At 31.2% G+C, this 54,791-nt stretch carries 53 protein-coding genes and 1 other RNA gene; 52 read left to right on the forward strand and 2 right to left on the reverse strand.

Features of this window, described 5'->3' with window-relative positions:
• Positions 1-22: 22 nt before the first annotated feature.
• The 13 genes from ACREVU_RS11565 (at position 23) to holA (ending at position 12,752) form a co-directional block, all read left to right on the forward strand.
• Positions 23-448, forward strand: coding sequence for an ATP synthase subunit C (locus ACREVU_RS11565; protein ID WP_431551750.1), 426 nt, complete (start codon positions 23-25; stop codon positions 446-448).
• Between the two features lie 18 nt (positions 449-466).
• Positions 467-775 (forward strand): V-type ATP synthase subunit F, encoded by a 309-nt coding sequence (locus tag ACREVU_RS11570; protein ID WP_431551751.1) that lies wholly within the window; start codon positions 467-469, stop codon positions 773-775.
• A 29-nt stretch (positions 776-804) separates the two neighbouring features.
• Positions 805-1,422 carry a V-type ATP synthase subunit E gene (locus ACREVU_RS11575; protein WP_431551752.1) on the forward strand — a complete coding sequence of 206 codons (618 nt, stop codon included), beginning with the start codon at positions 805-807 and terminating at the stop codon, positions 1,420-1,422.
• Between the two features lie 70 nt (positions 1,423-1,492).
• A complete protein-coding gene (locus ACREVU_RS11580) occupies positions 1,493-3,250 on the forward strand; it encodes a V-type ATP synthase subunit A (protein ID WP_431551753.1) in 1,758 nt (585 codons plus the stop codon).
• Positions 3,251-3,300: 50 nt separating this feature from the next.
• Positions 3,301-4,683: a V-type ATP synthase subunit B gene (locus ACREVU_RS11585; protein WP_431551754.1), complete on the forward strand. Its 1,383-nt coding sequence runs from the start codon at positions 3,301-3,303 to the stop codon at positions 4,681-4,683.
• A gap of 1 nt (position 4,684) precedes the next feature.
• Positions 4,685-5,305 (forward strand): V-type ATP synthase subunit D, encoded by a 621-nt coding sequence (locus tag ACREVU_RS11590; RefSeq protein ID WP_431551755.1) that lies wholly within the window; start codon positions 4,685-4,687, stop codon positions 5,303-5,305.
• A 334-nt stretch (positions 5,306-5,639) separates the two neighbouring features.
• A complete protein-coding gene (locus tag ACREVU_RS11595) occupies positions 5,640-5,819 on the forward strand; it encodes a hypothetical protein (protein ID WP_431551756.1) in 180 nt (59 codons plus the stop codon).
• A 197-nt stretch (positions 5,820-6,016) separates the two neighbouring features.
• Positions 6,017-6,181 carry a zinc-ribbon domain-containing protein gene (locus ACREVU_RS11600; protein ID WP_165413721.1) on the forward strand — a complete coding sequence of 55 codons (165 nt, stop codon included), beginning with the start codon at positions 6,017-6,019 and terminating at the stop codon, positions 6,179-6,181.
• A 163-nt stretch (positions 6,182-6,344) separates the two neighbouring features.
• A complete protein-coding gene (locus ACREVU_RS11605; protein WP_431551757.1) occupies positions 6,345-6,896 on the forward strand; it encodes an MORN repeat-containing protein in 552 nt (183 codons plus the stop codon).
• Positions 6,897-7,013: 117 nt separating this feature from the next.
• Positions 7,014-9,506 (forward strand): P-type ATPase actuator domain-containing protein, encoded by a 2,493-nt coding sequence (locus ACREVU_RS11610; protein ID WP_431551758.1) that lies wholly within the window; start codon positions 7,014-7,016, stop codon positions 9,504-9,506.
• A gap of 144 nt (positions 9,507-9,650) precedes the next feature.
• The gene (locus ACREVU_RS11615; RefSeq protein ID WP_431551759.1) at positions 9,651-9,893 is read left to right on the forward strand and encodes a hypothetical protein; all 243 of its coding nucleotides are present in this window, start codon (positions 9,651-9,653) and stop codon (positions 9,891-9,893) included.
• Positions 9,894-9,935: 42 nt separating this feature from the next.
• On the forward strand, positions 9,936-11,702 hold the full coding sequence (locus ACREVU_RS11620; RefSeq protein ID WP_431551760.1) for a ComEC/Rec2 family competence protein: 1,767 nt from the start codon (positions 9,936-9,938) through the stop codon (positions 11,700-11,702).
• 15 nt (positions 11,703-11,717) lie between these two features.
• On the forward strand, positions 11,718-12,752 hold the full coding sequence (gene holA, locus ACREVU_RS11625) for a DNA polymerase III subunit delta (RefSeq protein ID WP_431551761.1): 1,035 nt from the start codon (positions 11,718-11,720) through the stop codon (positions 12,750-12,752).
• Between the two features lie 38 nt (positions 12,753-12,790).
• Here the strand turns inward: holA and rpsT are convergent, their stop codons facing one another.
• Positions 12,791-13,063 (reverse strand): 30S ribosomal protein S20, encoded by a 273-nt coding sequence (gene rpsT / locus ACREVU_RS11630; protein ID WP_431551762.1) that lies wholly within the window; start codon positions 13,061-13,063, stop codon positions 12,791-12,793.
• Positions 13,064-13,303: 240 nt separating this feature from the next.
• Here rpsT and gpr point away from each other — a divergent pair, with 240 nt between their 5' ends.
• The 31 genes from gpr (at position 13,304) to ACREVU_RS11785 (ending at position 44,507) form a co-directional block, all read left to right on the forward strand.
• Positions 13,304-14,278 carry a GPR endopeptidase gene (gpr, locus tag ACREVU_RS11635; protein WP_431551763.1) on the forward strand — a complete coding sequence of 325 codons (975 nt, stop codon included), beginning with the start codon at positions 13,304-13,306 and terminating at the stop codon, positions 14,276-14,278.
• A gap of 128 nt (positions 14,279-14,406) precedes the next feature.
• A complete protein-coding gene (locus ACREVU_RS11640) occupies positions 14,407-15,579 on the forward strand; it encodes a stage II sporulation protein P (protein ID WP_431551764.1) in 1,173 nt (390 codons plus the stop codon).
• Positions 15,580-15,664: 85 nt separating this feature from the next.
• A complete protein-coding gene (locus tag ACREVU_RS11645; RefSeq protein WP_431551765.1) occupies positions 15,665-15,922 on the forward strand; it encodes a hypothetical protein in 258 nt (85 codons plus the stop codon).
• 201 nt (positions 15,923-16,123) lie between these two features.
• Positions 16,124-17,929, forward strand: coding sequence for a translation elongation factor 4 (lepA, locus tag ACREVU_RS11650; protein ID WP_431551766.1), 1,806 nt, complete (start codon positions 16,124-16,126; stop codon positions 17,927-17,929).
• Between the two features lie 93 nt (positions 17,930-18,022).
• Positions 18,023-19,144 carry a radical SAM family heme chaperone HemW gene (gene hemW, locus ACREVU_RS11655; RefSeq protein ID WP_431551767.1) on the forward strand — a complete coding sequence of 374 codons (1,122 nt, stop codon included), beginning with the start codon at positions 18,023-18,025 and terminating at the stop codon, positions 19,142-19,144.
• 244 nt (positions 19,145-19,388) lie between these two features.
• A complete protein-coding gene (gene hrcA, locus ACREVU_RS11660; RefSeq protein WP_431551768.1) occupies positions 19,389-20,435 on the forward strand; it encodes a heat-inducible transcriptional repressor HrcA in 1,047 nt (348 codons plus the stop codon).
• Positions 20,436-20,529: 94 nt separating this feature from the next.
• A complete protein-coding gene (gene grpE / locus ACREVU_RS11665) occupies positions 20,530-21,234 on the forward strand; it encodes a nucleotide exchange factor GrpE (protein ID WP_431551800.1) in 705 nt (234 codons plus the stop codon).
• An 83-nt stretch (positions 21,235-21,317) separates the two neighbouring features.
• Positions 21,318-23,171 carry a molecular chaperone DnaK gene (gene dnaK, locus ACREVU_RS11670; RefSeq protein ID WP_431551769.1) on the forward strand — a complete coding sequence of 618 codons (1,854 nt, stop codon included), beginning with the start codon at positions 21,318-21,320 and terminating at the stop codon, positions 23,169-23,171.
• Between the two features lie 173 nt (positions 23,172-23,344).
• Positions 23,345-24,466, forward strand: coding sequence for a molecular chaperone DnaJ (gene dnaJ / locus ACREVU_RS11675; RefSeq protein WP_431551770.1), 1,122 nt, complete (start codon positions 23,345-23,347; stop codon positions 24,464-24,466).
• A gap of 136 nt (positions 24,467-24,602) precedes the next feature.
• A complete protein-coding gene (gene prmA, locus ACREVU_RS11680) occupies positions 24,603-25,544 on the forward strand; it encodes a 50S ribosomal protein L11 methyltransferase (protein ID WP_431551771.1) in 942 nt (313 codons plus the stop codon).
• Positions 25,545-25,612: 68 nt separating this feature from the next.
• Complete coding sequence (locus tag ACREVU_RS11685) at positions 25,613-26,365, forward strand: 16S rRNA (uracil(1498)-N(3))-methyltransferase (RefSeq protein ID WP_431551772.1); 753 nt, start codon at positions 25,613-25,615, stop codon at positions 26,363-26,365.
• Positions 26,365-27,675: a tRNA (N(6)-L-threonylcarbamoyladenosine(37)-C(2))-methylthiotransferase MtaB gene (gene mtaB / locus ACREVU_RS11690; protein ID WP_431551773.1), complete on the forward strand. Its 1,311-nt coding sequence runs from the start codon at positions 26,365-26,367 to the stop codon at positions 27,673-27,675. Before ACREVU_RS11685 ends, mtaB begins: the two co-directional genes overlap by 1 nt.
• Before the next feature lie 117 nt (positions 27,676-27,792).
• On the forward strand, positions 27,793-28,143 hold the full coding sequence (locus ACREVU_RS11695) for a histidine triad nucleotide-binding protein (protein WP_431551774.1): 351 nt from the start codon (positions 27,793-27,795) through the stop codon (positions 28,141-28,143).
• 187 nt (positions 28,144-28,330) lie between these two features.
• Positions 28,331-28,507 (forward strand): 30S ribosomal protein S21, encoded by a 177-nt coding sequence (rpsU, locus tag ACREVU_RS11700; protein WP_124998347.1) that lies wholly within the window; start codon positions 28,331-28,333, stop codon positions 28,505-28,507.
• 355 nt (positions 28,508-28,862) lie between these two features.
• Positions 28,863-29,147, forward strand: coding sequence for a sporulation protein YqfC (gene yqfC / locus ACREVU_RS11705; protein ID WP_431551775.1), 285 nt, complete (start codon positions 28,863-28,865; stop codon positions 29,145-29,147).
• Positions 29,140-30,258 carry a sporulation protein YqfD gene (yqfD, locus tag ACREVU_RS11710; protein ID WP_431551776.1) on the forward strand — a complete coding sequence of 373 codons (1,119 nt, stop codon included), beginning with the start codon at positions 29,140-29,142 and terminating at the stop codon, positions 30,256-30,258. The genes yqfC and yqfD overlap by 8 nt, the downstream gene beginning before the upstream one ends.
• 48 nt (positions 30,259-30,306) lie before the next feature.
• Entirely contained in the window at positions 30,307-32,448 is a 2,142-nt protein-coding gene (locus ACREVU_RS11715) for an HD family phosphohydrolase (RefSeq protein WP_431551777.1), read from the forward strand.
• 3 nt (positions 32,449-32,451) lie between these two features.
• Entirely contained in the window at positions 32,452-32,952 is a 501-nt protein-coding gene (ybeY, locus tag ACREVU_RS11720) for an rRNA maturation RNase YbeY (RefSeq protein ID WP_431551778.1), read from the forward strand.
• 59 nt (positions 32,953-33,011) lie between these two features.
• Positions 33,012-33,710, forward strand: a complete 699-nt coding sequence (locus ACREVU_RS11725; protein WP_431551779.1) for a diacylglycerol kinase — start codon at positions 33,012-33,014, stop codon at positions 33,708-33,710.
• 162 nt (positions 33,711-33,872) lie between these two features.
• On the forward strand, positions 33,873-34,271 hold the full coding sequence (locus tag ACREVU_RS11730) for a cytidine deaminase (protein WP_431551801.1): 399 nt from the start codon (positions 33,873-33,875) through the stop codon (positions 34,269-34,271).
• Positions 34,272-34,340: 69 nt separating this feature from the next.
• On the forward strand, positions 34,341-35,222 hold the full coding sequence (era, locus tag ACREVU_RS11735) for a GTPase Era (RefSeq protein ID WP_431551780.1): 882 nt from the start codon (positions 34,341-34,343) through the stop codon (positions 35,220-35,222).
• Positions 35,223-35,233: 11 nt separating this feature from the next.
• Complete coding sequence (recO, locus tag ACREVU_RS11740; protein WP_431551802.1) at positions 35,234-35,983, forward strand: DNA repair protein RecO; 750 nt, start codon at positions 35,234-35,236, stop codon at positions 35,981-35,983.
• Between the two features lie 44 nt (positions 35,984-36,027).
• Positions 36,028-36,660, forward strand: coding sequence for a DUF4342 domain-containing protein (locus ACREVU_RS11745; protein ID WP_431551781.1), 633 nt, complete (start codon positions 36,028-36,030; stop codon positions 36,658-36,660).
• A 353-nt stretch (positions 36,661-37,013) separates the two neighbouring features.
• Positions 37,014-37,655, forward strand: coding sequence for a transcriptional regulator CcpN (gene ccpN, locus ACREVU_RS11750; protein ID WP_431551782.1), 642 nt, complete (start codon positions 37,014-37,016; stop codon positions 37,653-37,655).
• A gap of 112 nt (positions 37,656-37,767) precedes the next feature.
• Positions 37,768-40,404: a pyruvate, phosphate dikinase gene (ppdK, locus tag ACREVU_RS11755; RefSeq protein WP_431551783.1), complete on the forward strand. Its 2,637-nt coding sequence runs from the start codon at positions 37,768-37,770 to the stop codon at positions 40,402-40,404.
• A 339-nt stretch (positions 40,405-40,743) separates the two neighbouring features.
• Positions 40,744-41,088, forward strand: a complete 345-nt coding sequence (locus ACREVU_RS11760) for a tetratricopeptide repeat protein (protein ID WP_431551784.1) — start codon at positions 40,744-40,746, stop codon at positions 41,086-41,088.
• 17 nt (positions 41,089-41,105) lie between these two features.
• Complete coding sequence (locus ACREVU_RS11765; protein ID WP_431551803.1) at positions 41,106-41,273, forward strand: DUF2695 domain-containing protein; 168 nt, start codon at positions 41,106-41,108, stop codon at positions 41,271-41,273.
• 409 nt (positions 41,274-41,682) lie between these two features.
• Positions 41,683-41,928, forward strand: a complete 246-nt coding sequence (locus tag ACREVU_RS11770; protein WP_431551785.1) for a hypothetical protein — start codon at positions 41,683-41,685, stop codon at positions 41,926-41,928.
• Positions 41,928-42,323 (forward strand): retropepsin-like aspartic protease, encoded by a 396-nt coding sequence (locus ACREVU_RS11775; protein ID WP_431551786.1) that lies wholly within the window; start codon positions 41,928-41,930, stop codon positions 42,321-42,323. Before ACREVU_RS11770 ends, ACREVU_RS11775 begins: the two co-directional genes overlap by 1 nt.
• Positions 42,324-42,893: 570 nt before the next feature.
• Complete coding sequence (locus tag ACREVU_RS11780) at positions 42,894-44,126, forward strand: type III PLP-dependent enzyme domain-containing protein (protein WP_431551787.1); 1,233 nt, start codon at positions 42,894-42,896, stop codon at positions 44,124-44,126.
• A 207-nt stretch (positions 44,127-44,333) separates the two neighbouring features.
• A complete protein-coding gene (locus ACREVU_RS11785; RefSeq protein WP_431551788.1) occupies positions 44,334-44,507 on the forward strand; it encodes an FmdB family zinc ribbon protein in 174 nt (57 codons plus the stop codon).
• A 91-nt stretch (positions 44,508-44,598) separates the two neighbouring features.
• On the opposite strand, the gene ACREVU_RS11790 is transcribed toward ACREVU_RS11785, so the two are convergent.
• The gene (locus ACREVU_RS11790; protein ID WP_431551789.1) at positions 44,599-45,672 is read right to left on the reverse strand and encodes a CotS family spore coat protein; all 1,074 of its coding nucleotides are present in this window, start codon (positions 45,670-45,672) and stop codon (positions 44,599-44,601) included.
• A gap of 298 nt (positions 45,673-45,970) precedes the next feature.
• Between ACREVU_RS11790 and ACREVU_RS11795 the strand changes: the two genes are divergently transcribed.
• From ACREVU_RS11795 to ACREVU_RS11830, 8 genes are all read left to right on the forward strand, one after another.
• Positions 45,971-46,999 carry a deoxyguanosinetriphosphate triphosphohydrolase gene (locus ACREVU_RS11795; protein ID WP_431551790.1) on the forward strand — a complete coding sequence of 343 codons (1,029 nt, stop codon included), beginning with the start codon at positions 45,971-45,973 and terminating at the stop codon, positions 46,997-46,999.
• A 225-nt stretch (positions 47,000-47,224) separates the two neighbouring features.
• Positions 47,225-48,994, forward strand: coding sequence for a DNA primase (gene dnaG, locus ACREVU_RS11800; RefSeq protein ID WP_431551791.1), 1,770 nt, complete (start codon positions 47,225-47,227; stop codon positions 48,992-48,994).
• A 20-nt stretch (positions 48,995-49,014) separates the two neighbouring features.
• On the forward strand, positions 49,015-50,112 hold the full coding sequence (rpoD, locus tag ACREVU_RS11805) for an RNA polymerase sigma factor RpoD (protein ID WP_431551804.1): 1,098 nt from the start codon (positions 49,015-49,017) through the stop codon (positions 50,110-50,112).
• 120 nt (positions 50,113-50,232) lie between these two features.
• On the forward strand, positions 50,233-51,120 hold the full coding sequence (locus tag ACREVU_RS11810) for a PH domain-containing protein (protein WP_431551792.1): 888 nt from the start codon (positions 50,233-50,235) through the stop codon (positions 51,118-51,120).
• 11 nt (positions 51,121-51,131) lie between these two features.
• Positions 51,132-51,821 (forward strand): tRNA (adenine(22)-N(1))-methyltransferase, encoded by a 690-nt coding sequence (locus tag ACREVU_RS11815; protein WP_431551793.1) that lies wholly within the window; start codon positions 51,132-51,134, stop codon positions 51,819-51,821.
• Positions 51,812-52,627, forward strand: coding sequence for a Nif3-like dinuclear metal center hexameric protein (locus ACREVU_RS11820; RefSeq protein WP_431551794.1), 816 nt, complete (start codon positions 51,812-51,814; stop codon positions 52,625-52,627). The genes ACREVU_RS11815 and ACREVU_RS11820 overlap by 10 nt, the downstream gene beginning before the upstream one ends.
• A gap of 49 nt (positions 52,628-52,676) precedes the next feature.
• An RNA gene (rnpB, locus tag ACREVU_RS11825) (RNase P RNA component class A) lies at positions 52,677-53,065 on the forward strand.
• Positions 53,066-53,271: 206 nt separating this feature from the next.
• A complete protein-coding gene (locus ACREVU_RS11830; protein WP_431551795.1) occupies positions 53,272-54,615 on the forward strand; it encodes an alanine/glycine:cation symporter family protein in 1,344 nt (447 codons plus the stop codon).
• Positions 54,616-54,791: the final 176 nt, after the last annotated feature.

Raw genomic sequence — 54,791 nt, forward strand, 5'->3', positions numbered from 1 at the left:
ATTAAAAGGAGGAATAAAAATTATGACTATATTATTAATGTTAACATTTTGTGTTGTTATAGCTACTATTACTTATGGAGTTGTTGCGCAAAGCAGAATAGATCTTTTAGGAAAACAAAAGGTAAAAAAAGCGCTTAAAATAAACTTAGGTGTATTTATTCCAGTTATGATGGGTGCTCTAATAGTAAATATTCCAAGTGTAGCACGTGGTGCAACAGCGGTGGCAGTAAACCCAGCTGCTGGTCTTGGATATTTAGCGGCAGGTCTTTCTACAGGGCTTGCAACTATTGGTGCAGGTTATGCTGTAGGAGCAGTTGGTTCTTCTGCCTTAGGGGCAGTATCTGAAGATCCTAAGATACTTGGTAAAACACTTATCTTTGTTGGTCTTGGAGAAGGTATTGCTATATATGGACTTATTATTTCTATACTGATACTTGCGAAATTATAATTTTTAGGAGAGAGGCTTATGAAAAGCTATTTAATAAGTGATAATATTGATACCTTTGTAGGTATGCAAATGGCAGGACTAGAAGGTATTGTTCTTCATGAAAAAGAAGAGATAGTTAAAAAAATTGAAGAATTAAAAATGGACCAGGCCATAGGAATAATAATAATGACAGAGAAAATTAGTGCTTTAGTACCTGAGGAAGTAAGTAAAATAAAATTGTCCAAAGAAAGACCTCTTTTGGTAGAGATTCCAGATAGACATGGTTCCAATAAAGGTAGTGACTCTATATTAAGATATGTTAAAGAGGCTATAGGGCTTAAGCTATAGTAAATATACTAGTTGCAGGAGGCTTGGTTATGACCACCATTGAAGATAAGATAAGTTTGTTTTCTAAAATAATATATGACAAGGTAAATGAAGAAAAAGAAGAAAGAATAGAGGCCTTTAGTGTGGAGGCTGAAAAAAAAATAAGTGTAGAAAAAGATAATATAGAATCCCTGAGACGAACCCTTAAGAGAGATGTTACAAAAAAATCTAATATCAAAGCAAATGGACTAGTGGCTAAAGAAAGGCTTAATAAGCAAAGAGAAATATTATTTCTTAAGGATAAGCTAATTGACGAGGCACTAGAAAATGTAAGAGAAAAACTTTTAGAATTTGTTCATACCCTAGAATATAAAGCTCATTTTCTAAGCTTATTAGAAAAGTCATTAAAAGAAGTGGATAGTGGAAAGTACTTTATTATTGTGCTGAAAAGGGATTATGAAAAATTTCAAAATGAAATTGGGGTTATACTTAGTAATTATAGTGATAGAAATGTGGATATAAAGATTTCCGAGGAGGACTTTATAGGTGGCATAATAATAAAAGATTTTGAAGGAAAATTTAAAATAGATAATAGTATATATTCCAAATTACAAGAAAGTAAAGAAAAAATTGGTGTTAGAGTTATGGAAATGCTAGCCTCGCAGTAAGCTGGGAATTCTCATCTGTACACTGAGTTGGCAGCTTTGAAAAAGATGATTTATCAAGGGGAGGAAAAGCATGGAAGGAAATATAATGGGAGTAAATGGCCCAGTTATAAAAGCTGAGCACATGAAGGGCTTTAAAATGAGAGAAATGGTCATGGTGGGCACGAAAAAGCTCATAGGTGAAATCATAATACTAGAAGATGACTACGCAACCATTCAGGTCTATGAAGAAACTAGTGGGCTTAAGATAGGTGAAAGCGTAATTTCTACTGGAAATCCTCTTTCTCTTAAACTTGGACCAGGGATACTAGGAAATATATTTGATGGAATCGAGAGGCCACTAGAAAAAATAAATGAAATGTCCCATGGATTTTTACCGGAGGGTATAGGTCTTATTTCTTTGGACGAAGAAAAACTTTGGGATGTAGATATTACAGTAAAACTTGGAGATGAATTAAAACAGGGACATATATATGCAACTGTTCAAGAAACGGAAACTATTATACATAAGATAATGGTACCACCTGGAGTATTTGGAACAGTAGTAGAAGTAAGTGAAAATGGAAGCTATAATATAGAAACAGTAGTAGTTAAATTAAAGCAAGGCGAGAAAATTCATGAACTTAAACTTTACCAATCTTGGCCTGTAAGAAAGCCAAGACCGGTAAAAGATAAAAAAACTATTTTTAAACCTCTTATTACGGGACAAAGAATAATAGATATATTCTTTCCATTGGCTAAAGGTGGAACTTGCGCTATTCCCGGAGGGTTTGGTACTGGAAAAACTATAACTCAACATCAGCTTGCAAAGTGGTCTGATGCAGATATTATAGTGTACATTGGTTGTGGAGAAAGAGGAAATGAAATGACAGAAGTTCTAGAAGACTTTCCAAAACTAATAGATCCTAGAACTGATTTGCCACTAATGAACAGGACTGTGCTTATAGCAAATACATCAAATATGCCCGTAGCTGCAAGAGAAGCAAGTATTTATACAGGCATAACTATAGCAGAATATTTTAGGGATATGGGATATCATGTTGCTATAATGGCAGATTCTACTTCAAGGTGGGCAGAGGCACTTCGTGAGATTTCAGGTAGACTAGAAGAGATGCCTGCTGAAGAAGGATATCCAGCTTATCTTCCATCAAGAATTGCAGAGTTTTATGAAAGGGCTGGATATGTTGAAAACTTAAATGATACTGAAGGGTCTGTTACTGTAATTGGAGCGGTTTCTCCTGCCGGCGGAGATTTTTCAGAACCCGTTACTCAAAATACTAAAAGATTCGTTTCTGCCTTTTTAGGTCTTGATAAAAAATTGGCTTATGCAAGGCATTATCCAGCAATAAATTGGCTATCTAGTTATAGCGGGTACGTTTCACTTTTAAAGGATTGGTATGAGGAAAACGTGGCGGCGGACGTAATGGATTTAAGAGCTAAGATGCTTAAACTTTTATTTGAAGAAAATAAGCTTCTGGAGATAGTTAAACTGGTAGGCGAGGATGTACTTCCTGACGAGCAAAGGCTCATCATAGAGGTGGCAAAATGTCTAAAAATAGCCTTCCTCCAACAAAATGCCTATAATGCTGTGGACACTTATGTGCCTTTAAATAAACAATATAAAATGCTTAAAGCTATAGAATTCTTTTATGATAGTGGACGCAGGGCTGTGAAATTTGGAATACCGATTTCTGTTATAATGAATAAGGAATTAATGGAAAAACTTTATAAAATGAAATACAATGTGCCTAATGATAATCCGGAGCTAATAGATGATTTAGAAAATGAATTAGCAAGTTATTTTGAGGAACTTATACAAAAATATAAGTAAGGTATAGGATAATTATTGTATACCTAAAGACGCTAGTAGGGAGGTGCAATATGAAGAAAGAATATTTAATGTTAAATAAAATTCAAGGCCCTTTAATTATACTTTCTAATGTGGAAGATGTAGCCTATGATGAAATAGTTGATATATTGGTTGATGGAAAAGATAAGAAAAAGGGAAAAGTTGTTCAAATATATAAAGACAAGGCTATAGTACAAGTGTTTGAAACTACAACTGGAATGTCAGTTTCCAATACTTCAGTGCATTTTAAAGGGGAATCTTTTAAAATAGCTATTACAAAGGATATATTAGGTAGAGAATTTAATGGAATAGGTGACCCAAGAGATAATGGTGGGGAAATTTATTCTTCAAAAAAATATGATGTAAATGGAAGGCCTATGAACCCCGTGGCTAGAAGATATCCTAGAGATTATATACAAACAGGAATATCTTCTATAGATTGTCTTGCTACTTTAATACGAGGACAAAAGCTTCCTATATTTTCTGGAAATGGTATGGCCCATAATGAGCTTGCGGCACAAATAGTAAGGCAAGCAAAAGTTTCCAGTGAGGCAGATGAAAAATTTTGTATAGTATTTGGAGCTATGGGAATAAAGTATGATGATGCTAACTTTTTCAAGAAAAGTTTTGAAGAAGCAGGAGTGCTTGAAAAAGTAGTTATGTTTACAAATTTAGCTGATGATCCTATAGTTGAGAGGATAATAGCCCCAAGATGCGCGCTTACTGCTGCGGAATACTTAGCTTTTGAAGAAGATATGCATGTACTTGTAATACTTACTGATATGACTAATTATTGTGAAGCATTAAGGGAACTTTCCTCATTAAAAGAAGAAGTACCAAGTAGAAAGGGCTACCCAGGATATCTATATTCTGATCTAGCTTCGCTTTATGAAAGAGCTGGTATGATGAAAGGGAAAAAGGGTAGCATAACACAAATACCAATACTTACTATGCCTAATGATGATATAACGCATCCAGTACCGGATCTTACAGGTTTCATTACGGAGGGACAAATTGTTTTAAGTAGAGGTATTCAGCAAAGAGACATCTACCCTCCAGTAAACATTTTATCATCTCTTTCTAGGCTTATGAAAGATGGTATTGGTGAAGGGTTTACAAGGGAAGATCATGGAGATGTATCTAATCAGATATTTGCAGCTTACTCTAGGGTGCAAGATGTAATAGCATTAGCACAAGTTATAGGAGAAGATGAGCTTTCAGAAACAGATAGGATATATATGGACTTTGGTAGAGCTTTTGAAGAAAGATTTTTAAAACAGGACTATGATGAAAATAGAGATATGGAAGAAACTTTAGATTTAGCTTGGAAAATTCTTGGCATTTTGCCTAAGAATGAGCTTGACAGGGTTTCACCTAAAATCTTAGAAAAATATTATGTAGCGGCGGTGAAGTAGTATGGAAACCTTCGCACCAACCAAATCTACCTTAATGTCTGCTAAAAATTCCTTGGATTTTTCTAAAAGTGGATTTGAACTATTAGACAAGAAAAGGAATGTGCTTATAAGGGAAATGATGTCTTATGTAGATAAGGCACGTGTTCTTCAAGATCAAGTAAATAAAACTTTTTCAAAAGCATATAAAGCGCTAGAATCTGCTAATATAAATTCTGGAATAACAGATATACAAGATGTAGCCATGACGGTAGAGGAAGCTACAGACTATGACATGTTATTCAAAAGTGTTATGGGAGTAGAAGTACCAAAAATTATTTTCGAGAGAAAAGATATACAGCCCAAATATGGATTTTACAGAAGTAATGCTGCTATTGATGAGGCCATGAAGGAATTTAATGATGTGAAATATTTAACTTATGAGTTAGCAGAAGTAGAAAATGCTGTGTATAGGTTAGCAATGGAAGTAAAGAAAACCCAAAAGAGAGCAAATGCACTTCAGAATATACAGATTCCTAAATTTCAGGAAATAGTAAAATTTATTACTGAAGTTCTAGAAGAGAAGGAAAGAGAAGATTTTTTTAGGTTAAAAGTAGTAAAAAAGAAACATAGAAAAGAAGATTAGTATTTAAATAAAGAATTTTATTAACTGTAAAATATGGAATATTAAAGTATGTATCCAACTAAGCTGAGGGTGCATGCTTTAATATTTTTGGTTTACTTAGCAATAAAATTCATAGAAAGTTAATTTTAATAAAAGAATATTCAAATTATTCGAAATGTGATATAATGGTTTACATAGGGAGGGTAAAACAGGAAAATTATAAAAGAATTAGAAATAATAAAGTTAATGCTAAAGTGTAAGAAAGTTTTAAGTTGAATTACTGTTTAGTTTTAAATAATATATGCAAAGTATATGATTAGAAGCAAAATCTTAAATAAATAATAAGAGGTGGAATATGGAAGAATACAGAGGCTATGTAATAGAAGTTATGGATAACGACGAGAAAGAATATCCTTTTAAAGCAATTGCAAGAAAAGAAGAAGAGGAAATAAAACATAAGGGACATAGCAAGCTACAGGCCATTGATCTTGTTAAAGGAACTATTAATTTAGCATTAGCTAGAAATAAGAAATAAGAAATAAGGAAATTGGAATTTTTAAACTATTTTAAAGAAAAGTGTTGCAAACGAGTAATATATATGGTATTCTAAATGAGTTGAGATTGCAAAATCAACAACATCAAGATTTAATATGATTTAAACATTACCTTTTTAGGCATATAAAGTAAATCAGCTCTTAAATCTTAATATAAATAAAAAGGAGAAATGTTTAAATGGCAGATAAAACTATTGTATGTAAAGATTGTTCACAAGAATTCGTATTCACTGAGGGTGAACAGGAATTTTATAAAGAAAAAGGATTTGAAAATGAACCACAAAGATGTCCTGATTGTAGAAGAGCTAAAAAACAACAAAACAATAGAGGATTTCAAAGATAATTATATCTAATACAAGACCTGTAGGAATTTATTCCTACAGGTTTTTATTTTGCAAAAAAATATTATATATTTTCTGAAAACTTATGGTATAGTATATTAAAGATAAGGTACACAAAATAGAATAGGTTGTCAAGAATGCCTAAAGAAAAGGAGAAATTACTTGATGAAAAATATGAAATTTAATAAGGCTAATTTGGATAAAATTAAAATGCAAAATACTAATTTGATAAATACTAAAGTAGAGCATGTTCACGGAGGAAAATACCAAGGAGAGAGAAAAGATGGTATGAAAAATGGCCAAGGTACTTTTATTTATACGGATGGAAGTAAATATGAAGGCCTTTGGAAGAATGGCAAGATGCAAGGCATGGGAGCTCTTACTTGGGCTTGTGGTGAAAAATATATAGGTGAATGGAATAATGATGAAAAACATGGTAGTGGAATATATACATGGCCAGATGGTGAAAAATATATAGGCGATTGGGAAAATGATGAAAAATGCGGTGCAGGCATTTGTAATTGGCCAGGCGGTGATAGCTATGTAGGACAGTGGAAAGATGGACTTAGACATGGAGAGGGAATTCATAATTGGGCTGGAGGAGAAAAATATATAGGGCAATGGCAAAATGATGAAAGACAAGGTTCTGGAATGTATATATATGCTGATGGAGAAATTGAAATGGGACAATCTAAAAACAACAAATTAATAAGATAAAACCCATTATTATAAGAAAATTTTAACACGGGAGACTTTAGTTTTTATATTAAAGTCTTTTGTATATTAAAGCGAAGAATATAATGTGTATAAATGAAGAAGGATAGGTTGAGTAATATGAAGAAGTGGTATGGAAAAACAATGACAAAAGTAGTGGAAGTTTTAGATTCAGACATTAAGCTGGGACTAAATGAAAATAAAATTGAACATATGAGAGAAACATATGGTGATAATATTATATTAAAGCCTAAAATAGAAAGCCTTTTAAATTTGATTATCAAGGAAATGGCGCAATTATGGAATGTTATGTACACACTTTTTATCATTATGTTGTTTTTTAATAATTTATATACCATAGGGTATATTGCAACTTTTACTATGCTAGTTAGTTTTACATTATTAATACTTGGAGACTATAAAGAAGAAAAGAATTTAAAGGAAATTGATAATCTAAACGTACCTTTTGCACTTGTAATAAGAAGCGGAAAGAGATGCAAAATAGGATGTGAGGAAGTAGTAGTTGGCGATATAGTATTTTTAGAAAAAGGCAACTATGTTCCAGCAGATATTAGGTTAATAGAAACTCATGAGCTTGTGGTTAGACAAGTTGCCGTAACTGGTGAAAAATATGAGGTGGAAAAATACTCTATGAAGATAGAGGGAGAAATTATAAATCTTTCACAAATAAAGAATATAGTTTTTAAATCTTCTGTTGTTACTGAAGGTTATGCTTCGGGGATAGTTATTGCTACTGGAATGGATACACAAATCGGTAAAATCTTAAAAGCATTACTGCAATATAAAAATGATAATAGATTCTTCAGCAAAAGTTTTGGTAAAATTGCAAACAAAGCAACTATAATTGCTATATTATCAGGGATACTCACTTTAGGATTTACCTTATACAAAAAAATTGCTATTCATAAAATTATAAATGAGCTTATTTATATTTTTATGAGCTTTAATTTTCCTGTTATTATTATAATATTACTTTTGTTTTTTTATATTATATCAGCTGAATTTAAAAAGAAGAATATATACATAAAGGATATTTCTACTATGTTCTTTCTATCTAACATATCTGCAATATTTACAAAAAAGATAGGTGCTATTTCTGAGAATGAATTTATTTTAAGAAAAGTTTATTGTGATAATGGGTTTATTGATGTGGAAGACCAAGATGTTATCATTGGAGGTACATTAGAGCGAATAATTAGTATAGCCACACTTTGTGGCGATGCTAAGCTTTGTGCAGAAGGTGAACCATATGGAGGAAATTCTAATTCTATTGAGAATTTTATGGAATATGCAATTTGTAAATTTTGTAGTGAAAATTTAAGGGAAAATAGTGAACTTCAGAAAGTGAGGGATAGAATTTTTGTAATACCCTATGACTCTGATAGAAGGATTAAAACTGTTGTAAATAAGATGGAAGATAGATATAGAGCTAATGTACAAGGCAATCTTGATGGACTTCTAAATAAATGTACTCATATATTGATTAATGGCATGGAAAAGGAAATTAAAGACACCGATATTGAAAATATAATAAATGTTCATATCAAAATGTCTAATAGTTCCTATAATGTCATAGGTCTTGGATATAGAAATTTCAATTATGAACCTAGTATTGATGAGAATATTGAAAGTAATTTAGTTTTTGTAGGACTTATGGGTTTTGAAAATCCTATAAAAAAAAGTGCTTATGCAGCCATAAAAACTTGTGAGGAACTTAATATTAGATTGATTATAGATGAGGGCGATAATAAATTAGCTTGTTTAGCTTTTGGTAAACTTATAGGGCTTACGCATAAGAGTGAACAAATATTATCAGGAATAGAAATAGATTATATGAGTAGTGAAGAATTTGAAAAAAATATTGAGGGGGTTAGAATTTTTTCTAAAATTTCTTCTAAACATAAAAATGAAATTGTTAATTTGTTAAATAATAGAGGATATTCTATTGCATCGCTGGGGGATAACACAACGGATTTGGAATACCTTAATAATTCTCGTATATCCATTTCCACGGGAAGTGAATGCAGCAATGTAGTAAGAAAACTTTCAAGTTTATATTTACAAGAAAATGATTTAAGTGAAATAATAAATTTAGTTCAGCATAGTAAAAAGATTATTAACTATATAAGTGAATTAGTTTTATTTTTGTGTGTAACGGGCACAAGTGAATTATTTATAATATTAGTTTGCTTAATTACTAAGGGACAATTGCCATTCTCATTTATTGAAATATTATTTTTGAATTTTATAATTGTACCCTTTTGTGGGTTATCAATCTTATTGCAAAATAGGAATTCTGTGCAAAAAAATAAAAATATTGACTATCATTATATAAAAAGAGTTTCTATAGTGACTTCCCTTGCAACTTGTGGAATATATTTTTTAATTTTGATTTCTACAAGCATATTTTCTATTAATAATATAGAGCATATTAGCACTCTAATTTTTTCTCTATTCCAAAATCTATTCACCTTAAAATTGCTATATGAAAAACGTTTTTCTAAAAATAAAATTTCTTATATTTTGATGTTATTTAATTTATTATTGCAAATTGCTTTTATTTTCATATGTTTTAATAATTTTAATTTTTAGTAATATAATAGTCTTATTTTAGCTAATAAAAATAGTTATAATTCTAAAAAAATTCTAACAGTGTTAGAGAAATCAAAAACAAGTAGAAATACCCTGATTAATTTGAATACCTATTGGATAAAATAGAGTTGTGGAGGTGTGAAAATGCTTGAAAATATATTTGAAACAAGGGTAATAGGGAGTAATACTATCTTTTTAGATATGCCAGAAGAAGAGTATTTTGTTAATTATAATAATTTGTCAGAGTGTGCGGCGCAGGAAATTACTTGTAATTATTTTAAAATAAAAAATAAAACTGGAATACCTCATGTGAGACAAATTCATGCCACTCCTAATATCCATAGTGTTGAGATTATAATAGAAATAGAAGAGAATGGAACAAATTAATATGTTCATTTAGTAAATAAATTTTCAAGTTTATAGTTTATTATGATTAGACCTTTAGTATATTATGCAATAACAATATTTATGGGATGCTTTACTTTTTTAATTTTAACTATTGATCCTATTTTAGGTGCAGTTATAGCTGCATCTTTTTTAGCTACAATGTATTTTACTATAGATAAAAAGTTCTTTTATTTAGTATTGTGTTTTTTTGTTATAGGAGCTGCAAATTATTATGCTTATTTTAATATTAATTTACCGAATAAAGCAAACGTGAAAGTGAGAATTTCAGACAAAAGTAGTTATTATTGTTATGCAAAATATAATGGTAAAAAAATAGTTTTAGAGGGAGATATTTTCAAATTAACGGAAGGAAGAAATGTTTGGATAAGTGGGAATTTTCGAAAAATACCAATATATGAAAGAGGAATAGTAGGGACATATAAAGTTCACGAGTATAAAATATGCCATGAGGATTTAATATTTAAGATTGAAAATTTTAGAAGCAACTTATACCAAAAATTTTCGCCCATATTAGGAAAAGAAAAAGCAGCACTAGTTATGGGTGTATGTTTTGGAGATAGTGGATACATAGAAAAAAATCAAAAAGAAGATTTTAAAAAATTGGGAATTAGTCATGTTATAAGTGTATCGGGACTACATATGTCAGTAGTATATAAAGTACTAGAAATTATTATTGGTTATAAAATTGCTATAGTATTTTCTTTTTTATATATGATATTTACAGGTGGGCAAGCATCTACTATAAGAGCTTTTATAATGATTTTTGTATTGAAAATATCAAGTAAAGTTTATAAAAAATACGATAGTCTTTCTTCGCTTAGCCTAGCAGCAATTATTCTACTTATAATTAGACCTTTTTCTATTCTAGATATTGGTTTTATGCTTTCTTTTCTTTGCGTTCTTGGAATTATATTATTTAATAAAAAAATGAAAAAGGTGTTATACAAACTACCCTCTACTTTAAACCAGTCTTTTAGCTTAAGCATAAGTTCTCAAATATTTTCTTTGCCTTATGCAGTCTTTGCATTGAAAACTTTCAGTTTAGGTTTTATTTTTGGTAATTTACTGCTATTACCATTTTACACGGTAGTTGTAATTCTTGGCAATATAGGTCTAGTGCTTAGTGGCATAAATGTATTGTTCAATTTAATAAATTATGGCTTATATACAGTTTTATCAATTATAGAATTTATTCAGAAAATTTTAGAGGCATTGTTACCCGAAATAATTTACTTTTCTTATATAGAGAGCTTAGTTGTATTTGGGCTATATCTATGTTATCTTGGAAATAAAAGTGGACATAAGCAATTTAAACATGTTCCCCTTTGTGTTATTTTTATTATTGTATTTCAAAATTATAAAGTTTTTCCTGAGATTAGCTATATAAATATAAATAAAAATGATATAGTTTTAGTGCAATATAAAAAAAATACAATTGCCGTTTCTACGGGTAACATTAATGGTTCCAATATAAGAGTGCCTGTGAAAATAAATAGTGTGGTTTCTGGTTACGTAGGAGATTCAACTATTAACCTTGGTGGCGGATGTATATTAAGATTAATTAGTCATGGTAAGAAATTAGAAGCACAAGTGTGTCTTTTGAAGAAAACTAATAATAGTGGTGCTAGTTTGCTATTTAATGATAATACGGTATTTAATGATACCAGTAAAGAAATTACGGCATTTAGTAATATTGTAAAACTGAAATGGGATGATACGTTTGTACCTGCGGGCACAATAATAAATAAGTACATAATTATAGGGAATAGAGTTATAAAATTTTTATAGGGTTGGAGGAATATTTTGATTAATTTAATGGATTTAGAAAAAAAGTTAAAGAAAAATGAATTAGATAATTGTTATGTGTTTTGCGGAGCGGATGAAAAATTAATAAAACAACATGTTAAATTTATCACGAGCAAGGTACTAAAAAGTGATTTTATAGATTTAAACTATGCCAAGTTTGATGGTGGTAAAACTGATTTTGAGACAATTATTGACTCTTGTGAAACCATGCCTTTTATGAGTAATAAAAAAGTAGTGGTGGTATATAGAGCATCGTTTTTAGAGGATAGTGGCGCAGGTAAGAATTCAGGGGATTCGAAAAATGACAATTTTGCACTGCTAAACGAATATTTAAAAAATCCAGCACCCCAATGTATTTTGATTATATATTATGTATTTTCAAGTGATAGAGAGAAACCTAGCAATAAAATTAAAAAATTAGAAAAAAAATCATGTGTTATTAAAGTTGATAAACTAAAAGGTGATTCTCTTCAAAAAAAATGTAAGGATTTATTTGAAAGTGCTGGTAAAAAAATCGGAAAAACTGAACTTATACTATTTTGCTCCAATGTAGACAATAATATGGATATTATATTAAACGAAGTAGAAAAACTAATTTCGTTTGCACAGGGAAGAGAAATTACAAAAGAAGATATTTTGGCTATGATGCCCCAAAAGAGTGAAAATGATATTTTTAATTTAGTTGATTATTTGTCGCAGAAAAATATAAAAAGAGCTTTAGACATCTTAAATGAGCTTATATATAAAGGTGAAAAAATTCCGTTTATCTTATTTATGATAGCTAGGCAATTTAATCTTCTATTTAATATTAAATTAGGCATAGAAAGTGGGAAAGGAAAAGAAACTTTGGCAAGTGAGTTAAAACTTCATCCTTATATATGTGAAAAAATGATTTCACAGAGTATGAAATTTACACTAAAGGGATTAAGGAGAAATATTGGACTATGTGTTGAAACAGAAAAAGCACTGAAAAGTACTTCTACTGACAATAAGATAGATATTGAAGTCTTTATGATAAAGACAGTTATGTAACAAAAAACAAATAACCGGTGCTTGTCACCGGTTATTTATTATGCCGTTAAACTTAAATTGTTTAACTTAGTTGCAAGTCTTGACTTTCTTCTTGCTGCTTTATTGATGTGAAGAATTCCTTTTGTTACAGCCATATCTAAAGCTTTAACCACGTTTGCATATGTAACCTTAGCTTCTTCAACATTGCCAGTAACGACAGCTGCTTCGAATTTTTTTACCTTAGTTTTTAAAGCTGATTTAATCATTGTATTTCTCTCTGTCTTAACTAGAGTAACTTTAATTCTTTTTTTTGCTGATTTAATATTTGCCATTTGTTTTTCACCCCCCTTTGTATTTAATCCGTATCTGCAATCTTGGGGAAAACTGCATACGAGTCTATTTAATAGACAATAGACAATTGATATTATAACATTAAATTTAAAGCACATCAAGTGAAATTTATCCTATATGTAGAAATTCTAATATAATGGTAGTTAAAATAAATAATTTTAAAAGAATAGGAAATAATTATTAGGAAAAGCTAATATTAAAAATCTAGTTGAGGTGAAATTATGATAAGTATAAGAACGGATTTAGCTGTGGAAGCTAAGGAGATATACAGTGCAGAAAACAATGGCGAGATTCCTGGCATTGATGTAGATGAGTATAATGAAGGTGATATTAAAATCACTAATGTAAAAATAGTAAGCGATGTTGGAGAAAAAATGATGGGAAAACCAAAAGGTACATATATAACTATTGATATCCCAGAATTTGTTCACTATGATGGTGAAGCTATGGATAGAGTTAGTGTTGTAATGGGAAAGGTACTGAAACCCTTAATAAAATTAGAAGATAGTATGACAGCTCTTGTGGTTGGACTTGGTAATTGGAATGTAACTCCTGATGCTATAGGTCCAAAAGTTGTTTCAAAAATAATGGTTACAAGGCACTTGAAAGAATTAGTACCGGACTCCATAGATGAAGGTATAAGGCCTGTATGTGCTATATCTCCTGGGGTACTTGGAATAACCGGTATGGAAACTAGCGAAATCATTAGAGGTATAGTGGAGAAGATAAAGCCTAATCTAGTAATTTGTATTGATGCCTTAGCTTCAAGAAAAATGGATAGGGTAAATAGAACTATACAAATAGGTACTTCTGGAATTTCCCCAGGAGCTGGCATAGGAAATCGAAGAATGCAAATAAATGAGCAAAGCCTTGGAGTGCCTGTTATTGCTATTGGAGTTCCAACAGTAGTGGATGCAGCAACTCTAGCAAATGATACCATTGATTTAGTGCTTGATGAGATGATTAGAACGGCAAGTGCAGGTGGAGAATTTTACAATATGCTTAAGTCCATTGATAAGGAGGAAAAACAAAAAATGATCACTGAGATATTAAATCCTTATGTTGGTAATCTTGTAGTTACACCAAAGGAAATTGATATGGTTATAAATTCTCTTTCTAAAATCATTGCGAGTGGTGTTAATATAGCCTTACAGCCAGCACTAGACCTGGAGGACATAAATAAGTTCTTAAACTAGAATTACCAATAATATACTAGTAATAAATCACTATATCCCCTCATATATAATGTAAAAGGCATCTGAAGAAAAACGGGTCAGCGTTTTGATAGTTATTTTTGAAGATGCCTATGCGAGGGGAGATAAAAATGAGTTACAGAGGTATAAATTTTAAAAGATTGAATAAGAAGTTGCACAGTGGAAAAACAAGTTTACCTAAATATAATAGTAAAAAAGGTACCAATGTTAAAGCGTTTTATAGTATTTTCACCCTGCTTCTTATTTTTTTATTTGGATCTATTTTACCCAAAAGTGTTAAAGCCTATGGCGAAGGTAATTATCAGAACTATTTTTATGTTAAGGCTATTAATAATACCTTATCTGTAATTAATGCTTCAAAAACTGAAGGGAAAGTGGCAGATAATGAAACTAGCATTAAATATGCAGTGTTATCTATTTTAGGGGTAGATATCTTAAATCCTATATCAATAATTGCAAAAGAAATTTCGTATTTAAATATTAATGAAATTATCCCTGATTTACATGTAGAAAATAATAGCAGTGAAGTAAACAGTTTAAAAACATTTATACTTAATCCTTTTAGTTTAGGAGAAAATCAGGTAAGCAAAAATCAAGCTACAACTCAAAAGTCTAATGTAGTATCAAGCTTATATGATCCTGCTTTGAAAAAAACTTTAAATAATGCTAAGCCTGAAGTATTTATATATCATTCTCATACCTCCGAAGCTTATCTAGCTTCGGACAAGGATACAACAAAAGTTGACAGTAGTTCGGATGTAACAAGAAATGTAACTGCTGTAGGGGATGTAATAGAGGAGGAATTAGAAAAAAATTATGGAATTGCAGTTATACATGATAAAACTGTGAATGATAAAGGCGATTATAACGGAGCCTATAAAAAATCTGGAGTTACCTTAGATAAGTATTTAAAGGAGTATGGAAATTTTAAATTAATTATAGATTTACATAGAGATAGTGCAAAGACCGTCACTACTAAGTTAAATGGTGAAGACGTTGCGAAATTTATGTTTGTAGTGGCACAGAAAAACCCTAGATATGCAAAGCAAAGGAAACTAATAGATTCAATGATAAGCACATCAAACAAACTATTCCCAGATCTTTTATATCCAAGGGAGATATATACTTATGATTGGGGAATAGGTTTTTATAATCAGAATAGAAGTGATAATGCGGTATTAATAGAAGTAGGCTCAGACGGTAACACTATTCAAGAAGCAAAAAATACTGGTAAGTATTTAGCAAGAATTATTGCAGAGCAAATAAATGGTAAAAGTGAATAATTTATTTTAAAAAGTGCATCCTTACTAAGAGGAAGATAATAATTAATAGCTATTATCTATCGGTTAGAATTAGGAGGCATTTTTTATGAGGGAAAAAGGTAGAATTAAATTTATTTTTGTGATTTTTGTTTGCTTTTTTATATTTATCTATGGATTTATTCAGGTTAACATTACTAAGCCAGAACTTGTAAGGAAAAAATCAAAATTTATAATGGAATTATCAGTAGTGCCCATTGATTTTAGAATAGAGACGGTGGATTATGTTTTTTATCTAAATAGTAAAATTATAGATAGCATGAAAGACAAATGCGTAAATGCATATAATGAAATAATTTCAAAATAATTGGATAAAGTGAAATAAAATATATCATTAAGACACTTTGTATTGACAAAGTCCCAGATATTTATGATATAATTTAAAGTGGTTTGTGAAAAACAATATGCTTTATTCAAATAAAAACAAATAATAATGGAGTATAAAGTATATTTAGGTTATGCTAAAGAGAATAATTTAATTCATATACAATAACGGGGGTAAAAATTAATGCAGAGTAATAGACAAAAATACATAAGAAATTTTTCCATAGTTGCACACATAGATCACGGCAAGTCTACTCTTGCGGACAGATTATTAGAAAAGACAGGTACATTAACTAAAAGAGAAATGGAAGAACAAGTGCTTGATACTATGGACCTAGAAAGGGAAAGAGGAATCACTATAAAATCTCAACCAGCGAGGCTCATTTATAAAAGGCCTAATGGAGAAGAATATATATTTAACCTTATAGATACTCCAGGACATGTAGATTTTAATTATGAGGTTTCAAGAAGCTTAGCTGCTTGTGAAGGTGCGGTGCTTGTAGTTGATGCTTCTCAAGGAATTCAAGCTCAGACTCTTGCAAACTGCTATCTTGCCTTAGATAATGATCTTGATATTGCACCAGTTATTAATAAAATAGATCTTCCTAGTGCGAGGCCACAAGAGGTTATTAAGGAAATTGAGGATGTAATAGGAATTGAGGCACAGGATGCTCCTCTAATTTCAGCCAAGACCGGGCTTAATATAGAAGATGTTTTAGAAACTGTGGTAAATAAGATTTCACCACCAAGTGGTGACGAAGAAGCCCCACTTAAAGCACTAATTTTCGATTCATCCTATGATAGCTATAAGGGTGTTGTGTGCTATGTAAGAGTTAGAGATGGTAAAATTAGACAAGGTACAAAGATTAAGCTAATGAATACTAATAAGGTATACGATGTAGTAGAAGTTGGAGTTTTTGTACCCAATTATTTGCCTGTACCGGAGCTAAGTGCTGGAGATGTTGGATATATAACTGCATCTATAAAAAATGTTAGGGATGCAAGGGTTGGAGATACAGTAACAGAGGCTGAAAGACCAGCACTTCAGCCACTTAAAGGCTACAGACCAGCAATACCTATGGTGTTTAGTGGTATATACCCTGTAGATGGTTCTAGATATGGAGAATTAAAAGAATCCCTAGAAAAACTTCAGTTAAATGATGCAGCCTTAGGGTTTGAGCCAGAGACCTCTATTGCACTAGGTTTTGGATTTAGATGTGGATTTTTAGGCCTTCTGCATATGGAAATAGTGCAAGAAAGAATAGAAAGAGAATTTAATTTGGATATTATTACAACTGCTCCATCAGTTATATATAAAGTAATGAAAACTAATGGAGAGTTAATAGAAATAACAAATCCTACAAATCTTCCAGAGCCTACAGAAATTAATTATATGGAAGAACCAATAGTTAAAGCTTCCATAATAACACCATCAGAATATTTAGGAACAGTTATGGAGTTATGCCAACAAAAGAGAGGCATATACATTGATATGAAATATATAGAAACTACTAGAGTTGTTTTAACTTATGACATGCCACTTAATGAAATAGTATATGACTTTTTTGATGCCCTAAAATCAAGAACAAAAGGCTATGCATCTTTTGACTATGAATTAAAGGGATATATAAAGGCAAGTCTTGTAAGATTGGATATTTTGCTTAAAGGAGAAAAAGTTGATGCTCTTTCTATGATTGTTCCTGAGGAGACTGCGTCTCATAGAGGAAGAGTTATGTGCGAAAAATTAAAAGAACATATACCAAGACAAATGTTTGAAATTCCAATACAAGCAGCAATAAACGCAAAGGTAATTGCAAGAGAAACTGTAAAAGCAATGAGAAAAGATGTTTTAGCTAAATGTTATGGCGGAGATATCTCAAGAAAAAGAAAACTATTAGAGAAACAAAAGGAAGGTAAAAAGAGAATGAGACAAGTGGGAAGTGTTGAAGTTCCGCAAGAAGCATTTATGGCTATACTTAAAGTAGATTAAAATGAAGGTGCATTCAAATAAATAACGAGTCAAGGGATATATTCTAGCCTAGACTTGTTATTTATTTGAGTAGGCCTAAAGTGAGGATAAAATATGAAGAATGTAGCGCTATATATACATATTCCTTTTTGCAAGCAAAAATGTTTATATTGTGATTTCCCATCCTATGCAGGTAAAGAAAAACATATGCTCCATTATTCCATTGCTCTCGCAAAAGAAATAAGTAGTATAAAAGATAAAAAAATAAAAACTATTTTTATAGGTGGGGGAACTCCTACCTATTTATCTTTGGCGGGCTGGGAAATAATTAGAAAAAGTATTGACACATTAGATACTTGTGATGATTTGGAGTTTACAGTGGAAGGAAATCCAGGAACCTTTACAAGAGAAAAATTAAACTTTTTTAAAAAAATGGGAGTAAATAGACTTAGTATTGGGCTTCAGGCATGGCAAGACACTTTGCTTAAAGATTTGGGGAGAATCCATACTATTTATGATTTTAAACAAAGTTTTGAAATGGCTAGAAATTTAGGCTTTGATAATATCAATGTAGATTTAATGTTTGGGCTGCCGGGTCAAACTTTAGTTCAGTGGAAAGAGACACTAGAGAATGTAACTCTCCTAAGTCCAGAACATCTATCTTGTTATAGTTTAATAGTGGAAGAGGGAACTGTTTTTTATAAAAGATTTGAGCAGGGAACCTTAATTCTGCCTAGTGAGGAAATAGAACGAGATATGTACCATGAAACATTAGAATATCTAAGAGAAAGTGGATACTCACAATATGAAATTTCAAATTTTGCAAAAGAAAACAGGCAATGTAGACATAATTTAGTATATTGGGATTTGGAGGAATATATTGGCTGTGGCTCAGCTGCCCATTCATATAGTGATGGTTTTAGGTATAGAAATGAAGAAAATGTAGAAAATTATATTGAAAAAATAAATATTGAAGGCAGTGCAATAGTAGAAAAAAAGAAAAATTCCACAGCAGCTGACATGGAAGAGTTTATGTTCATGGGTCTTAGAAAGACAATAGGCATAAGCAAAATTGAATTTACAAAAAGATTCAAAAAAGACATACACAGTGTTTATGAGCTGGTAATAAATAAATATACTAGCACTGGATTTATGGTGGAGAATAAGGATAATATATTTTTAACTAATGAAGGAATAGAAGTGTCTAATGTAATTATGGCAGAATTTCTTTTGTGATTTTTTTTATTGTAAGAAAAAAGGGCATTACTAGGGCGGAGGAAATAGGGCAAACTATTTATAAAATAGTGTTCTTTAGAAAACAAAAGAAAAACCGAGCATTTAGAACCTAAATAGGAATAATAGACATGTAATGCCTGTATTGAAAAATCAGGGTTATTGACAAATACAATGGTAAATGATACTTTTAATACATACTCGTTAGCACTCAACGGTAGGGAGTGCTAATAAAAGAGGTGATATTATGGAAATGGATGAAAGAAAAATTAAAATACTTCAGGCTATAGTTACAGATTATATAAACAATGGTGAGCCTGTAGGGTCCAGGACCATAGCTAAAAAGTATGATTTAGGTATTAGTTCAGCTACTATAAGAAATGAAATGTCAGATTTAGAAGAGATGGGATATATAGAACAATTATACACCTCATCCGGTAGAAAGCCTTCAGATAAGGGTTATAGATTATATGTTGATACACTTATGAAGCTCACTAAACTATCAGCTGAGGAAGAATATATGATCAAAAATCATCTTATCAATGCCGCTTTATATGAGGTAGATAAAATTATTAAGCAAGCAACACAAGTACTTTCTCACCTTACCAATCTTACATCCATAGTTAAGGCACCTTCAGTTCAAAAAAGTTGTATAAAATATTTACAGCTAATGAATCTAGATGGTGGGAGCATTTTGTTTGTAATTATTACTGACAGTGGTATTATCAAAAATAATTTTATTAAGATCAGTAAACCCATTGGTAGTTCTACCATAGAAAAACTTACCAATATACTTAATTTTAGATTAGGAAAGCTTACAATTGAACAAATAAACTTAGAAGTCATTAATAATTTGAAAGTTGATTTAGCTTCTTTTGTAGAAGTTTTTGATGGTATTATCCCGGCTTTATATGATAGTTTATCTGGTGTTGAATCTTCAGAGGTATATATTCAAGGAGCTGCAAACATATTTAACTATCCAGAATATAACGATATTGTTAAAGCTCGTGAGTTTCTAGTCTTAGTAGACAACAAAGAAAGTATAAGCAGTTTACTAAATGCTAACGACATTACTGGTAATATTACAATCAAAATTGGTGGAGAAAATTTTGTTGAGTGTGCTAGAGAATGCAGTATTATAACTGCAGTTTACAGTGCATCTGGAGTTCCACTGGGTTCTATTGGTGTTATTGGACCAACAAGAATACCTTATGGAAAAGTTATATCTGTATTAACTGAAATAGTTAAAGAATTAAATGATAATATAGCTCAAATTTATGATGATCATAGATAAGTTCTTAGATTAAAAGATTTACTTGAGCCTGAAAGGGAGGAATGCTTGCATGCATAAAAATGAAAAAGAAACTTTAAAAGAAGAAACTACATCAATGCCTTATGGAAATCCTAGTTTAGTAAATGAAACTGAAACTAACGAAGCTGAAACTTGCGAAGCCAAAAGCACTATAAATGATGCTGATGATGGTATACAAAAGGATGGTATACAAAAGGATGGTATACAAGAGTATGGTATACAAGAGGATGGAGAAGTAATAGATGCAACTCCAGAGGAAGCTGAAATAGTAGAAGAGGAAGAGTTTAACGAACTTTTAGAAAGTGAAAAAGAAAAAAATATGAGTAAAAAAATGAAAAAACTAGAAGAAGAAAATATGAAATTACAAAATGAGGTTGTTGCTTTTAAAGATAAACTTTTAAGGACAGCTGCTGAATATGAAAATTTTAGAAAAAGAACAGTAAAAGAAAAAGAATGCATATATACTGATGCCTGCTCAGATGTTTTAAAAGAAGTACTGCCAGTGCTGGATAACTTAGAAAGAGCACTTTCTGTTGAAGGATCGGGTGAGGATCTAAGAACTGGAGTAGAGATGACAGTAAGACAGTTTAATGATGCTTTTAATAAATTAGGAGTGGAAGAATTAGCAGAAGATGGCGAGTTTGACCCGAATTTCCATAATGCAGTAATGCATGTTGAAGATGAACAATATGGGACTAACGAAATAGTGGAAGTGTTCCAAAAGGGTTATAAAAGAGCAAATAAAGTATTAAGACATAGTATGGTTAAAGTTGCCAATTAAAGATTATTTTTATTAAAAAATATATAAGACATAATAGTTATAACTGTTATGAACTAAAAAAGGAATACAAGGAGGAAATAATAATGGGAAAAATTATAGGAATAGATTTAGGTACAACGAATTCATGTGTAGCAGTAATGGAAGGTGGAGAACCCACAGTAATTTCTAATTCAGAGGGAGCAAGAACTACACCATCTGTAGTTTCATTCCAAGCTAATGGAGAAAGACTAGTAGGTCAAGTTGCTAAAAGACAATCAATCACAAATCCAGATAGAACAATAAGTTCAATCAAAAGAGACATGGGTACTGATCGTAAAATAAATATTGATGGAAAATCACATACACCACAAGAAATTTCAGCTTATGTTCTACAAAAGATAAAAGCTGATGCTGAAGCTTATTTAGGAGAATCAGTTACTGAAGCTGTAATAACAGTACCTGCATATTTCAACGATAGCCAAAGACAAGCAACAAAAGACGCAGGAAAAATAGCTGGACTTGAAGTTAAGAGAATAATAAATGAGCCAACAGCAGCAGCACTTGCTTATGGACTAGACAAAATGGATGTTAATCAAAAGATATTAGTATATGATTTAGGTGGCGGTACATTCGATGTATCTATATTAGAACTTGGTGATGGTTTATTCGAAGTTAAATCAACTAATGGTAATACTAAACTTGGTGGAGATGACTTTGACCAAAGAGTTGTAAATCACATAGCTGATACTTTTAAAGCAGATAATGGAATAGATTTAAGAACTGATAAAATGGCACTTCAAAGATTAAAAGAAGCTGCTGAAAAAGCTAAAATTGAATTATCATCATCAATGCAAACATCAATTAATTTACCATTTATTACTGCAGATGCAACAGGTCCAAAGCATATAGAGATGAACTTAACAAGAGCTAAATTTAATGAATTAACTCACGATTTAGTTGATGCTACAATAGAGCCAATGAAAAAAGCTATTGCAGATGCAAACTTATCACTTAGTGAAATAGATAAAGTTGTACTTGTAGGTGGTTCAACAAGAACACCAGCAGTTGTAGATGCAGTTAAAAACTTTACTGGAAAAGAACCTTCAAAGGGAGTAAATCCTGATGAATGTGTAGCACTTGGTGCAGCAATTCAAGCTGGAGTACTAACTGGAGAAGTTAAAGATGTTTTACTTCTTGATGTAACTCCATTAACACTAGGAATTGAAACATTAGGTGGAATAGCTACTCCACTAATTGAAAGAAATACTACAATACCAGCTAAAAAGAGTCAAGTATTCTCAACAGCTGCAGATGGTCAAACATCAGTTGAAATTAACATTGTTCAAGGTGAAAGACAAATGGCTGCAAGTAACAAGAGTTTAGGAAGAGTTACTCTTTCTGGAATAGCAGCAGCACCAAGAGGCATCCCACAAATAGAAGTTACTTTTGATATAGATGCTAATGGCATTGTTAATGTATCAGCTAAAGATAAAGGAACAGGAAAAGAAGCTAAAATAACAATTACAGCATCAACTAACTTAAGTGATGATGAAATTGATGCAGCAGTAAAAGAAGCAGAAAAATTTGCAGGAGAAGATAAAGCTAGAAAAGAAGCAATCGAAGCTAAAAACAATGCAGAACAATTAGTATATCAAACTGAAAAAAGCTTGAAAGAACTTGGAGAAAAAGTAGCAGAAGAAGATAAAAAAGATATCGAAGCAAAACTTGAAGCTCTTAAAAAAGTTAAAGACGGCGAAGATATAGAAGCTATAAAGAAATCTACTGAAGAATTAACTGAAGCTTTCTATGCAGTAACTACAAAAATTTATCAAGCAGAAGCTGAGCAAGCAAAAGGAGCAGAAGGAGCAGAACAAGGCAATCCTGAAGGCAATGCTGAGCATGATGACAACGTAGTGGATGCTGATTACAAAGTAGAAGACGACGAAGAGAAAAAATAAGTTGAATAAACAATAAAACCATTAAATAAGGGTAGGGTATTTACCCTTCCCTTAATTTAATTAAAGTTATGTTAGCAATAAGCAATGAAAAACTATATAATAGTAATAGTTGAATTATTTAATCAACAATTTATGTTATAGAAGCATATATATTTTAGGTGGTGTAAAACAGCATGGCAAAAAAAGATTATTATGAAACCCTCGGCATAGAAAGAGGTGCCAGTGAAGAAGAAATCAAGAAGGCTTTTAAAAAGGGCGCATTAAAATATCATCCAGATAGAAACCCAGACAATAAAGCTGCAGAAGATAAATTCAAAGAGATGAATGAAGCATATCAGGTTTTATCTGATTCTGATAAAAGAGCAAGATATGACCAATATGGTACAGCTGATGATAATGGGGCAGGCTACGGCGGCGCTTCTGATTTTTCAGGCTTTGGTGGTTTTGGAGATATCTTTGGTGACATATTTGGAGGGGGAGGATTTTCTCAAAGAAATCAAAATGGCCCTAAAAAAGGTGCGGATTTAGAATATAATTTAAATTTAACCTTTGAAGAGTCTGTTTTTGGTGTAGAAAAAGATATATCTGTTACTAAAAACGAAAAATGTGATGACTGTGGCGGTAGTGGTGCGAAAGCAGGTACGACCGCAAAAACTTGTGATAAGTGTGGTGGAAATGGGCAGATAAAAGTTCAGAGAAATACTGCTTTTGGAAGCTTTGCTAGTATGAGCACTTGTGATAAATGCGGAGGCAAAGGTAAAATAATCGCTGAACCATGTAAAACTTGTCATGGATCTGGAAAAGCTAGAAAGAATAGAAAAATTAAAATTAATGTTCCAGGTGGAGTTGATACTGGAAATGTTATGCCTCTTAGAGGGCAAGGAGAACCAGGTGAAAAAGGTGGTCCATCAGGAGACTTATATATAAATATCAGAGTAACTCCTCATAAAACTTTTAAGAGGAATGGAATTGATATTCATATAGAATCTCATATAAGTTTTGGATATGCAGCTATAGGTACTGAAATTAAAGTTGCAACCGTGGATGGAGATGTTAAATATAAAGTTCCAGCAGGAACACAATCTGGTACTGTCTTCAGACTTAAAGGAAAGGGTATACCTAGAGTTAATGGGCATGGAAGAGGAGACGAGTACGTAAAAGTTATTGTTGACATTCCAAAAACTTTGAATGATAAGCAAAAATCAGCACTAAAGGTTTTCATGGAAGCTAGTGGAGAGACCGTAGATTTGTCTGATGATAAAAAGTCTTTTGTTGATAAAATATTAGGCAAATAAGAATAATAATAATAAAACTTCGTTTTGTAAAACGGAGTTTTTTTATTATAATTATTGTGTTAAAATATTGGGAATGATACACTTATATTGAGTAATAATTGGTATCTACCAAACATTAAAAAAGAAGGAGGATACAATGATTAGTGATAAAAATTGGATTGAAGTAACTATAATAACAAGCAGTGAGGCAGTTGAAGCGGTGTCTGCAATGCTATATAATACGGGAGTAGAGGGAGTTTCTATTTTGGATCCACTAGATATGATTTTTAGGCGAGATCATACCACAGATTGGGATTATTTTGATGAGTCTATTATAGATACAAATAGTGGAGTTGTAATAAAAGGATACTACAAAAAAGATGAAAAATTTGAAGGTTATTTAGAAGAGATTAAAACTGGAGTAAATAATTTACCAAAGTTCGGACTAGATAAGGGCGTAGGGTCTGTTGTAGCCAATAATGTAAAGGAAGAAGATTGGGAAAACAACTGGAAGCAGTATTATAAACCAATAAAGGTAGGAGAGAAAATAGTTATAGTGCCTATATGGGAGAAGTACCATAAAAAGCCCGATGAGATAATTGTAGAGCTAGATCCAGGCATGGCTTTTGGAACTGGTACTCATGAAACTACTAGGATGTGTATAAAGGCACTTGAGAGGCATGTGAAGGGCAATTCAATTGTTTTTGATATAGGAACAGGGTCGGGGATTCTATCCATTGCTGCGGCCAAGCTTGGAGCTAAAAAGACTATAGGAGTTGATTTGGATCCAGTAGCAGTAGATTCTGCAAAGCAAAATGTCAGTTATAATGATGTAAACAACATAGAAATACTGTATGGTGACCTGTTAGAAGTTGTAAGTGGAAAGGCTAATATAGTTATAGCTAATATAATGGCTGATGTAATTATGTTTTTGACAGAGCAGGTTAAATCAGTTCTAGTAGAAGGCGGTTATTTTATATCTTCAGGAATAATTTTAATTAAAAAAGATGAAGTAATAAATAAATTAACAGAGTGCGGTTTTAAAATCGAGGAGATAAATATCGAGGGAGAATGGGTTTGTATAGTTGCAAAGTTATAGTAAAATAACTATAGAGGCATCCTAAAATATAATAAATAAAAATGGCTAGTTTGAGGAGAGAATAAATAATGCATAAATTTTTTGTGCCAAAGAAAAACATAGATGGTGATAATGCTATTATTGATGGCGAAGATGTGAAACATATATATAAGGTATTAAGGCTTAAAATTGGTGATGTGGTTAGTATCAATAATTGTGAAGGCATAGAATACATAGGAAAAATAATACTAATAGATAAGAGTGAAGTAAAAATAAATTTATTAGAAGAAAATCCTATAAACAATGAAAGTCCTGTTGAAGTATACCTATTTCAGGGAATGCCTAAATCAACAAAAATGGACCTAATAGTTCAAAAGAATACAGAACTGGGAGTTAAGGCAATAACACCAATAATCACAGAGCGAGTAGTAGTTAAAACTGAGCTTAAAGAATTTAAAAAAGTAGATAGATGGAATAGGATAGCACTTGAAGCTTGCAAGCAGTGCAAGAGAAGTTTAATTCCAGAAATTAATGTGCCTATAGAATTTCAAGACTTATTAGACTCACTAAAATCTATGGATTTAGTTGTGGTTCCCTATGAGAATGAAGAAGGTTTTGGTATAAAGAAATTAATGAAAACTATAGAAAAAGAATCTATTAGTAAAGTTGCTATTATAATAGGACCAGAGGGTGGATTTGAAGAGCATGAAATACATAAATTAAAAGAAATAGGAGCTAGCATTGTCACTTTAGGACCCAGAATACTCAGAACTGAAACAGCTGGGTTTACATGCTTAAGTCTTATTATGTATGAACTGGGAGATTTGGGAGGAATTATATAATGAAAGTTGCAATTGCTACATTAGGGTGTAGAGTAAATCAATATGAGTCAGAAGCTATGGTTGAAAAGTTCATCAGAGAAGGATATGAGGTAGCTGAGTTTCATGATTTTGCTGACGTATACGTTATAAATACCTGTACTGTTACTAATATGGGTGATAAAAAGTCAAGACAGATGATAGGAAGAGCTAGAAGGAAAAATAGTGAGGCTATTATTGCAGTGGTAGGATGTTATGCGCAGATTGCCCCAGCGGAAATATCCAATATTGAAGGTGTTAATGTAGTTTTAGGTAGTCGTAATAAAGGTGATATTGTTTATTGGGTAAATAGATCTAGAGAAGAAAATAAACAGATGATAGAAGTTAATGATGTTTTAAAAAACAAAGTATTTGAGGATTTAAATATTAGCGAATATCAAGATAGAACTCGTGCCTTTGTAAAAATTCAAGATGGGTGTAATCAATTTTGTTCTTATTGCTTGATACCTTACTCAAGAGGGGCAGTATGTAGCAAACCACCTGAAAAAATCATGGCAGAAATTCATGAATTAGCCCAAAATGGCTTTAAAGAGATTCTTTTATCTGGTATACACATAGCATCCTTTGGAAAAGATTTAGATGGTGGATGGAACTTAGTACGTGTGCTAGAAGAGGTAGATAAGGTTCCTGGTATTGAAAGGATAAGGATAGGGTCAATAGATCCAACATTCTTTACAGAGGGTGTTATTGAGAGATTAATGGCACTTGTGAACCTATGTCCTCACTTCCATCTTTCACTTCAAAGCGGTTGTGATGAAACCATAAAAAGAATGAATAGGCACTATACAGCAAGTGAATATAAAACTGTTGTTGAAAATTTAAGGAAAAATATAGTGGGAGCATCTATAACTACAGACGTAATTGTAGGTTTTCCTGGAGAAACCCAGGAAGAATTTGATGAAACTTATGAATTCTTAAAGGATATAGAATTGTCAAAAATGCATATTTTCAAGTACAGTCCAAGAAAAGGAACTAAAGCTGCTGGAATAAAAGAGCAGATTGATGGAAATATAAAAGAAGAAAGAAGTCATAAGCTTATTGCACTTAATAACATGTTAGAGGAAAAACATATAAATACATTTGTTGGTAAGAGCATGAATGTTCTTTATGAGCAAAAATTTAAAGATAATGAAGATGAATATGAAGGTTATACTGATAATTACGTAAAAGTTGTAGGAAAATCCTCTGAAAATATAGTAGGAGAATTCCATATGACGAAACTTATAGAATGTATGGGAGATTATATAATTGGGGAAGTGCAAGATTTGAAATAATTATAAACAGATAAATAATTTAGCAGGAGAATAAAGCTTTATGTTGAATAGTATATTAGTATAAGGCATATTAATTAATTATTTTTTTAGATGCCTAAATGGGTAGGAGGTGATTATGTGGAAAAGGAAGACTGTATTTTTTGTAAAATAGTAAAAAAGCAAATTCCTTGTGACATGCTTTTTGAAGATGATAAAGTTGTAGTGTTTAAAGACATAAACCCTCAGGCCCCTGTACATGTTGTAATTATTCCAAGGCAACATATTGATGACTTAAATTGCTTAAATCAAGAGTCGTCGGAATTGATAGGTCATATTTTTATAGTTGCCAAGGAAATTGCTAAGAAACTAGATATTGCTGAGAGTGGATATAGAATTGTTAGTAATTGCGGGGAACAAGGAGGTCAATCTGTTCAACATGTGCATTTTCATTTATTGGGTGGTAGAATGCTTCAGTGGCCACCGGGTTAAAATATAATTTGTTTTTCAAATGTTAAATTGTAATGTATATTTTATATTTTAATACATTATTTATAACAAAATAGTAATGAAAATGTTGACATAATGTAAAACTGTGTTGTATAATAAAAAATGTGCTATTTAGGCCCCGCATTAGCTGTTTCTAAATTGAATTGAGCTAGCGGAGGGAGGGATAATGATGTCAGAAATTAAGGTTGGAGCAGACGAGTCCATTGAGAACGCTTTAAGAAGGTTTAAGAAAAAATGCGCAAGAAGTGGAGTGCTTGGAGAAGTTAGAAAAAGAGAGCACTATGAAAAGCCAAGCGTTAAAAAGAAGTTAAAATCAGAAGCTGCAAGAAAGAGAAAATTCAAATAGAATTTTTAAAAATGGAATGAGACAAGATTTATTTTATATAAAAAAATTTTGTTAGAATACCTTCCTCAGCAGTTAAATAAATTAGAAACTTAGAGTCATTCAGAGGAACAGTAGTGGCATTGGGAACTAATAGCATGAAGCACGTGAGAAATTTATGTTTGCCGAGTTATCTGAAATTATGGATAAAGCATGTGGTAAGCTTGTAAGTGAAATAGTGAAACAATATTTAAATAAATAAAAGATTCAGCCTTTGGCTGGATTTTTTTTTGATTATAAAAATTATAAAATAAAAAACTGTAATTTGTTGTGCTTTTTTTTCATAAATTTATTATGAAGTATTTTATGGGGTGAGGGTATGGATAGTAAAGTTTATAAAACAAAGGAAACTATAGCTAACAAATTAGATTTGCCAAGAGATATATTGTTAGATTTACCAAAAATAACTATTTTGTCCAACAATGAAATAAATATAGAAAACCATAAAGGTGTGGTAATATTTGAAGAAGAAGTAATAAAGATAAATTCCAATGTGGGTCCAATTTCAATATACGGGAAAAATTTTAAAATATTATTTATAGGGGGAAACACAATAACTTTAAGTGGTAACTTTAAATCTGTTGTGTATGAAAGCCATGAATAATTTTAAAAAATATAAAAAAGGTACTATCACAATGGAAATCCAAGCATTTATGCCAGAAAAATTTATAAATTTACTATGGAAAAGTGGTATTATGGTTAAAAATATAAAAAAAATTAATATAACAACTCTAGTTTTGGAAGTTAAATTATGCGATTATGTTGAAATCGCCAAAGTGGCCAAAAAATCAAACAGCACAATTAGAATTTTAAGAAGAAGTGGGTTATCCTTTTTTGTAATGAAAATGAAAAGGAGATCCGCTCTCTTAATAGGGGCATTTTTGTTTTTGTGTATAATATACTATTTATCTACTTTTGTATGGAATATAGAAATCAATACAGAACGTTATATAAGTCCATATGAATTGCGTAATCAAATTAGTGGATTTGGAATAAATCCTGGACTTAGAAAGAAAAATATAGATGTTTATGAAATTGAAAATAAAATTCTAAGGTGTAATGATGAAATAATGTGGGTCAAAGCTAGGATAGATGGTGTTAAGTTAAAAGTTGATGTGATTGAAAGGCAATCACCCCCTATAATAATTAGTAAGCAAAAGCCTCCTCGTGATTTAATAGCCAATAAAGATGGTGAAGTAGTTAGAGTGTTTACCACAGAAGGTACAGCAGCTGTGAAAAATGGAGATATGATACAAAAGGGAGATTTATTGATTAAAGGAGAGCAAGGTAAAGAAGGAAGTGTTTATTCTGTACATGCTCAAGGAGAAGTTATTGCAAAAACTTTTTACGAGGAGATTAAAGAAATTCCCTTAAACAATATATCAAGAATTAAAACAGGTAACAGTATAAGTAATTTATATATTAAATTTGCAAATAAAAAAATTTATCTCAAAAATAGCTTAATTACCTATCCTAAATATGATAAAATAGAAAGTAATGATAAATTTATAAAAAGTGAAATCTACTATGAAATTAATGAAAAAAATATACCAGTAGATGCCACTAAGATAACAGAGGAATTATATCACAATATTTTGAGGAATTTGGACAAGAATGTGGTAGTTAAAGACAAAATTGTAGATTCAAAAGTGGATAATGGTAAGTACACAATAAAAGTGTTAGTTGTTGCTGAAGAGAATATTGCTCCTGAATAAACTGCAGCTATTTAAAAAGAAATAATATATCGGTTTGTTTTACGCAAGATGAAAAGGTGGGGATGGGGATTGAAAAATATTAGAGAATTTATTAAGCTTAATAAAGTAAAACCTTATTTGATTTTTATAGTTACGGTAATTGTTATGTATTCTATTTTAGTAACAGCATTAGTTCCTAAAAAATATACAATAAATGTGGGGGATATTGCAAAAATAGATATAAAAGCTCCTAGAGAAGTTGAAAATACGGTGGCTACAGAAATTAATAGGACTAAAGCTGTAGAGCTTGTAGGGAAAAAGACAATTAAAGTTCAAGTAAATAAAGAGGCTGTGGAACACATTGGTAACTTGTTTTCTGCAGTGGCTAAGTTAAATGCCAGTAATTCAATCATAAATAGTAATGCAGAGTCCAAGGAAAAAGCATTATCAGAAAAGGTAGCTTCACTAAAGGAAACTAATCCAGTCGATAATTTTACCCTTGAAAATTACCAAACACTATTAAAGCTGGAGTCTACTAAAGCGACAGATTTAGAAGAATTTCTTAAAAAAAGTATTACCACCCTCTATGAGGTAACTACAATAAATGAAAACAAGCCTGAGGAAATTAAGATGGCGAAGGGCATTATTGCTACAGAGTTTAACAACTCGATTTTCCCAAAAGAGATAAGAGAAATAGGAATGTCTATTGCATATACAGAAGTTCAGCCTAATTCAATTTATGATAAAGAAAAAACAGCACTGCTAATAGAAGAAGCAAAAGACAGTGTTAAACCTATAATGGTAAAAAAAGACCAAACTATTATAAGCGAAGGATCGCCAATAACCTTTGAACAAAAGGCACTTCTAGAATCGCTAGGTCTCCTAAATGACACAAGTAATTTTGAATGGTCACTATACTTAAGTTTGGCAGGGCTTGTATGTCTTGTAGTACTAGTTCAATGGTTTTATTTATACAAGTATCAACCAAAAATATTTGCGGATACAAAAAAACTAATTATGCTTAATATTCTTAGTATAATAGCCATATTGCTTGCCAGAGTACTTGGTATAATTTCAGTATTTGTAATCCCTCTAGCTTGTATACCCATGCTTATGACCATTTTAAGTAATGATGAAGTATCAATAGCACTTAACATCCTCAACTGTATTCTAATTAGTGTTGCAGTTAATTTTAACTTCGAAATTACAACACTAGCTATTCTAAATTCTATTGTTGGGGTTATAGTACTAAAGAAAATGCAACAAAGAAATGATATATTATACTCATCTATATATATAGCAATGATAAATTTGGCCTTTTATCTTTCAATGGGATTTTTGATAAGCAATAGTATAGTTGATGTTTTTAAAAGAGCAGGAATGGTGGCTCTTGCAGGGGTTTTAGCAGGAGTGCTTACCATAGGCTTTTTACCATTTTTCGAAAGCTTTTTTGATATAGTTACCACAGTGAAACTTTTGGAATTATCCAATCCTAATCATCCACTATTAAAGAGACTACTTTTAGAAGCACCAGGAAGTTATCATCATTCTGTACTGGTAGCTAACCTTTCAGAGGTTGCAGCAGAAGTAATTGGTGCTAATCCAGTTCTTGCAAGGACATGCTCATATTATCATGATATTGGAAAGATAAAAAGACCTTATTTTTTCAAAGAAAATCAACTAGGAAATGATAATCCACATGATAAGATAACACCTAATTTAAGTACACTTATAATTATTTCTCATGTAAAGGATGGCGTAGAACTTGCAAAGGAATATAAGATTCCTAAGGTCATTCAGGATGTTATACAGCAACATCATGGTACCACTTTAGTTAAGTATTTCTATGTAACAATGAAAAACTCTAGTGAAAATCCAGATGAGGTTAACGAAGAGGATTTTAGGTATCCGGGTCCAAATCCAGAAAGTAAGGAAGCCGCCATTATAATGCTGGCAGATGCTGTGGAAGCAGCTGTAAGATCAATTTCAAATTCAACAAAAGGTAAAATTGAAGAAATGGTTAATAACATAATAAAAGCCAGGCTTAATGATGGACAACTAGATAATTGTGATTTAACACTAAAAGATTTAGAAAAAATAAGAAAGGCATTTTTAAAAGTTCTTTCAGGAATATATCATGAGAGAATAGAATATCCTACAGATAAATGGGAAAAGGATAAAATAAAGGAGCAAAATAAAGGAGTAAAATAAAGTATGATTTATATAGATAATAGGCAAAATAAGATTGAGGTTACAGAAAAACTTCAAACTGTTATAAAAGATGTTATTGAATACACACTTTTCCAGGAAAAACTTTTTATAGATAATGAAGTAAGTGTTATATTTATTGACAATGAAGAAATTAGAAAAATAAATTTAAAAAATCGTGGCATAGATGAAATTACTGATGTACTATCTTTTCCAATGCTAAATTATCCTGAAAACAAGGTGTTTAAGGATGTATACATAAATTATAAATTTGATGGAAGCGATTTATATGATGGAAAGCTAGTAATTGGCGATGTTGCACTATCACTGGAAAAAGCTAAGGAACAAAGTGAAGAATTTGGGCACTCCTTTACTCGCGAGTGTGCTTATCTTACAGTACATTCAATTTTACATCTGCTAGGTTATGACCATATGGAGGAAACACCAAAAATTATTATGCGAAAAAGAGAAGAAGAAATATTGAACAATTTTAAAATATCTAGATAGAGTATATTTATGATTATTTTAAAAATAATGTAGTTACAATATTTTAAAGGTGGTTAAATATGAAAGTCAAAAAATTAGTTGATAGTTTTAATTATGCTATTGAAGGAATCATATATTCCATCCGCACACAAAGAAATATGAAGATACACATGATAGTTACAATATTAGTTCTAACTGCTACATTTTTTTTTGACTTGTCAAAGGTAGAACTTATGATTTTAACCATAACTATAACTTTGGTTATAGTGGCTGAAATGATAAATACTGCTGTAGAATGTGCCATAGATGCCACAACAAATTTTTATCATCCACTTGCTAAGATTGCGAAGAATGTTGCGGCTGGGGCAGTGCTAGTAACCGCTATAAATTCAGTTTTAGTAGGCTATGTTATATTTTGGGATAAATTAACTCCATTTAATATAACAATGATGTCAAAGCTTAGGAAATCTAACCCTAACATGACTTTTCTCATACTAGTTATAGTTTGTATTGCTGCAGTAGTGGTTAAGTCAATTTATGGCGAAGGAACTCCATTTAGGGGAGGAATGCCAAGTGGTCACAGTACCATAGCTTTTTCAGTAGCAACTGCTATGACCTTATTAACTAATGAGCCACTAATTATGGTATTATCTTATTTATTAGCAGTAATTGTTGCACAAAGCAGGGTTGATTCACAAATTCATTCTATTTTAGAAGTTATTTTTGGTGCTGCTTTCGGCACTTTATTAACATTATTATTATTTAGAATTTTAGGATAGGAGACTTTTTATTTTAAAATACTAAAATCACAAATAAAATTATAATATTATTGAAATACTAATATTTAGTGATATAATTGGTATACGTGATTTTCAATAATAAGTGCATACAAATAAACAACTTATTTAATGTGCCTTAAATTAATGATGTAGGGGTGTATGATGGATTATAAAAAATTAGCTAAAAGTGCAATAGATGCTAGAAAAAATGCATATGTACCATATTCAAAATTTAAAGTTGGTGCAGCAGTTGTTACTGAAGATGGATCAATATATACTGGATGCAACATAGAAAATGCTTCCTACGGTGCAACTAATTGTGCTGAAAGAACTGCAATTTTCAAAGCTGTGTCTGAGGGACATAGAAAAATTAAAGCTATTGCTATTGTAGGCGATATGACAACTAATACCTACCCTTGTGGTATTTGCAGACAAGTTATAGCAGAATTTGCCTCGCAGGATATTCAGATTATATTAGTAAAGAATGAAGAAAGTTATATAATAAAGACTATGGAAGAGATATTACCAGGGGCTTTTACAAAAGAAGATTTATTTAAGTAAGCTATATAATTATTAGTTGCTAAGCATTAATAATTATATAGCTACTTAAGATAACCAAAAGGAGGATATATGTTTAAATCAGGATTCGTAACAATAATCGGAAGACCAAATGTGGGGAAATCTACATTAATAAATTACATTATGGGGGAAAAATTGTCAATTGTATCTAATAGACCTCAAACTACTAGGAATAATATACAGACCATTTTAACAACTAAAGATTCTCAAATAATATTTGTAGATACTCCTGGAATGCATAAACCTAGGCATAAACTAGGAGAATATATGGTTAAAGTAGCGGAGCAAGCTACGTCAGAAGTAGATGTCATATTATTTATAACCACACCTGGGGATGAGATTGATAAGGGTGATATGCATATCCTTGAGCAGTTAAAAAATAATAAAATTCCAGTGTTTTTATTAGTTAATAAGATTGATGAGAATACCCAAGCAAGAGTAGCTAAAACCATTCAAAGCTATTCTGAGTATTTTGCTTTTAAAGAAATAATTCCTATAGCTGCCATAAAAGGTAAAAATGTTGACATAGTTACTAAACTTGTAGAAGACAACATTCCAGAAGGGCCACTATATTACCCAGAGGATATGATTACAGACCAACAAGAAAGATTTATCATAACTGAAATAATAAGAGAAAAGGCTTTGAAGCTATTATCCCAAGAAGTACCTCATGGAATAGCAATAGAAATTATTTCTATGAAAAGAGATGCAAGGAATATGTACCATATTGAAGCTAATTTGCTCTGCGAAAAAGATTCACATAAGGGTATAATAATTGGAAAAGGTGGAAAAACCCTTAAGCAGATTTCTACATATGCAAGACAAGATGTAATGAAATTTTTAGGCGAAAAAGTAAACCTAAGGTTATGGGTAAAGGTAAAGAAAGAATGGAGAGATACTTCAAGTATTTTGAAAGAATTAGGGTATAAGTAGGGGATGATTTTCTGTCGATTTTAAAAACTAGGGCTATTGTAATAAAAACTCAAGAGTTTAAAGAATCTGATAAGTTAGTTTGGCTTTTTACTGAAGATTTTGGTAAAATAACAGCTATAGCAAAGGGAGCTAGAAAAAATAAAAGTAAGTTTGTATCATCCACCTTACCTTGCTGCTTTGCAGAATTTGTGCTTTTTAAAGGTAGAAATTTATATACCATAAATGAGGTTACAATTATTGATTCATTTCAGCAATTATTAAGAGACCTAGATACAATTACTTATGCTTCCTATTTTAATGAATTAATTGATATTACAATGGAAAATGAAGAGGCTAATAAGCAACTTTTTAAAGATTTAGTCACTAGTTTTTATTTTATAAAAAATGATGTTATGGATATAGAAGTTTTGGCAAGAGCCTTTGAAACAAAAATTTTAAGGGCTACAGGTTATGAATTAAATTTTAATCAATGTGTTAAATGCAGAAAAAAAATAATAATGTCTAATAATATCGATTTACAATCTTATGGGCCTATTTGTAAAGATTGTGAAAAGGTAAATAGTATATATATTTCAAACCCTACATATAATACATTAAAATTCTTAAATAACTTTGGTATGGATAAAATTAATAGAATAGCTGTGTCTAAAACCACAAAGCTCGAGTTGTACAAAATTTTATCTACTATTATAGCCCAAAATTATACAAGAAAGCCAAAGAGTCTAGAAATGTTTGATTATTTAAAGGAATATAAAAATTAAAAATTATTTTAAATCTTAGAAAAATTATGAGGAGGAATATTTTAATGGCAGAAATTACATTGGAAAAGATTGATATTATTAAAGAGCGAACAGGAGTTTCATATACTGAGGCTAAGGAAGCATTAGAGGAATGTGATAGTGACGTAGTCAATGCTCTAATTTATATTGAAGCAAAGCAAAAGAAATATGCTAAATTTAATATGGAAGAAATGTACTCTACTAAGGATGAATTTGTAACAACAATAAAAGATATTGTAAAAAAAGGCAATGTTACAAGAATAAAAATCAAAAAAGATGACACTGTAGTTATAGACATACCTGTTAATGCTGGTATCGCGGCAGGTTTAATAGGATTATATAATCCTGTGCTAATTGCTCTTGGATTATTAACAGCAGTACTTACAAAGGTTACTGTTGAGATAACTAAAGCAGATGGTTCTGTTGAAGTAGTTAATACTATTATAAAAAATACAGTGGAAGATGTTAAAAGTAGAATGAGTGATATGACAGGCGAAGTAAAAGAAAAATATAATGATACAAAAGATACTTTTAACAAAAGTAGCAAAAGCACCAAAGAAGATAGAAATGAGAATGTATATCAATATACAGTAAAATTTGACAAAGAAAGTGAACTAGAAAAAGAAGACAAAAAAGAGGAAAAAGAAGAAGAAAAATAAGAGAATAATATTTAAAATTTAATATTAGCCTTATATAAATGGTAACAATAGGATTTCCCCTTTTATAAAGCTAGCAATTTTTATTTGCTAGCTTTATAAAAGGGGAAATTTTAATATCTTATAACTTTAGTTATTGTTGTGCACTGTTTATTGAAAATTATTAATATATTGAAAAATTATTCTTATACACAAAAAATCATAAAAAACCCTACAATTTATTTTAATAATGTGGTACAATGTTAAAAATGGTATGTAAAATTCTAGTATATAATACTTTATGCAATCGTTTGTATTTACAATATTGCAAATATAAGAAATATGTATCATTTATAAGGAATTAAAATAGAAAGAGGGTGGAAAAAATAAAACTAACACCAAGACAAGAAGAAATAATTAGATTAGTTAAAGAAAATCCACCAGTTACAAGTGAATGTCTAGCTAATAAGTTAGGGGTAACAAGGGCAGCACTAAGGCCAGATTTGGCAATACTCACAATGACGGGTATATTAGATGCAAGGCCAAAAGTTGGATACATGTGTTCAAAGAAACCCTCTTACAGTTTAGTTTATGATTATATAAGAAATATTAAAGTTAATGATGTAATGTCTAAAGCTGTAATGGCTACAGAAGAAACAATGGTTTATGATGCTATAGTACATTTGTTTTTAAATGATGTAGGTACTTTATTTGTACATAATAATGGCAGTTTAGTGGGAGCTGTATCTAGAAAAGACTTCCTTAAAATGGCTATGGGCGGTACTGATATTCACAAGGTGCCTGTAGGAATTATAATGACTAGAATGCCCAATATAGTGCTTGTTGAAAAAGAGGATAGTATTTATTTAGCCGCACAAAGAATTATAGAACATGAAGTGGATAGTTTACCTGTAGTAGAAAGAAAATTTGAAAATGGGAAAGAAATATTTCAAGTTGTAGGTAAAATATCAAAAACTAATATAACAAAACTATTTGTAAAAATGGGCGAAAATGGCTAAGTAACTAAAGTGAGTTTTAACTAAAGTGAGTGAAGTGGGCACTACATGTTCTAAATTGGACATCTTTGTACCCGTTATCATATATAATTTATAATCGAAGGGGTTGTATGGAATGGAAAACAAAAAATATGTTTATCTTTTTAGTGAAGGAAATGCTTCAATGAAAAATCTTCTAGGCGGAAAAGGTGCAAACCTTGCAGAGATGACAAACCTTGGGATTCCAGTACCGCAAGGATTCACAGTTACTACTGAAGCTTGTAATAAATACTATGAAGATGGTCAATTAATTGCATCTGAAATTGTTGGTGAAATACATTCTAAAATGGTTGAGCTTGAAAAACTTACAGGAAAGAAATTTGGAAGCATGCAAAATCCGCTACTTGTTTCAGTTAGATCTGGAGCAAGAGCATCAATGCCTGGTATGATGGATACAATATTAAATCTTGGATTAAATGATGAGACAGTAGAAGTTATGGCAAAACTAACAAATAACCCAAGATTTGCTTATGATTCTTACAGAAGATTTATCCAAATGTTTGCTGATGTTGTTATGGGTGTTGAAAAAAGAAATTTTGAAAACATTATGGATACAATGAAAGAAGCAAAAGGTGTAAAATTTGATACTGAACTGGATGCTAATGATTTGAAAAAATTAGTTGGGCAATTTAAAGAATTCTATAAAGAAGATAAGGGTGAAGATTTCCCAAGTGATCCAGAAAGTCAATTAATAGAGTCAATTACAGCAGTATTTAGATCATGGGATAATCCTCGTGCTAATGTTTATAGAAGACTTAATGATATTCCAGGAAGTTGGGGAACTGCAGTAAGTGTTCAAGAAATGGTATTTGGTAACAAAGGAGAAACATCAGGAACTGGTGTTGCTTTTTCAAGGAATCCATCTACTGGAGAAAAAGGAATATATGCTGAGTACTTAATGAATGCACAAGGTGAAGACGTTGTTGCAGGAATAAGAACACCACAAGATATATCTCAACTTGCAAAAGACATGCCAGAAGTATATAAACAGTTTATGTCAATTGTTAATACTCTTGAGACTCACTATAAAGATATGCAAGATATGGAGTTTACAATTGAAGATGGAAAATTGTACTTCCTTCAAACAAGAAACGGCAAGAGAACTGCACAAGCAGCACTTAAAATTGCTGTGGAACTTGTTGAAGATGGAATGCTAACAAAGAAACAGGCTATGATGAAGGTTGAACCAAAACAATTAGATACCTTACTTCACCCTAACTTTGATACTGAAGATTTAAAAAATTCTAAAATAATAGCTAAAGGTTTACCAGCATCTCCAGGAGCAGCTTGTGGAAAAGTTTGCTTTACAGCAGAAGATGCAAAAGTTAGACATGAAGCTGGAGAAAAAGTTGTATTAGTAAGGCTTGAAACTTCACCAGAGGACATTGAAGGCATGATTGCCTCAGAAGGTATATTAACAGTAAGAGGTGGAATGACGTCCCATGCTGCGGTTGTAGCAAGAGGAATGGGAACATGCTGTGTTGCTGGTTGTGGAGATATAAAAGTTGACGAAAAAGAAAAGATCTTTAAGATAGGTGGAATCACATATACTGAAAATGATTTTATTTCTATGGATGGAAGTACAGGAAATGTATATGCTGGAGTTATCAAAACAGTTGAACCAGAAATAAGTGGTTACTTTGAAACATTTATGGGATGGGCTGATGAAATAAGAAGTTTGAAAGTTAGAACTAATGCAGATACTCCAAGAGATACTGCTCAAGCAGTTAAATATGGAGCTGAAGGCATTGGCTTATGCAGAACTGAGCATATGTTCTTTGATGCTGATAGAATAATGGGCATAAGGGAAATGATTGTTGCTAAAGACGAAGCAAAAAGAAGAGTGGCATTAGATAAATTATTACCAATGCAAAGAGAAGATTTTGTAGGAATCTATGAAGAACTTAAGGAAAGACCAGCTACAATAAGATTCTTAGATCCACCACTACATGAATTCTTACCTCACGCTGATGGAGATATAAGAGAACTCGCTGTTGAGATGGGAATAACCTTTGAAGAGTTAAAAGCTACTGTTGAATCATTACATGAGTTTAACCCTATGATGGGTCATAGAGGATGTAGACTTGCAGTATCATATCCAGAAATAGCTGAGATGCAAACTAGAGCGGTTATTGAAGCTGCTATAGATGTTAAAACTAGAAAAGGATATAATATCGTTCCAGAAATAATGATTCCTCTAGTTGGAGAAGTTAAAGAGTTAAAATATGTTAAAGATATAGTAGTAAGAGTAGCTGATCAAATCATAGCTGAGTCAGGCAGTGATTTAAAATACATGGTTGGTACAATGATTGAAATACCAAGAGCAGCACTTACAGCTGATGAAATAGCAAAAGAAGCAGAATTCTTCTCATTTGGAACAAATGATTTAACACAAATGACTTTTGGATTCTCAAGAGATGATGCTGCAACATTCTTAAAACATTACTATGAAAAGAAAGTTTACGAATTTGATCCATTCCAAAAATTAGATCAAGTTGGAGTAGGCAAACTTATTAAAATGGCTGTTGACCTTGGAAGATCAACAAGACCACATATTAAACTTGGAATATGCGGAGAACATGGCGGAGATCCATCTTCTGTTGAATTCTGTCACAATGTTGGACTAGATTATGTATCATGTTCACCATTCAGAGTTCCAGTAGCAAGACTTGCAGCTGCACAAGCTGAAGTAAACAATCCAAGAAAAAAATAAAATATATAGTTTGAAAAGCCTTATATAATTGGCGGTTGAGACTATTATAATTATAAAAAGAATAGGGTATTGCATCTTAATTTCATTATTGATTTTAAGTTCAATGCCTTATTTTTATTATTTTAATTAAGACTAGTGCTAAAATTCATGATCGTCAATTCTATACAAAAATATATACCTACTATATAATAAAATTAGTGAATATTTGTAGAATATGGCTAACTACTTCTAAAATAAATATTTGAGACACAACTGTTGGGAATACAATAGTTATCTTACATTATCTAGTAAAACTAAAGATTAACTCTCAATTTATGTATGTAAGAGGAGGAAAAGATTATGTCCAAAAACCTAAAAGAACTTCAAGATCTATTGCTTCAAGGTCAAAAGTTATCTATGCAGGGTTCATTAGATAGAAGAATGCCGGATAAGAAGTCAATACCATTTTTGATAGATGCACGTAAAGGGCTAAAAGAATATGTTATCTTAAATCCTGAAGATAGTATAGCATGGAGACTATTATCACAGGCAGAAGAATCTTTGTTGAATTACCCAGAAGCTTTGACTTCCCTAGCAAAATCCATTGAGTTTGGTGGAAAGGACAAAAAAGATTTGAAAAGGATAGCTTTGCTTAAGGAGTGCATTTCATCATGGAATGAATTAGAGTTAACCCTGAACAATTAGAATCTTTAGGGGATTTTATTGATGAGAAATTAGATGAGCATGGATGTAATCATACATTATCTTTTACGAGGGAATGGTTAGATGGAAATATGCCTAAAAGTAAAAAGACAAGAATTATAAAAGATATTCAAGGAAAAGGTGGCTTTTGTGATTGTGAGGTCCTAGCTAACGTTGTAATAGATTAGCATCATAGAACTTGGCGACGTCAGATAATTAATATGAGATTTATGATGTTCTGCAAAAAATTAAAAAAGACCACAGAAGTTTTTATACTACAGGTCTATAAGGGGAAATTACACTAAAGTAGAACATCATGAATCTCTTGTTGTACGTAATCATCAACAGTTAGTGTATGGGTAATCAATTTGTGCAACAATGCATTCAAGTACGCTTTGGCAGCAAGTGGTTAAAGCTTCGAAGAAGCCAAAGCACATTCATTCACCTAGCTAAGAGCTAACACGTCTCAGGAATGTCTTGAGTGAGAAACGTTAGAAGACATTTTGTAAGTACTATATTTACTAATATTGTTTAATAACCGAGCTAATCTGTTATAATTTATATAATAAACGATTCACGATAAGGAAGGTGTTTTACATGAAATGGGAAGAGGTAAGAAGAACATATCCAGATAAATTTGTAAAGCTTCAGATATTAGAATCTCATATGGATGGAACCAAAAAATACATTGATGACATGGCTGTTATAAAAGTTATTAATGATAACAAAGAAGCAACAAAGGAGCTAGTTCACTCAGGAGATAATACAATAGTTTATCATACTGGAAATGAAAGTATAGTTGTTGAGGTAAAGACCATAAGAGGATATAGAGGTGCAATCTAATGAACATTGAATATAGAGATGGATTGATATTTACGTCCATACAGATTTCTTACAAAGGTAAATCAAAGATAGTTAATAATGTAGTAATTGATACTGGGGCTGCAGGCTCAATTATCTCACCAGATGCAGTAGATGATATTGGAATATATGCTGAGCCAGGAGATAGAATTATGGAGTATTATGGTGTTGGTGGTAGTTCACATAATGCTTTTATAAAGAAGATTGACGAAATCATATTAGGTTCTCAAAGCATAAATGATATTGAAATAGACTTTGGTATAATTGATACAAGAGGTGAAATTAGTGGTCTAATTGGATTGGATATTCTCATGAAAGTTGGAGCAGTGATTGATTTGAAAAACTTAAATATTGATGTAAGTAAAATATCAGAATAAATTATAATACAGACAATCATTACGGTTATAAGAAGTGTTCCATAATAGTAAATTATAGTGGTTGGTCTTTTATGGTAGCAGCTGCACAAGCTGAAGTAAACAATCCAAGAAAGAAATAGTATAAGTATAACTTAAAAGCTTTGTATAATGGCATTTGAGATTAGTAGAACTATAAAAAAATGGGTATTGTATTTTTGAAATCATTATTGATTTTAAATACAATACCCTATTTTTATTATTAAATCTATTTTTGACTGCTCAACACGTCATAAGTGCAAAACATTATGCTGAAAATCAAATCTAATCAATTGGATTGTTTTTTTATTTTGGTTTAGATTAGTTCTAAAATTTATGAAAGTCAATTCTATACAAAATTCTATACCTACTATATAATAGAATTGGTGAATATTTAATAATTGCAGAATATGGCGGTGCGATAAGAAGTCGTTGGGCCACTCACTTGGTGGATTCATTGCAAACTTATTTGCCATAACATATCCTGAAGATCTATGCGGCATTCTAATTTATATTTTTATATACAGTGAAAAAACACAGTGAGGAGGAATTATTGTGGAAAATAATTTAAATATTATTAAAAAATTAATGGCACGATATGACAGACCTTTCTACATATATGATGGAAGTATTATTTCTAAGCAAATTGCAACACTTTCAGAAAGATTTTCACAGTTTGAGTTTTTATATTCACTAAAGACTAATCCATATAACCCTATAGTAAATTTCATTGTATCAAGGGGGTTTGGTGCAGATGCAGCTTCAGCAGAGGAAGTAATTATAGCTCATGAATCAGGTTTATCGTATGAAAAAGTATTATACTCATCTCCAGGAAAAACACGTAAGGATATTGAAAGAACTATAGATAAATCAATAATAATAGCAGACAGCTATAATGAGTTGGCATTGATTAATGATGTTGCAAAACAGAAAAAATCACATATAAAGGTAGGATTAAGAATAAACCCCGACTACACTATGGATATTGAAAAAGGAGTAAGTAGTAAATTTGGTGTTGATGAGGAGACTATTATTAATCAGAGAGATTTTTTTAACAGTTTGACTAATATAAGAATCGTTGGTATCCATGTTCATCTGCGCTCTCAGGTTCTTGAACATAGCATAATTTATCGATACTATGAGAAAGTTTTTGAAGTAGCTTTGTTTTGTAAAGAGACCATGGGATGGGAACTGGAATTTATTAATTTTGGTGGAGGACTTGGTATAGTATATTCATCATTAAATGATATCCCTCTTGATCTTGATCTACTTAGTGATGAATGTGAAAATTTATTTCAAAGATTTAAGAAAAAAATTAATGCAAGACTTATTATTGAAACTGGTAGGTTTGTAGTTTGTGAAGCTGGTCAATATGTTACTCATATCGTAGATATAAAGGAATCTAGAGGAACAAAATACTTAATCGTTGAAAATGGACTGAATGGTTTTTTAAGACCTTCTATAGCGGAACTTTTAACGTCTTATGCACCAGAGGGAAGCAAATTGAAGGGTTGTGAACCATTATTTACAGCTAAAGATGCTTTTGAATTTACTATTTTTGAAAGAGAAAAATCATTTCTTGAAAAGGTAAGCATAGTGGGTAATTTGTGCACAGCAGCTGATATAATGGCGAAAGATATAATGCTTCCTAAGGCTAATGTTGGAGATATATTAGTAGTGTCAAAGGCTGGAAGTTATTCATATACATTGACACCGTTATTGTTTGCAAGTCATCCTCTGCCATTACAATTTTATGTAAAGGAAAATGGTGAAATATGTACAATATAAGTAGTAAATTAAATTAATGATATGACGTAAATTTCTTATAAAGCGTCGCAGCTACTGGGAAGCTTTGACATTGAATTATAATTATAGAATGTAGATTTGATAGCAAAGATGTATATAGGTGAAGCTTATCAATGAGAATTAGTAAGCTAAGAAAAAAACGTAAATAGTGTAGATAGATAATAAAATAGCAAATAAGAGGTGAATAATTTGACATATACTTATAAATGTAATAAATGTAATAATGAATTCACAATTGAGAAAGGTATGAATGAGGATATTGAGATTAAATGTGAATGTGGAAATAATGACGTTAATAGAATATATAGTGTGCCTAGTTTTAAGATTAATTGCAGTGGATTTTGTGGAAAAATAAATAAATAGTATAAGTATAATTTATAAAGCCATGATATGTTTAATAGATTTATTTTAAAAAGCCACTGCTTGCAGTGACTTTTTAATTGTGAACAAACTATTAAATTAATTTTGATGTTTTAAATTTATTTTCAATATAGGATATAAGACCGTAAACAAAGTCTAATTGATATTGGTTTTTGTCCGTTGAATTAGTTAGAAGATTTATGAAGGCTTTTTTATTACATTTATTTATGTTACCGTAGTAATCTCTTGATATTTTCCAATACCTTTGTGGGAAAGCTAAATAAACAAGAATGTATTTATAATCATCTAAAGTTAAAGGCTGAACATTATCATATAATTCTAAAAAACTTATGGCAAGTTCCAGATCCCATTTTGTACCATCTCTTTTTAAAAGTCTTCTTAAACAGTATGAAATATCATGGGCACAAAAGTCATTTCTACATTTATCAAAATCAATTACCCATATTTCATTATTAGCATCAAAGATGATATTTTTATTAACATAGTCAAGATGACATAATGATTTTGTAAGATTATTTTGATCTATATCATAAGAAATGTCAGCAGAATACTTGGCTAGCTTAATACTTGAATCAAAATGTTCAAGATAGAGCTTGGAAAAAGCATCATCATATTTATAAGCTAAATTAGAAAATTTAAGCAGACTCTCATAGTGTTTATATATAGAAGTTCCCATAATACTATAGTTTTCCTTAATTGAACTACCACATATAGGTTTAAAGGTAACACTTACTTTGTGCATATTTGCAAGGTTTGTACTACAGGCTAGTACATGGTCAATATTATCGTAGTCACATTTAATGCCATCAACCCAAGGGGTGAGTATAAATAGCATATTATTATAGTCTATAAATCTGCTGTTGGTGTTTGTAGGAAGAATACGAGGGACATGGATATTATTTCTATATAACCATTCTATAGCTGAATATACAAATAATAAATCTTTTACACTGTAATAAACCTTCTTTAAACAATAGCTTTTATTAAAGTATGAAACTTTATATACAGCTCTTTGTTTATCAGTATCTTTAAATTTAATTTGCGATATATCAGCATTAGCTAAATTATATTGAGGCAGAATGTATTTTTTTACGTTTTCTTCGGATAATAAATCTATGTTATTTAAATTTTTAGCCGTGGAGATCATCTTATCACTCCTAAAAAATTATTACATTATTAAGATATTAATAGAATATTAATATTATACGTTTAATATTAAAAAAGGGAAATTAAATTAATTTGTAGAATACTAAGTAAGGTGCTTAAATAAATTTAAGGTGCTTAAATAAATTTAAGGTGCTTAAAAATAAGTAAGGCACTTAAAGTTTCTTATTTTAAATATTTATATTAAAGATAAGATGAATAATTGTAACAGTAGTGTTAAGTTCAGAAGGTAAAACAATTAATAATTGTTTTGTGCAACAGTGAACGGCAGGAGGGGATTTATGAATATTCGCCAAAGAATAGAAACTAATGAAGGTAATAATATTATTATCTATGGGGCGTTATCCGCAAACTCTAAGGGGCGAAAAATCTTAGAAGACAAGGATGATATAAGAACCTGTTATATGGTAGACCGAGATAGGATAATACATAGTAAAGCCTTTAGGAGATTACAGCATAAAACTCAAGTATATATAAAGGCTAGTAGTGATCATTATAGAACAAGATTAACACATACATTAGAAGTTGCACAAATAGCTAAAACTATAGGTAAAGGTATAGGCTTAAATGAAGATCTAATAGAAGCTATAGCTCTAGGTCATGATATAGGGCATGTGCCATTTGCTCATAATGGGGAAGAGGTGCTTAATGATATTTTGCCTGGAGGATTTAGACACAATGAAAATAGCATTAGAGTATTAACAAAAATAGAAAAGCTAGGTAAGGGACTAAATTTAAGTGAGGAAGTACTAGATGGAGTTCTAAATCATAGTGGGTTTTCTTCTAAAATCAGGAAGGCAGAAACCCTAGAAGGTCAGGTTGTTAGATATAGCGATAAGATTGCATATGTAAATCATGACATAGATGATTCCATAAGAGCAGGATTATTAAGTGAAAATATGTTGCCCCAAGATGCTATTGAGATTTTAGGTACAAATCATGGCATGAGAATAGATACATTAGTTAAAGATTGTATTTACAACACATTAAATAACTTAGATAGGGATAAAATATGCGTATCGCTTAGTGAGCCCGTTTCCAGTGCCTTGGTTATTTTAAGAAATTTTATGTTTAAGAATATATACAAAGGTGACATCTTAAAGGAAGAAAGGCAAAAAGCACAATTTGTGGTAACACAAGTATTCACATATTATTATAACAATCCAAAGGCTATGCCAGATTTTTACAAGGGTATAGTTGAGGATGAGGGTTTGCATGTAGGAGTGGCAGATTATATATCTGGTATGAGTGATGATTATTGTTTAATGCTTTTTAATAATATATATGTACCTAAAGTTGTCATTTATTAAAATACGAGAATAAATTAATGGGTGTTTAGAGAAAAATATATTAATTGCAAATAAAAAAATAAAAAATAAAAATTACAAAATTGAAGGAAATTTGTAAGTTATAAAGAATATATAATAAGCAAACAAAATTATTATTGATAAAAGTGGATTTAAAGAAGGATAATGCATTTTTTTGTCGAATAAAAATATATTGTGAATTTATATAAGTAAGGTGGTAATAATCTATTGATTGCTGAAGATGTCATCCGAAAAATAAAAGAACAAAACGATATTGTGGATGTAATATCTGAAAGAGTTAAGCTTAGAAAAGCAGGAAGAAATTATATTGGTCTTTGTCCTTTTCATAATGAGAAGAGTCCTTCTTTTACTGTGTCTCAAGATAAACAGATTTATAAGTGTTTTGGATGTGGTGAAGCTGGAAATGTAATTAGTTATATTATGAAGGACAGGAATGTAAATTTTCCTGAAGCTGCAAGAGTCCTGGCTGAAAGGGCAAACATTAGTATAGAAGAAGACAATGAAGAAACTAGTGTACAAAAGGACATGTATAAAAAAATGTACAATATTAATGTGGAAGCGGCTAGGTATTTTTATGGTAATTTAAGAGCGGATAAAAAAGCTGAAGCATATTTCGTAAACCGAGGCATAACAGAAGTTACTATGAAAAAATTTGGGTTAGGGTTTTCTTTTGATAAATGGGATGGCCTGTTATTACACCTGAAAAAAAAAGGTTATTCGGAACTTGATTTATTTAATATAGGATTAATTATTAAAAGTCCTAAAGGGTCATATTATGATAGATTTAGAAATAGAATAATGTTTCCTGTGTTTGATTATAAAGGCAAAGTCATCGGATTTGGAGGAAGGGTGTTAGATGATTCCAAACCTAAGTATTTAAATTCACCTGAGACCCCATTATTTCATAAAGGATTAAATCTTTATGGATTGAATTTTGTAATTAAAAACAATAGATCTCGTACAATTATAATTGTAGAGGGGTATATGGACTGTATTTCACTTCATCAATATGGGTTTTCAAATGTTGTTGCATCACTAGGTACGGCACTTACTATTAATCAAGCAAAATTATTAAAAAAACATGTAGATACAGTTATTATTTCATATGATGCTGATTTAGCAGGACAGTCGGCAACATTAAGAGGACTAGAGACATTAAGAAATGAGGGGTTTGATTTAAGGGTGCTTATAGTACCTAGTGGTAAAGATCCTGATGAATATATAAAAAACAGTGGAAAACAGGCTTTTCAAAATCTAATAGACAATGCTCTGCCTATAATTAATTATAGAATAAAAAGAGCCGGAGATGGAATAAATTTTTCTAATAGTGAAATGATAATACAGTACGTTAAAAAGGTCACTGAAATTATTGTAGATTTAGATCCTGTTGAAAAAGATGTTCATATAAAAATGATTTCTGAGGCAACTGGCATCAAAGAACAAGCAATATACGACTTATTAAGAGAAGAAATTAACAAAAATGCAAAAAAAACTCAAAAAATGAATATAGAACAGGATTTTGGACAAAAATTATATTTAGAACCAGCTTATATTAAGGCTGAAAGAAATTTACTAAAATTTATGTTTATAAACGAGGAAAATTGCGATTATATTACGCAAACCATGTCTATAGATCAGTTAGTACTTGAAAGTCATAAAGTTATATATAAATTAATTGTTGAATATAAAAATTTAACAAGTGAAGAGAAAATCAAAAACATTGAATTTCGATGTAATGATATAGAATGTACAAAAGAATGGATAAATACTATGGAAATTGAAATTTCTGTAGACGAAGAGCACCATAAAAAATTTATTAATGATTGCATAAGACAACTGAAAAAATTCAAGTTAGAGGAGTCGAAAAAAGAAATTATGAATAAAATCAAAAAATATGAATCAGAAGGCCTGCTAGAAGAATCAATAAAATTAGCCCAAAAGCTTATAGAAGTACAAAAAGATATAAAACAATTATAAATTAGAAAGGAGGTAATATGATGAAGGATAAAGGTTCAAAAATGGTTTTAGTCAAGAAACTTATTGAAAAAGGCAAGAAAAAGGGCACCTTAACTTATAAAGAGGTAATGGATGAACTTTATGAAATAGATTTAAGCCCAGAACAAATAGAAAAAGTTTATGAAGTTTTGGAATCAATGGAGATAGATGTTGTTGGAGATATGCACGAAGCGGCAGCTCCTGCTACAGGAGCTCAAGCAGAGGCTGAACCAGAAACTGAAGAATTGGATGTTAGTATACCTGAAGGCATATCTATAGATGACCCTGTTAGAATGTACCTAAAGGAAATAGGGAAAGTTTCACTATTATCATCCAGTGAGGAAGTTGAACTTGCTAAAAGAAATGAAGAAGGAGACCTTGTTGCTAAGAAAAAACTAGCAGAAGCTAATTTAAGATTAGTAGTTAGTATAGCTAAAAGGTATGTTGGCCGTGGAATGCTGTTTTTAGACCTTATTCAAGAAGGTAATTTAGGACTAATAAAAGCTGTAGAAAAATTTGATTATAGAAAAGGCTATAAGTTTAGTACATATGCTACCTGGTGGATTAGGCAGGCAATAACTCGCGCAATAGCTGATCAGGCAAGAACAATAAGAATCCCTGTGCATATGGTAGAAACTATAAATAAGCTTATTAGAGTTTCTAGGCAACTGCTTCAAGAACTCGGACGTGAGCCACAACCAGATGAAGTTGCAGAAAAAATGGAAATGCCAGTTGCAAAGGTTAGAGAAATTATGAAAATTGCACAAGAACCAGTGTCACTTGAAACTCCTATTGGTGAAGAAGAAGATAGTCATTTAGGAGACTTTATTCCTGATGATGATGCATTAGCACCAGCAGAAGCGGCTGCATTTACAATGCTTAAAGAGCAATTAATTAACGTTTTAGATACCTTGACTCCAAGAGAAGAAAAAGTTTTAAGATTGAGATTTGGACTAGATGATGGAAGGGCTAGAACACTTGAGGAAGTTGGAAAAGAGTTTAATGTAACTAGAGAAAGAATTAGACAAATTGAAGCCAAAGCATTACGTAAATTAAGACACCCAAGTAGAAGCAAAAAGCTGAAAGATTATTTAGATTAGATTATTTTATGGAGAAAAAAAACATCTTATTTAAGATGTTTTTTTTCTTGGTGTAAAATTATGGAAAAATGTTTACAAAGTGGATTCAAAATGATATAATTTGGTTAAGAAGGTGATTTAATGGATAGTTATGTAACTAAGGGAAAACGAGGTCTTGGGTTTATGTTACTCATGGCTGTATTGTATAATATATTAATCATAATATTGATGAAATTTACTAACTCATACATTGTAGCTAGTCTATTAAAACTTTTATTAGTTGTTTGTAATATATACCTTATATATTACATATTGCTTTATTCAACACTTAAATATACGATTAATGAAGAAAATCTTGTGATTTATGCTATTGGGTCTTTAAAAAAAGTAATTTTACCATTAAATGAAATAGAAGGATACACTGTGTCAAGTGGCACAATTAAAGGGGTTAAGCTTAACGGAATAGCCGCTAGTAGCTTTGCCTTGGGTAGGTTTGTGATTGATAAAATTGGAATATCTAGAATGTTTGTTACAGATAATAAAAATGTTGTTTATCTAAAAACTAAGGATATGAATTATGGAGTTTCACCTGTTGATTATAAAAGCTTCGAGGAAACACTAGTAGGACATGATATTCATATGGCGGAGTGGAAATATAAAGTAAATAATAGCTATAACCTTCATAAAGATAAGTATTTTATTTTACCGTTAATGCTAGTAAGCATTATAATACTAATTTTAACTCTAAATCCATTTATATTATATTTAAAACATTTGATACCTAATGCTATGCCCCTAAACTTTGATGCAAAGTTTAGCCCAATAAAAATGGGTACGGGCAAACAATTTGCTTTTACTCAGATGATTTATGGAGTATTAAACATGGCATTGCTCTTTTGCATGTATTATGCAAGCTATTTTTGCGCAAAATATGATAGAAAATCAGCATATAAATTTATTTATATCTCACTGTTTGTTGCAATAATATTTTTGATTATGCAGTTTAAAATATTAATTAACTTTAGATAAGGGTGGAAACTATGGAGCTTAGTATAAGATTAAAATGGATTGCAAGTATGGTAACGGAATGTGATAGTATTATCGACGTAGGAACGGATCATGGGTACGTACCTATTTATTTAGTCCAAAATAGTGTAATAAAAAGCGCTATTGCCTCTGATATTAATAGGGGTCCTGTTGAGAAAGCCAAGAATAATATTACTCAAAATAATTTGTCAAAGCAAATTACCTGTAGGCTGGGGAGTGGATTATCTACAGTTGCGGTGGGAGAAGTTCAGATAGCCATTATTGCAGGCATGGGTGGTAATTTAATTAGAGATATTTTAGAAGCAGACTTGGACATAGTAAAGCAATTTAAATATATGATACTTCAACCAGTTCAAAATGCTGAGGTCTTAAGAGAATATTTGTATAACACTGGATATGATATTCTTGATGAAGAGATTTGCAAAGATGATGGTAAGTATTATGAGATTATGAAGGTTAAATATAATAATAAGACTAAAGAAGTAGATAATATATATTACGAGATAAGCAAAATATTATTAGATAAAAAAGATGCAGTAATGAAGAGCTTTATAGAATATAAGCTTTCAAAATATTTAAAAGTATATAATGCTTTAAATGAGGAAACAGTTTTATCGGAGGATAGGAAACACCAGCTTTACCCTATTATAATGAGACTTAAGGAGTTCTTAAAATGCTTTTAAAAGTAGAAAATATTGAAGATATTATGGAAAAGTTCGCACCGTGTATATTAAAAGAGGATTATGATAATGTAGGACTCATGGTGGGGGATAGCGAGAGTGAAGTTACAAAAATTTTAATTGCACTGGATTGTACTCTGGACGTGATATCCGAGGCCGTCGATATGGGATGTAATTTTATATTGACACATCATCCGCTTCTTTTTATAAAACCTAAAACTATTACTGCGAATACTTTAGTAGGTAAAAAAATTATTGAGTTAATTGTAAATGGGATAAATGTATATTCTAGTCATACCAATTTAGATTCGGCTATGGGTGGGTTAAATGATATTGTCACTGAAATTTTGGGATTTAATAATTATAAGATTATTGAGCCGAAAACAAACCCCGATTATGATGAAGGTAATACTGGAATTGGAAGACTAGTAAGGTTGGATCAGCCTATTAAACTTATGGATTTATGTAAAAATGTAAAAAAAACATTAAACACTGAATATATAAGATATGTAGGGGATAATAATAAATTAATAGAAACTATTGCCATTATAAACGGAAGCGGAGAGGACTTTTTTGAGACCTGCGTAAAATTGGGAGCAGATTGCATTATTACAGGAGATACTAGGTATCACCATGTTAGTGATTTAAAAGAAGAAAATATAGCACTAATTGATGCTGGTCATTTTGCAACAGAGTGGATCCCCTTTAAAATATTTGCAGAAAAATTTAAAAGCAGACTTCTTGAAAATGGATATAATAATGAGGTTATAATTTCAAAGCATACTCAGGATCCATATAAAGTTATGTAGTAAAAAATACCATTTGCGTTCCATATAGTATTATGGTATCATTATTTTGCAAGTAAGCCAGACAATCGCTGCTAAATATTGCTTGCAATATTTGGAAGAGGAAAGTCCGAGCTCCATAGGGCAAGGGTGCTGGGTAACTCCCAGTGGAGGCAACTTTAAGGAAAGTGCAACAGAGAGATACCGCTAAAGGTATTTTAAGGGTTTAGTTTATCTAAGCCTTTAGAATATACTAGTAAGGATGGAAAGGTGAGGTAAGAGCTCACCAGCGCAATGGCGACTTTGCGGCTATGTAAACCCCACCTGGAGCAAGATCGAATAGGAGAACATTATGGGACTGCCCGTCCCGTTCTCGGGTGTATCGCTTGAGCTTATTGGTAACAATAGGCCTAGATAGATGATTGTCTAATACAGGACTCGGCTTATAGACTTACTTGTACCAAAAAAACATTCACTTTACAGTGAATGTTTTTTTTATTGTCATGAAAAATAGTGAAATTTTAATTATTGTGTATAATTTCATGAAAAAATGCAAAAAAACATAAAACATGATATAATGTGAAAGGTTTCACAATAAAAATGTATTATATTATTATGAAATCGTTTTAATACTAAAGGATTTTCAAAACTAGAAGGGATGTGTAACTATGGACTTCTTATCAATTATTAAAAGTATTAATGGTGTTTTGTGGGGGTATGTATTAATATTCTTGTTATGCGGTACTGGTATATATTTCACAATAACATTAAAATTTGTTCAAGTTAGAAGGTTTAAAGCTGCTTTTAAACAAACTTTTGGAGGAGTTAAATTTGGTCATAAAGCAGGAAAAGATGGAATGTCATCCTTTCAAGCTATGACAACTTCAATAGCTGCCCAAGTTGGGACAGGAAACTTAGCAGGAGCTGCAACGGCTATAGCATCAGGAGGACCGGGAGCCATATTTTGGATGTGGTTAAGTGCTTTTTTTGGAATGGCAACTATTTTTGCAGAAGCAGTACTTGGTCAGAAATATAAAGAAAAAGTTAACGGCGAGATGACCGGAGGCCCAGCTTATTATATTAGTAAAGGTCTTGGAAGTAAAAAGCTGGCAGCATTTTTTTCAGTAACTATAATAATAGCCTTAGGGTTTATAGGTAATATGGTACAATCTAACTCCATAGGCGCAGCAATAAGCAAAAATACTAATGTTCGTTTAATTGTTGGTATAATAGTTGCAGCACTGGCTGGCATGATTTTTATTGGTGGAGTAGGTCGAATTGCAGCTTTTACTGAAAAAGTAGTTCCAATTATGGCAGTATTTTATATATTGGGTAGTTTAGGAATAATATTAACAAATTTTGTTGATATAGGACCAGCATTTAAAATGATATTTGTAGGTGCGTTTAACCCTAGTGCTGCTACTGGTGGGTTAATCGGAGTTGGGGTAAAGGAAGCTATGAGATACGGTGTTGCAAGAGGTTTATTTTCTAATGAAGCTGGAATGGGGTCAACTCCACATGCACATGCAGTTGCAAAAGTTGCTCATCCAGCTCAGCAAGGACTAGTTGCAATAGTATGTGTATTTATTGATACCTTTATAATTTTAACATTGACGGCACTTGTTATATTAACTACGGGAGCTATGGATGGAAAAACTACAGGTATAGCTTTAACACAAAAAGCATTTGTAAATGGAATGGGAAGTTTTGGAGGACCATTTATAGCTATAGCACTATTCTTCTTTGCCTTTTCTACCATAATAGCTTGGTATTTCTTTGGGGAAGCCAATGTTAAATACTTATTTGGCAAAAAAGCATTAAATGTGTATAGATGTTTAGTTCTTGTATTTATAGTATTAGGTGCGGCTTTAAAGGTTGAACTTGTTTGGGAACTTGCAGATACTTTCAACGGACTAATGGTTATTCCAAATCTAATTGCGTTATTAGGACTTAGTGCTTTAGTTAAAAAGACTTTAAGTAATTACGAAGATGATTTTGAAAAGAAAAACTAATTTTTCATATCATACTTTTTAGAAAAACATCCACTTTTCTTGTGGATGCTTTTTTTATTGTGCGCCCGGCATGGGCGCAATCTAATGGGTGAAAGTCCCTAGCACGGGTTAATAGTGCCAAGTGCATAGCTTAAGACAAGGGTGTCCATCGCGAGACGGAATCTGAAGGAAGTCGG

The organism is Clostridium sp., from assembly GCF_050717535.1.
Lineage (GTDB): Bacteria > Bacillota > Clostridia > Clostridiales > Clostridiaceae > Clostridium_AD.

Bases quoted from the DNA above. Each gene is read 5' to 3' on its own strand.
- ACREVU_RS11810 (WP_431551792.1), top strand. From the start codon at position 50,233: ATGGATAGTTATGTAACTAAGGGAAAACGAGGTCTTGGGTTTATGTTA.
- dnaK (WP_431551769.1), top strand. From the start codon at position 21,318: ATGGGAAAAATTATAGGAATAGATTTAGGTACAACGAATTCATGTGTA.
- ACREVU_RS11820 (WP_431551794.1), top strand. From the start codon at position 51,812: ATGCTTTTAAAAGTAGAAAATATTGAAGATATTATGGAAAAGTTCGCA.
- ACREVU_RS11715 (WP_431551777.1), top strand. From the start codon at position 30,307: ATGAAAAGGTGGGGATGGGGATTGAAAAATATTAGAGAATTTATTAAG.
- yqfC (WP_431551775.1), top strand. From the start codon at position 28,863: ATGGATAGTAAAGTTTATAAAACAAAGGAAACTATAGCTAACAAATTA.
- ACREVU_RS11605 (WP_431551757.1), top strand. From the start codon at position 6,345: ATGAAAAATATGAAATTTAATAAGGCTAATTTGGATAAAATTAAAATG.
- gpr (WP_431551763.1), top strand. From the start codon at position 13,304: ATGATAAGTATAAGAACGGATTTAGCTGTGGAAGCTAAGGAGATATAC.
- ACREVU_RS11600 (WP_165413721.1), top strand. From the start codon at position 6,017: ATGGCAGATAAAACTATTGTATGTAAAGATTGTTCACAAGAATTCGTA.
- ACREVU_RS11685 (WP_431551772.1), top strand. From the start codon at position 25,613: ATGCATAAATTTTTTGTGCCAAAGAAAAACATAGATGGTGATAATGCT.
- ACREVU_RS11575 (WP_431551752.1), top strand. From the start codon at position 805: ATGACCACCATTGAAGATAAGATAAGTTTGTTTTCTAAAATAATATAT.
- ACREVU_RS11565 (WP_431551750.1), top strand. From the start codon at position 23: ATGACTATATTATTAATGTTAACATTTTGTGTTGTTATAGCTACTATT.
- mtaB (WP_431551773.1), top strand. From the start codon at position 26,365: ATGAAAGTTGCAATTGCTACATTAGGGTGTAGAGTAAATCAATATGAG.
- ACREVU_RS11645 (WP_431551765.1), top strand. From the start codon at position 15,665: ATGAGGGAAAAAGGTAGAATTAAATTTATTTTTGTGATTTTTGTTTGC.
- ACREVU_RS11725 (WP_431551779.1), top strand. From the start codon at position 33,012: ATGAAAGTCAAAAAATTAGTTGATAGTTTTAATTATGCTATTGAAGGA.
- rpoD (WP_431551804.1), top strand. From the start codon at position 49,015: ATGAAGGATAAAGGTTCAAAAATGGTTTTAGTCAAGAAACTTATTGAA.
- ppdK (WP_431551783.1), top strand. From the start codon at position 37,768: ATGGAAAACAAAAAATATGTTTATCTTTTTAGTGAAGGAAATGCTTCA.
- ACREVU_RS11595 (WP_431551756.1), top strand. From the start codon at position 5,640: ATGGAAGAATACAGAGGCTATGTAATAGAAGTTATGGATAACGACGAG.
- ACREVU_RS11610 (WP_431551758.1), top strand. From the start codon at position 7,014: ATGAAGAAGTGGTATGGAAAAACAATGACAAAAGTAGTGGAAGTTTTA.
- ACREVU_RS11580 (WP_431551753.1), top strand. From the start codon at position 1,493: ATGGAAGGAAATATAATGGGAGTAAATGGCCCAGTTATAAAAGCTGAG.
- ACREVU_RS11585 (WP_431551754.1), top strand. From the start codon at position 3,301: ATGAAGAAAGAATATTTAATGTTAAATAAAATTCAAGGCCCTTTAATT.
- yqfD (WP_431551776.1), top strand. From the start codon at position 29,140: ATGAATAATTTTAAAAAATATAAAAAAGGTACTATCACAATGGAAATC.
- lepA (WP_431551766.1), top strand. From the start codon at position 16,124: ATGCAGAGTAATAGACAAAAATACATAAGAAATTTTTCCATAGTTGCA.
- rpsU (WP_124998347.1), top strand. From the start codon at position 28,331: ATGTCAGAAATTAAGGTTGGAGCAGACGAGTCCATTGAGAACGCTTTA.
- rpsT (WP_431551762.1), bottom strand. From the start codon at position 13,063: ATGGCAAATATTAAATCAGCAAAAAAAAGAATTAAAGTTACTCTAGTT.
- prmA (WP_431551771.1), top strand. From the start codon at position 24,603: ATGATTAGTGATAAAAATTGGATTGAAGTAACTATAATAACAAGCAGT.
- ACREVU_RS11775 (WP_431551786.1), top strand. From the start codon at position 41,928: ATGAACATTGAATATAGAGATGGATTGATATTTACGTCCATACAGATT.
- hrcA (WP_431551768.1), top strand. From the start codon at position 19,389: ATGGAAATGGATGAAAGAAAAATTAAAATACTTCAGGCTATAGTTACA.
- ACREVU_RS11760 (WP_431551784.1), top strand. From the start codon at position 40,744: ATGTCCAAAAACCTAAAAGAACTTCAAGATCTATTGCTTCAAGGTCAA.
- era (WP_431551780.1), top strand. From the start codon at position 34,341: ATGTTTAAATCAGGATTCGTAACAATAATCGGAAGACCAAATGTGGGG.
- ACREVU_RS11795 (WP_431551790.1), top strand. From the start codon at position 45,971: ATGAATATTCGCCAAAGAATAGAAACTAATGAAGGTAATAATATTATT.
- dnaJ (WP_431551770.1), top strand. From the start codon at position 23,345: ATGGCAAAAAAAGATTATTATGAAACCCTCGGCATAGAAAGAGGTGCC.
- ACREVU_RS11830 (WP_431551795.1), top strand. From the start codon at position 53,272: ATGGACTTCTTATCAATTATTAAAAGTATTAATGGTGTTTTGTGGGGG.
- ACREVU_RS11620 (WP_431551760.1), top strand. From the start codon at position 9,936: ATGATTAGACCTTTAGTATATTATGCAATAACAATATTTATGGGATGC.
- ACREVU_RS11615 (WP_431551759.1), top strand. From the start codon at position 9,651: ATGCTTGAAAATATATTTGAAACAAGGGTAATAGGGAGTAATACTATC.
- ACREVU_RS11815 (WP_431551793.1), top strand. From the start codon at position 51,132: ATGGAGCTTAGTATAAGATTAAAATGGATTGCAAGTATGGTAACGGAA.
- ACREVU_RS11590 (WP_431551755.1), top strand. From the start codon at position 4,685: ATGGAAACCTTCGCACCAACCAAATCTACCTTAATGTCTGCTAAAAAT.
- ACREVU_RS11640 (WP_431551764.1), top strand. From the start codon at position 14,407: ATGAGTTACAGAGGTATAAATTTTAAAAGATTGAATAAGAAGTTGCAC.
- ACREVU_RS11570 (WP_431551751.1), top strand. From the start codon at position 467: ATGAAAAGCTATTTAATAAGTGATAATATTGATACCTTTGTAGGTATG.
- grpE (WP_431551800.1), top strand. From the start codon at position 20,530: ATGCCTTATGGAAATCCTAGTTTAGTAAATGAAACTGAAACTAACGAA.
- ACREVU_RS11730 (WP_431551801.1), top strand. From the start codon at position 33,873: ATGGATTATAAAAAATTAGCTAAAAGTGCAATAGATGCTAGAAAAAAT.
- ACREVU_RS11790 (WP_431551789.1), bottom strand. From the start codon at position 45,672: ATGATCTCCACGGCTAAAAATTTAAATAACATAGATTTATTATCCGAA.
- ACREVU_RS11770 (WP_431551785.1), top strand. From the start codon at position 41,683: ATGAAATGGGAAGAGGTAAGAAGAACATATCCAGATAAATTTGTAAAG.
- hemW (WP_431551767.1), top strand. From the start codon at position 18,023: ATGAAGAATGTAGCGCTATATATACATATTCCTTTTTGCAAGCAAAAA.
- ACREVU_RS11745 (WP_431551781.1), top strand. From the start codon at position 36,028: ATGGCAGAAATTACATTGGAAAAGATTGATATTATTAAAGAGCGAACA.
- ybeY (WP_431551778.1), top strand. From the start codon at position 32,452: ATGATTTATATAGATAATAGGCAAAATAAGATTGAGGTTACAGAAAAA.